The organism is Anaeromassilibacillus sp. An200 (assembly GCF_002160025.1).
GTDB lineage: Bacteria > Bacillota > Clostridia > Oscillospirales > Acutalibacteraceae > Caccousia > Caccousia stercoris.
Genome location: NZ_NFJU01000019.1, coordinates 1 through 57,351 on the forward strand (window position 1 = coordinate 1; position 57,351 = coordinate 57,351).

Below are 57,351 nucleotides of genomic sequence, written 5' to 3' on the forward strand. Positions count from 1 at the left end.
CTTCGCTGGCAGTGTACGACACTACCATGCACTGTCTGACACTACACGGAGGTATTGTTTCATATTACACATATTGGAACAAGGTGTGATTAGATTTTACGCTTACGTTAATAGTGAAACGCTAATTAGAAAAAGCCAGAGCTTTTTGGATTACCATCCAAAAAGCTCTGGCTTTTTCTTATAGTGCAAAATTACTTTTCAAAAAATGCACGGAACGCTTTGTAGGTCATATAAAGATCCAGCTTGGAAATCACCTCAAAGGGTGCGTGCATGGAAAGGACCGGAACACCAACGTCAACAACATCAACATTGAGATTTGCAATGTACATGGCCACAGTTCCGCCGCCGCCGCCATCCACCTTACCAAGTTCTCCGGTTTGCCACAGCACATCGTTATCCTCCAGAAGAGCGCGCACCTCTCCCATGAATTCGGCGGAGGCTTCACTGGTTCCACTCTTGCCGCGAGCTCCGGTGTATTTGGTTACGCATACACCGCTGTTCAGATAGCAGGAGTTGGTGGCTTCATAAGCGGAAGCGTAGGTCGGATCGAAAGCAGCGTTCACATCCGCCGACAGGCACTTGGAACGGCTGAGAACATGGCGGGGTTCCATTCCTTCCATCTGTGCCAAATCAGCGATAAAATACCGCATGAACTCGGAATTCAAACCAGTGTTTCCATCGCTGCCCACTTCTTCGCGATCTGCCAGGACAGCAAGGCATGTTGCTTCAGGCTCTTTTACAGAAAAAGCGGCCATCACAGACGGGAAAGCGCAGACACGATCATCGTGTCCGTACGCACCAATCATGCTGCGGTCAAAGCCAACATCCACTGCCTTGAGAGCCGGAACAAACTCAATGTCGGCAGATACAAAATCTTCCTCGGTGATCCCGTATTTTTCGTTGAGCAGACGCATCACATTCAGCTTGACCAGGTTGTCCCCCTCATCACAGTCCAGCGGGCGGCTGCCGATCAGGATATTCAGATTTTCACCCTCGATCGCCTTGGCCAGTGTTTTCTGCATCTGATCCGCGCTCAGGTGCGGCAGCAGATCCGTGACACAGAACTGCGGATCTCCGGGCTCCTCTCCTACATTGATTTCCACAGTGGAGCCATCCTTTTTCACCACGAAACCATGCATGGAAAGCGGCAGAGCAGTCCACTGGTATTTTTTGATTCCTCCATAATAGTGGGATTTAAACATAGCCAGCTCATTCTGCTCATAGAGGGGATGGGGCTTCAGATCCAAACGGGGAGAATCAATATGAGCCGCGGCAATGCGCACACCGTTTTTGCAGCCATTTTTTCCGATCACTGCAAGAATAAGAGCCTTTCCGCGATTATTGCAGTACACTTTGTCGCCTGCTTTATAATGCTTGGTGGGATCAAAGGGAACAAATCCTTCTTTTTCTGCCATGGCAACAGCGGTTTTTACTGCCTCCCGCTCTGTTTTGGCATGATCAAGGAATTTTTTATAAGACTCAGAGAAAGACTCCGCCTTTTCCAGATCCTTTTCCGACACCTGTCCAAAGCCGTTGCGGCGCGGAATCAGCAGTTCCTTGGTCAGCTTTTTAGGATCTGCTTTCTTTTCATTTTTTTTCGACATGCATGACGCCTCCGTTAAGTTGAAATTGATATAACTCATGGTACACGCTGTAATTTTCCATTACAGCGGACACATAGTTTTTCGTTTCAGGAAATGGGATTGTATGCAGGGTAACACCATCCGACGAATATGCGGAATCAGACAGCCACTCCCCTACCCGCCCCATGCCGGCATTGTAGGCACACAAAGCTGTTTCGGTGGAGGAATATTGGGAGAGCAGAATGGACAACAGCTTACAGCCATACCGAATGTTTACCTCCGGACGATATAGGTCCTCAACGGTATAGTTTTCTTCTTCATCCATTTTGGTTTGCAGCCATTCAAAGGTGGGTTCGGTAATCTGCATTAAACCATAGGCCCCTTTGCCCGAGACAACTTCCGGACGAAAACTGCTCTCTGCCCGAATCACTGCGTAAACCAGAGCCGGATCCAGATGATACCTGTCAGCCTCCTGGCCCACAATTTCTTCGTATCGAACCGGATACAGCGTCTCCTGAAAAAAGCGGAGACCTGTTGTCAGCAGGGATTTTCCTCCCCATACCAGAAGAACCACAAGAACAAGCGAAAGCAAAGCCTTGCATAGTTTTCGCATCCTATTCCTCCAGAAGCTTTTGATATAGAAGTCGTGTTTGCTCTTTGAGAGAAGCAGGCGTTCCACTGCCATCCAGGCAATGATCTGAACGCTCTGCATAATAGTCTGCATTTTTCTGAGCGTTCATACGGGCCTGCGCCTGTTCCTGCGTCAATCCATCCCGGCGCATAATGCGCTCCAAGCGGATCTTAGGGGAAGCAAGAACAGAAATGGTGACGGTGCAAAAAGTATCCGCACCGCTTTCAAAAAGCAAAGCCGCATCGATTACAACAGCCGACGTCCCCTGAGAAAAAAATCGCGAGGTTCTTTCCTGAATTTCCCGCATAATCAAGGGATGGGTAATAGCGTTCAGACGTGAGGATGCTCCCGGTGCAAAAAAAGCCTTTTCTGCCAGCTTTGGTCTGGAAATCGTGCCATCAGGCCCTAAAATTTCAGTTCCATATGCACGGCAAAGCTGTTCCCGGCAATCTGGCGTGTCAAGAATTTCCTGACCAAGCTTGTCGCAGTCAATCACCTTGGCTCCCAGTGTAGAAAACTCCTGTGCAGCCGTTGATTTTCCTGCTCCTGTCGGACCAGTCAGACCGATGATCCTCTGTTGGCTCATAACTTCAACACCTCAAATCCTGCTGCCCGGATCAGGCGGTTATACACCGCGAGACCAACGCCATCAAGTTTCGGTTGTCTGGCGAATACGGTTGTGACACCTAAATCATCTAACCGGCGTAAAGCATCAAACAATTCCCGGGCCTGCTCAGAGGGATCTTTCTCATTTCCATAACATACTGTGGGAACGGAAAGGAATTCTTTATCTTCCGTATAGCAAAGAGCAGCGGCATTGGTTGGATGTGCATTGACATATGAAAGATATTTTTCCCGAGATCCATCCAAAAGAATCACATTAGCTTTTGGGGCATAATGTTTATACTTCATTCCAGGAGAAGCAGCCTGCTCTCCTGCTTCCAACGGATTGAGCACAGCCGGATCCAGAATAACGTTTTCCAAGGCGGAGCGCAACTGTTCCAATGTAACACCGCCCGGGCGCAAAAGACGCGGTGGCGTACAAGCCAATGTGATCACTGTGGATTCCAGCCCTACGGAACAGGCTCCTCCATCCAGAACAGCGTCAATTTTTCCTCCAAGATCGTGGAGAACGTGCTGGGCTGTGGTCGGACTGGGGCGACCGGAGAGGTTGGCGGATGGAGCCGCCAGAGGCAAGCCGCTTTCCCGAATCACGGCTTGGGCAGCAGGATGGGAAGGAAAACGAACTGCAACTGTGTCCAAGCCTGCGCTTACTTCATCGGGAATACAGTCCGCTTTTGGAAAAATCATCGTCAGCGGACCAGGCCAGTAGAGCGACGCCAGGTTTTCTGCCTCCTGTGGTACTGTACGCACTAAAGTATAAAGCTGTTTTATGTCGCAGATGTGAACAATCAGAGGATTATCGACGGGGCGTCCCTTTGCGGCAAAGATTTTCGCACAGGCATTTCCGTCCAGCGCATTTGCCGCTAAACCGTACACCGTTTCCGTGGGAATTCCCACCAATCCGCCTTCCTTGAGAATTTGGGCGGCGGTCAGAATATCCTCTTGCTGTGATGCGCGTAACAAAACAGTATGCTTCAAAACTTGGTTCCTCTTTTCAATCAGGCATTTCTGTGGTTTCCTCCAGCTGACGTGCCCGATCCTGTGCAATTAGGGCATCTATCATTTCGTCAAGATTTCCATTCAAAAAATCTTCCAGACGATATAGAGTCAGGCCGATCCGATGATCGGTTACTCTGCCTTGAGGATAGTTATAGGTTCGGATTCGTTCCGATCGGTCTCCGGTTCCCACTTGGGAACGGCGGCGATCCGCTACTTCTGCATCGCGCGCTGCCTGTTCCTTTTCAAACAGACGGGAACGCAGAACACGCATGGCTTTATCCTTGTTTTTATACTGGCTCCGTTCATCCTGACACTCTACTACCATTCCTGTTGGAAGGTGAGTAATGCGGATGGCGGAAGAAGTTTTGTTGATGTGCTGTCCTCCTGCTCCACTGGAACGGAAGGTATCAATCTTGAGATCTTTGGGATCAATTTGAATTTCCACTTCATCCACCTCAGGCAGAACAGCGACTGTCGCGGTGGAGGTATGGATCCGTCCCTGTGTCTCAGTTTCCGGAACACGCTGGACACGATGCACGCCGCTTTCATATTTCAGACGGGAATAGGCTCCGTCACCCGCGATGGTGAACGAGATCTCCTTATATCCTCCCAGCTCTGTTTCATTCACATTCAAAAGCTCTGTGGACCATCCTTTTTGTTGGGCGTACATGGAGTACATCCGAAAGAGAACGGCGGAAAAAAGGGCTGCCTCTTCCCCACCTGCGCCGCCGCGTATCTCCACAATCACATTTTTGGAATCGTTTGGATCCTTGGGCAAAAGCAGAATTTTCAATTCCTCAGAAAGCCGATCTGCTGTTTCTCCTGCTTGTTCATATTCCTCTGCCGCCAGTTCACGCAGCTCTCGTTCCATACCGGGAGCATTCATCAGTTCCTTGGCTTCCTCACGCTCCTGAATCGCTTTGCGGTATTGCGTATACGTTTCGACAATCGGCGTAATTTCCCGGAACTCCTTCATCAGCGCGGCGTATTGCGCGGGGTTGGAGGAAACGGAGGGATCCGCCAGCTTTTGTGTTAATTCTTCATAACGTCGGGAGAAAACTTCCAGATTCATGCTGATTTCCTTTCCATCGGAATGACTGCTTTTTCAGCAGCATTCCCTTTTTAATCTTTGAGGAAAGAGAAATTCGCTACCCTTCCTTTTCTTCGTCCTCCCGAAGGATTTTCTTGATGTTCTTTTCGCATCGGAGTCTGGGAAGCATAATTTCATGGCCACAGGAAGTACAGCGGATCTTAAAATCCATACCGGAACGCAGAACGAGAAATGTTTTGGATCCGCATGGATGCGCTTTTTTCATTAATAAGATGTCGCCGGGCCTGACGTCCACAGCCTTCACCTCCCATTTTTATAGTTTCCATGCCGTCGAAACAATCTGTAACCACACGATAATGGTTATAGTATAGCACGAAACAAGTGCGGCAACAATCTTTTTTTCCGCTTGATGCCATACTCCAAATTCGCTATAATAAATCTGCTGAACTGAAAATTTCGATTCGACAGGCTTTTGGGGAAAACGACAGTTCAGAGCGAAACAAACAAGCAAAAGGATGGGATTCATCATGGCGGATCATAAAGATTTATTGGATATTTTACGCCAAACCGACGGCTATCTTTCAGGAGAGGAACTGAGCAGGCAGCTTGGTGTAACACGGGCTGCTGTATGGAAGAAAATAGAGCAGCTGCGGCAGGAAGGGTATGAGATTGACTCGGTAACCCGGCGCGGTTATCGTTTAACCGGAATTCCGGACAGCATATCAGAAGCTGAAGTTCGTGCGAATCTTTCGGGAAAAGGAACATTTGGATGCCATATTGTTTCTCTCCCTTCTGTGGACTCCACAAATGAGGAAGCAAAACGTCAGGGCGATGCGGGTGCTCCGCATGGAAGTGTCTTTGTCGCAGATGAACAAACAGGAGGAAAGGGGCGCTTAGGCCGGCGTTGGGTATCTGCTCCAGGAAGCGGTCTATGGTTTTCGATACTTTTACGGCCGGATGTGCTTCCAAGCGAAATTACGGGTATCACACTATTGTCCGCCGTTGCAGTTTGCCGGGGAATTCATGCCCTGACAGGCTGTGATGCACGCATTAAGTGGCCTAACGACGTGGTGATTGGCACCAAAAAAGTGTGCGGGATCTTAACGGAGCTATCGGCTGAAATGGAACATGTTCACTATCTGATTCCAGGAATTGGGATCAATACAAACAATGGAGCTTTCCCTCCTGAACTTTCCGATCGCGCCACTTCTCTGAAAATAGAGACAGGACAAGATGTTCGGCGTGCCGTTCTTCTCGGAAAAATTCTGGAAGAATTTGAAGATCTTTACAACCGATACGGTGTTTCCTCGTTCCCGGAGGAATATTGCTCCCTTTGCGTTTCTCTCGGCCGTCCTGTGAGTTTGACTCGCGGGGGCCGCAAGCTGACTGGTATTGCGGCAGGAATTGCTCCTGACGGCGCTCTTTTGGTACAAACACAAGAAGGAGAGAAAATTGCTGTCACCTCCGGCGAAGTAGTGGTACAAGGATTTTATGGGGAAAACTGTAATGGAAATTACTTTTAAATTGTGCCCCTTTCCTGTGAGCGGAGACACCGCATCACAGGAAAGGGGCACAATGCTTAACTCTGTTATTTTCCTTTTTTAAAACCGTCCTTCAAAGAAACAGAACGGTTAAAGACAAGATGATCCATCGTGCTGTCTGTATTATCCACGCAGAAGTAACCCTGCCGCATAAACTGGAAGGATTGTTCCGGTTTGGCCTCTCTGACCACAGGTTCTACCTTGCATCCGTGAAGAGTTTTCAAAGAATCATGATTGAGTACTTCAAGATAATCATGAGCATCCGGATCCGGAACGGTAAACAGGCTGTCATACAAACGAACCTCTGCGTCCAGCGCCGCTCCGGCTTCCACCCAGTGGATGGTTCCCTTGACCTTCCGCCCGTCCGGTGTATTGCCTCCTCGTGTTTCGGGATCATACTCCGCAAAAACCTCGACCACTTTCCCTGTCTCGTCCTTCCGGCAGCCGGTACAACGAACCACATAAGCGGTTTTCAAGCGCACCTCATTGCCGGGAAACATGCGGAAGTATCCCTTAAAGGGTTCCTCCAGAAAATCACTCTGCTCAATCCAAAGGTTGCGGGAGAACAGTACCTTGTGCGTGCCATCCTCGGGACGATTTGGATTGTTCTCCACGTCAAACTCTTCCGTCTGCCCTTCGGGATAGTTGGTGATCGTCAGGCGAACAGGTTCGAGTACCGCCATCACACGGGCAGCGTTTTCGTTGAGATCTTCGCGCAGGCAGTGTTCCAGAAAGCTGTATTCGATGGTGCTGTTTACCTTCGCCACACCGACGCGCTCACAGAAATTACGGATAGAAACAGGAGTATAACCGCGCCGGCGCAGGCCGCACAAAGTCGGCATACGGGGATCATCCCACCCGGAAACATACCCTTCTTCCACCAGATAACGCAGCTTGCGTTTGCTCATTACGGTGTTGTTGATTCCCAGTCGGGCAAATTCGATCTGGCGCGGTTTTGACGGTGCGTCAATATGCGAAATCACCCAATCGTAGAGCGGGCGGTGATCCTCAAACTCCAGACTGCACAGGGAGTGCGTAATTCCTTCCAGCGCGTCCTCAATGGGATGCGCGAAATCATACATGGGATAGATGCACCACTGGTTTCCTGTTCGATGATGATGCAGGTGATTGATTCGGTAAATCACAGGATCGCGCATGTTGAAGTTACCGGAAGCCAAATCAATTTTGGCACGCAGCGTCATAGCACCATCCTCAAATTCGCCCGCCCGCATACGGGAAAACAGATCCAAACTTTCCTCAATTGGACGATCGCGATAAGGGCTCACAGCTGGAGTTGACAAATCGCCGCGGTTTTCACGCATCTGTTCAGGCGTGAGCTGACAAACATAAGCGTCGCCGTTTTTGATCAGCTGCACCGCAAATTCATACATCTGTTCAAAATAATCGGATGCATAATAAAAGCGATCGCCCCAATCAAAACCCAGCCAGTGAATATCGCTTTTGATGTTTTCGACGTACTCCACATCCTCTTTGGTAGGATTGGTATCGTCCATACGAAGATTGCAAAGACCGCCAAATTTTTCCGCTGTACCAAAATCAATGCAGATTGCCTTCGCGTGACCGATATGGAGATACCCATTCGGTTCCGGTGGGAAACGGGTATGTACCGTCATCCCAGAAAAACGGCCGCCTTCCGCAATATCTTCTTTGATAAATTCATGGATAAAATTGCTGCTTTCCTCTACAGCTTCCTCTGTCCGCTTAATTTCCTCGCTCATCGAGCAGCCTCCTCAATTCAGCTTTTCCAGACCAATGCGCAGGCGGCGCAGGGCCTCTTCTTTTCCGAGAATCGTCAGGATTTCCATTGCACCGCCGGGAGTGATCTGAACGCCTGCTGCGGCAATCCGCACCGGCCAAAGCAGAGTGCCGTTCTTGACGCCAAGACGTCCGGCCAGAGTGATTAGAGCTTCATGGATCACATCCAACTTCCAATCCCCGATCTGCTCCAGCTCTGTAATGGCTTGCTTGAGCATTTCACCGGAGTTTTCCAGTGTTGTCTTGCTCTTTTTATTGATGAAGAAGTCGGCGGGATAGTCGGGCAGCTCCTGGAAGAAGGAGATCATTTCCGGAATTTGCGTCATCTGAATCACGCGGGGCTGCAAAATGGAAGCGAGAACTTGCCAATCGCATTCCTTGTCTCCAAACACCTCGCGGAAATATGGCATAGCCAATTGAATAAACTGCTCAGGCTCCATAGCTCGGATATATTCTGCATTAAACCATTTCAGTTTATCGTAATCAAACACAGCAGGGGATTTGCTGATTCCGTCAATGGAAAAGTTCTGAGCCAACTCATCCAGAGTAAACAGCTCGCGGTTTTCCTTCGGACACCATCCAAGCAGAGCGATATAGTTCACAATGGTTTGCGGCAGATAGCCTTCTTTCACTAAATCGGCAAAACCAGTCGCACCATGCCGCTTTGACAGCTTGGACACGCTGCCATCCTCGTTTTTTCCCATGATGAGAGGCAAGTGAACATAGGTGGGAACTTCCCACCCAAATGCTTCATAAAGAAGATTGTATTTCGGCGTGGAAGTCAGATATTCGCAACCGCGCACCACATGTGTGATGTGCATCAGATGGTCGTCAATCACATTAGCAAAATTATAAGTGGGGTAGCCATCGGATTTCAGCAGAATCTGATCCTCCAGCTCCTTATTCTCAATGGTGATTTCTCCATACACCGCATCATGGAAAGTGGTGCAGCCTTCCAGCGGCATTTTCTGACGAATAACATAGGGCGTGCCAGCGTCAAGCAGGGCGCGGACTTCCTCTTCCGGAAGATCGCGGCAATGCCGATCATACCCTCCCCCTTCTTTTTCCGCATGAAGCGCTTCCAAGCGCTCTTTGGTGCAGAAGCAGTAGTATGCTTTTCCTTCTCGGACAAGCTGCTCTGCGTAAGGACGGTAAAGATCCTTGCGTTCACTTTGGACATAAGGGCCGTATTCGCCGCCAACGTCAGGGCCTTCATCGTGCTTCAGCCCCACCTGTTCCAGCGTATGGTAAATGACCTGCACCGCACCTTCCACCAAGCGCTCCTGATCGGTATCCTCAATCCGCAGGACAAAACGCCCTCCCTGGGATTTCGCAATCAGGTATTCATACAAAGCGGTCCGCAAGTTTCCCACATGCATAAAACCGGTCGGACTCGGTGCAAACCTAGTCCGAACTACCCGTGTGTCCATAGTATCCCTCATTTTCCGTCAAAATTTCCCGGATAGACCAATCGGCCGTCCGGGCTGTTTTGTGAAGTCGTTCTATATGCTTCAGGCAAAACATAGTATTTTTTATTATAGCAAAAAATCAGATAAATTCAATCGTTTCCCATAGGAAAAACAAGAATTTCCGTGAATTTGCGATCAGGAATGATTTTGCTGCGCAGTGAGATATGTCACATATTCCTCCAGACACAGATTCAAGAGCCGCATTTTTTCGGCGTGCTCCTGGCCGACGTAGCGAAAATGCCAAGGCTCAAAGCGGATTCCAGTCAATTCTGATTTTTCCTGCGGATAGCGAAGCACAAAACCATACTCGTATGCGTGCCGCTGCAACCATCGGTATTCTGGTGTTTCATCAAAGGTTTCCAATACGCCATTAAAATCAATTGCCAAACCGGTGTTGTGTTCGCTGTGTCCGGCCCGTGCTACCGATTCCGCAGCCACAGCCTCCGCCATTTCCAAATTCATTCCAAGAAAACGATTGTCCTCCACCGCCTTTTGGAATAATTCTTCCTGCCGTTCCTCGCTGCGGTACCCCGAGGAAAGTGTCAGCTCTACCCCATCCCCGGATGCGGTTTTCAGCATGGCTTGCAGGTCATCCACAATACGGCGATCGACCTGTATGATGCCGACGGTTTCCAAATCAGGCATCTTGTCTTTCGGCATGGAAATGGTATTGTTTACAAGCAGCAATCTCCAATCCTCAAGCTGTCCAGTAAATTCCCAGGTGTTCAGGGAGGACTGGGCTGCTTGCGCAGGAGATGCGGAGGAAGCCGCTTGCGCCGCATCTGGTTCTGACCATTCCAGTGCCAAAAAGAAGACAGCTGTTGTAGCTGCCAAAAGAATTACCATCCCTATCAAGCCGAGAAGACAAAATACTGTTTTCTTCCACATGGCGGCAGTTTGCTTCATGTATTCCCCTCATCTCCTATTCGATTAAAAAAAATAAAATAAATTCAAAAAAGCCCTTGCTTTTTTTCGCATAATGTGCTAGAATATACCACGTTGTCAACCGGGTGTGGCGCAGTTGGTAGCGCGCTTGACTGGGGGTCAAGAGGCCGTGAGTTCAAGTCTCGCCACTCGGACCATTGTAAAAGATCTCAAATGCATATGCATTTGAGATCTTTTTATTTTTCATTAGTATACACACTTCCTCCCAATTCATGCGGATCCTGTCTTCTTCTGTGTCACCACCACTTCCTGTTTCTTTTGAATATGAAAAAGAGACACGAACAGTTTTTCTGTCCGTGTCTCTTTCTTTATCAGAAATTGTTTACAGCGTCTCCGCGCTAAAGAATTTGTCGTGAATCGCGGTGACAGCCCGATCGCCATCTGCTCTGTCAATCAAAACGGAAATTTTGATTTCGCTCGTGGAAATCATACGGATGTTGATATTGGCTTCAAAAAGAGCCTCAAACATTTCTGCCGCCACACCGGGATGGCTTTCCATTCCTGCGCCTACGATGGAAACCTTTGCCACATTCTCATCATGCACAATGCTGGCTGCACCAACCAATTCGATGTACGGAGTGAGCGCATCAAGCGCATCCTTCAGGTTGGACTTTCCAACTGTGAAGCTGATGTCCTTGGTTCCATTACGGCCGATGGACTGAAGAATAATGTCGACATTGATATTTTTGGCGCTGAGCTTCGAGAAAATCTTAAAAGCCAGTCCGGGGCGATCCGGAACACCAATAATCGAAATGCGGGCAACGTCCTCATCCTTCGCCACACCGCTGATCAGCATTTTCTCCATTTTCTTTGCCTCCTTCACGATTGTACCCCGTTTGCGGGTAAGGCTGGACAGAACCTCCAGCTCAATGTTATATTTTTTCGCCATTTCCACAGAGCGATTGTTCAGAACCTGAGCGCCAAGCGTTGCCAGCTCCAGCATCTCATTATAGGAAATGCAATCCAGCTTGCGTGCTCCTGGAACCTTGCGAGGATCCGCCGTGTACACACCATCCACATCGGTATAAATCTGGCACAGATCCGCGTTCATCACTGCGGCGATGGCTACGGCGCTGGTGTCGGAACCACCGCGCCCAAGGGTTGTCATGTCATTGTAACGGTTGATTCCCTGGAAACCTGTTACAATCACAATATTTTTTTTATCGATTTCTTTCTTAATCCGATCGGGCACCACGCGCTTGATGCGAGCGGAACCATAGGCAGAGGAGGTCAAAAAGCCAGCCTGCCATCCCAGCAGGGAGACAACGGGAAAACCAAGCTTTTCGATTGCCATGGCAAGCAGAGAAGCAGACATCTGCTCACCAGCAGTCAGCAGCATATCCATTTCTCTTTTGGAAGCATTGGGATTAATCTCGTTAGCCTTCTCAATCAGATCGTCTGTGGTGTCTCCCTGAGCGGAAACAACGACCACAACGTCATTTCCCTCTTTATATGTGGTGGTGATGATATCCGCCACATTATAAATGCGTTCGGCGTTGGCAACCGAACTGCCGCCAAATTTCTGAACAATCAAACTCATAGCATATCCCCCACTTACAAAATAAATCTTACTGACTCATCAATCCAGAGAAACCTGTGCTCCCTGAGAATCCACGCTTAAAAAGCGGATTTCCCAACCGGATATCCCTTTTTCCTTCATATGACCTTCCGCATAAGTGATGAAGGTCTGCATATTTTCTCTGGGAACCATCGCGATGATGGTGGGTCCGGAACCGCTGATGTAAGTTCCGAGACTGCCAAGCTCATAGCTCATTCGAAAAACATTATCAAAGTTTTCGATCAGACCGGAACGGTATGGCTGATGAATCCGATCACCAACCGCAACGCGGAGATTTTCAAGCTTCCCGGAGAAAAGGGAGGCGGTCATGAGTGCGGAACGAGAAAGGTTATAAACAACGTCCGCGCGGGAATACGTCTCAGGCAGAACAGATCGGGCCATCTCTGTTTTCAGCTCAAAAGGCGGGATGAATACGGCAAATTGCAGCTTTTCCGATACGGGAACACTAACGCTGTAAATGCGCCCTCCCTCCATGGCGGAGGCCACAAGACCGCCCTCAATAGCGGGAGAGGTATTATCGGGATGCCCTTCAATTTTCGCTGCCAGATTGATCAGATCGGAACGGGAAAACGGATTTCCGAGCAGACGGTTTGCTCCCAGAATTCCCGCCACAATGCAGGCGGAGCTGCTTCCCAGTCCACGAGCCAACGGAATATTATTCTCCTGAATCAGTTTTAAACCAGGCAGCTTTCTTCCACATTCCTGGTAGAGCTGTTTCACTGCCCAGTAAATCAGATTGTTCTCATCCTTGGGGACATCAACGGAATCCTTACAGGAAATTGTCAGTCTGTCGTCTTCTTCCATCCAGACCTGATTATATAATGTCAGTGCAATTCCAAGAGAATCAAAGCCGGAGCCAAGATTTGCACTGGTTGCGGGGACTTGAATTCTTATCATGCTTTTGTGCACCTGCCATCTTGATTGATTTGAGATTTATGAAAAGGGACATAATTAAAAATCACTCAAACGAATGGTGTTGAGAATTTCAATCCCCTGCTGTTCCAACACGGAAAGCTTTTCCCGAATTTTGCGCTCCGGCAAAACAGGCGTTAGGAAAGCAGCCTCTCCCGGCTCAGCGTCTTTTCGCAGCAGACGCGTGGTTTCTCCAAACGTTTTTTCTGCTTTCTGACAAAGCTCGTCCGGATCCTCCGCTTTGGCCCGAACATACAGCGACACTTCTTTGTCCAGATAATCCGCCACGTACTCTTTTCCGCCGTCTTCCCAGAAAAGGTATTTGCGGGCTTTCAGATGTTTTACGCAGTCGATAACATCTGCTACCACGGCGCTGGCAGTCGGAAGCTTGCCAGCACCTTTTCCGTAGAACACCACATCGCCGGTTGCGTCACCTCGTACCATAATGCCATTGAAAACATCATCCACATTGGCAAGCTGGCTGTCGCGCGGAATCAGCATTGGGCAGACAATGCACTGCAAACGACCATCCTGTGTCTTGCTGACCTCGCCAATTAATTTAATGACTCCGCCCCATGCGTCCGCATATTTGACGTCGGAAAGGGAGATATTTGTGATTCCTTCCGTGTGTACCTGGTCCGGATATACATGTTTTCCATAAGCCAGCGAGGCAAGAATGCAGATCTTGCGGCAGGCGTCATGACCTTCAATATCCGCGGCAGGATTGCGCTCTGCATAGCCAAGCTGCTGAGCCAGAGACAGGGCATCCTCGAAAGACATATCCTCATTGATCATCTTGGTAAGGATGAAGTTTGTGGTTCCGTTCAAAATACCAGAAATTTCAATCACATCGTTGGCAGCCAGACATTGACTGATGGGACGGATAATCGGGATGCCGCCTCCAACGCTTGCCTCAAACAGGAAGTTCACATTTTTGTCGCGGGCAATTTTTAAAAGTTCCGCACCTTTGGCAGCGACCAGTTCCTTGTTGGAGGTGACAACGCTCTTCCCTGCTTCCAGGCAGGATTTCACATAATCGTATGCGGGATGCAGTCCCCCCATCACCTCTACAACAATAAGAATTTCGGGATCCTGAAGAATCGTATCAAAGGATTTGGTAAACCGGTCCGCAAGAGGACTGTCCGGAAAATCCCTCAAATCCAGAATGTATTGGATCCGTATTTCTTCCTTTGCGCGCTTTGTGATGCTCTCCACATGGCTGGTGAGAACCTCCACCACGCCGGAGCCTATGGTTCCATGTCCCATGATTGCGATTTTTACCATACTATGAATCCCTCGTTTCTATTGTTCTTAACAGAACTTATTCCTTATCTTTTACCTCTACGGCTGTCCCGTCATGTTCGTCACGTCTCCCGGCTCCGATACAGCTTCCGTACTCTCTTCCGGCGGCAAGGATTCCAAAGGTTCAGGCTCACTGACCGGTTCACTGACGAGCGGTTGTGAGGAAACAGAAGATTCCGGCTGCGAGGACGGAGTGGAAACAGGAGGTTCGATCGGCTCCTGCGCAGAAGAAGCCTGGCTTTCCAATTCGGTGGAAGAGGAAACCTGCGAACTTTCCGGTTCCTGTGACGAAGCTGCCTCGGAAGCAATTTCCGACGATACCGGCTCAGAAGAAGGAACGGAAGATGCAGTAGCGTGAGCGCCGTCACAATAAGCGGGGATATTATCACTGGTGTACCATCCCGTCATTGTGCTGGTGCAAACCCCAGGCAAAGCCAGCTTTCCGGTTTCTGTACAATAGGATGCCGCATATACACTAGGATCATCAGAAAAAGACTTGCTTTCCTTTGTTGCAAGATATTCGCTCATGATTTGACTCCAGAGAGTTTTGTGCCGGTTATCCTTGTCGTTCATGGCTTGATCATAATTGGGATATCCTGCCCAGATTCCAGCAACTGCGTAAGGAGAGCCACCTACAAACCACAGATCCATCATGGAGTTTGTTGTTCCGGTTTTTCCATAGATCTGCCAGCCTGGAACATCAGCCGCTTGTCCGGTTGCTGGATACGGGCCGATTACTTCCTCCAACAGTTTGCGCATGATGGTGGCATTGGCAGAGGAAATTGCTTCTCTGCCAATATTATCGCGATTATCAAGAATGACGTTCCCGTCGCTGTCCTCCACGTAATAATAGGTATAGGGCTCATAATATTTTCCGCCGTTTCCAAAAATCTGGAAGCCTGCTGTCATTTCGCGAACCGTCACACCCATACTTCCGCCGATTGCCATAGAACGAACTTGATCTGCCTCCGCAATGGGGCTGAATCCCAGCTTGTCAACCAGGAAAGAGGCGGCCGCCTGAGGAGTAAGCTCCATAAGAAGCCGGACAGCGGGCGGGTTCAGAGATTTAATCAAAGCATATCGTGTAGTGACTTCTCCTTCGAAGCCGGGAGAATAGTTGCTTGGGCCTGCTCTGCCATCATCAAAATAATTGGGGATTGGTTCATCAAGCAGCATGGTAGAATAATTGATTAGCTTTTGTTCAAAGGCTGGTGCGTAATCAACAAGCGGCTTGATAGAGGAACCGGGCTGTCGTGTGGCCATCGTTGCATTATTGCTCAGGCGGTTTCCTTCTTTTTCCCCAATGTTACCAACCACTGCAAGCACTCGGCCAGAATAATCTATTGCGATATAACCAGCCTCTGCTCCGGAATTCAAAGGATCAAACACTGCCGGATCGGAAAGAATGCGTTCTGCGATTTCCTGATACTCTGTATTCTGAGCCGAATAAATTTTCAAGCCGTCATGGTAGATCATATCGACCGCCTGATCCGCTGAAATATTATAGAGCTCCATTAAATCATTTTTAACATCCTCGAAGAGGGTTTCCACATACCAGTTCCAAACAGGAATTGTCGTTTTCTCTTCTTCGCTGTTTGAGGTACGGCCAACAAAAGTCATATTCTCAGACTTTTCCATTGCCTGATCATATTCCTGTTTGGTTACAGCTCCTTGGTTATACATTTCTGTTAAGACCGTTTGCTGACGTTCTTTATTGGCCTCCGGGTGCAGAAGCGGGGTGTATTTATACGGATTCTGTGTGATACCGGCAATGGCTGCACACTCTGCCAGATCACAGTCTTGAATGTCTTTGCCAAAATAAAGGTTTGCCGCAGCTTGAACACCGTTACAACCGCTTCCAAAGCTTACAACATTCAGATATGCACACAGGATCTCATCTTTGGTGTATTTTTTCTCCAAATTGAGTGCGCGAAAAATTTCCTTTACTTTTCGGGTTAAGCTGACATCGTTATCCCCTGTCAGGTTTTTGATAAGCTGCTGTGTTAAAGTGGAACCGCCATACATATCCCCGTTTCCGGTAAAAAGATTCAGTATGGCGCCTCCTGTACGAATCCAGTCCACACCATGGTGCTCTTCAAAGCGTTTGTCCTCAATGCAGATGATTGCATCCTTCATATACTCTGGGATTTCAGAAAAATCCACCCATACACGGTTTTCTCCGCTGTAGAGAGCCTGGTATTCCACAGGATTATTGGGATCGTCTCCTTCTCCATTGACATAAATGAAGGATGTATAGTTTAATTTGAGCTTGTGAAGATCATAATCGATCGACTCATCCTTCATGCTGTAAATAAAGGATACCACCGAAAAGGATACGATGATACCGGTAATCATGCACACTGTAAACAGAGTAAGCAGAACCTTTCTTATAATTCTGCCGAAGGAACAGAGTGTGCCGACTGCCATGCTTCCTGTCGTGTTTGGTTCATTTTTCGCATAGCGGTTGATGTCTGTTTTTCTCACTGCGCCGTTTGTCTCCTTTCTTCCGCAATCCTCACATGCAGAGCAGAGCCAAGCGATACCACTCAAATTTACCAAAGCGGCAGCCGCATAAATTACCAGGATTTTCAAACACTAATCACGAGGTGATTGGATTTGAAAAAGATAATTCTCACGCTTAGCTGTGCAGTCATACTTTTTGTGGCTGTCCTGCTGTTAGCAGGGCTGCAAAAGCCGGAACCGGATACCCCAGAGCCTCCCAGCTCAAATATACTGTATTATTCTACTGCAAACAAAAACTCAAGTCAAGAAAACAATGGAATTTCAAGTTTCCCTCTTCTTTCGAGCAGTCAAACCGTCTATATCATTCGAGAATATGACGGACAGATTGGAGTTTTTGCCGAAAAAGAAGAAAAACCATTTCTTCTTGTCGAAGTTCTTGTTGAGACACTTCCCCAAGCAGATCAAAAAATGCTGCAATCCGGTATCACCGTTCGCGGTGATGAAAACCTCAACAGCATTTTGGAAGATTATGAAAGCTAAGTAAGGAAAAGGGCGCTGACCCGAGTGGTCAGCGCCCTTTTTGAAGGGAGGGTTCTTTATTTCATGCTCTGCTCGTAGCTCTTAATCATATTCTTGACCATCTGGCCGCCGACACTGCCAGCTTCTCTGGAAGTCAGGTGGCCGTTATAGCCCTGCTTCAGGTTGACACCAACCTCGGAAGCTGCTTCCATCTTGAACTTTTCGAGAGCGGCACGGGCCTCAGGAACAACATTTTTCTTGCTGGACATATCAATACACTCCTTACATTTTTGTTTGGTTGATTTGCGTTTGCAAGCTTATTTTGTGTTCCGTTCGCATAAATATAACTGTAAATTTCTTCTAACTCCTGTTGATTAAATGTGATACCCATCTCCGGAAGACTCCATGCCGCACAGCAGCAGCACCGCCGCAGCTGGCAGAAGCTGTCTGGGACCGGCACCGCTGCACGAGGTGACAAAAAAGTCATGAGGCTCCAAAAGCGTCCCTGTAAGAGTTGTTACACTGCGCTGTAAACTGAAAACCATCCGATCGCGCTCCATACTGGACGCAGTCAGCGTATCACGGGCACTCATCCCATACGTTATGACGGGAGAGCCAGACTGCTGAAGCAAGGCGGCTGCACGATGATTGCTGCTTTCCAGGATACAGCACAAATGCGCTGGAAGCATTGTTTCTGTTTTCTCTGCAAAGCTGTTTTTAAAAAGCAGGATCCCTTTATCCAAAGATATTTCCGGAATGTGTTCACAATCAAAGACAAAAAAGGCCGGTTTTTCGGTGGTGATCCGAAAAATCTGCCTTTGCCCCGCATACACAACGCCGCCATAACGTTCCAAAGCTGGTAATAAGGCGTTGCGCATGATATGATCCTGCGCTTCTCCGCACAAGAGAATGACGTTCATCGGGTAAGCCGCCGCCTTTCCTTCCGGTAATTCCGTGCATTCTGTCTGAAGCTATCCGCACGGTCAAGACTAGTATAGGAAAGAACGCGGGCTTTATGTGCCCTGATGTGAACTGTGGAGAAATTCATTCAGGTAGTCCCGCAGACATTCTGCTTGTTTTCGATCTATCTGAATGCTTGCGGGGGAAATTTCCATACCTCTTTCCGCTCCCGCTGCAGCTGTCCAGATAGAAAAAATATGTGAATCGTAATTGATTTCCATCACTGTCCGCTTTTTGCAGCTGATCATTCGGGAGGAACGCCGAATTTGTGTGATCAAAGCCATTTTCCTTTGGCCTCCTTTTTCTATTTTTTATCTGAGGTGCCTTCCATGAAAATTTATTCTTGCCGTTTTACACTAAAACAACTTGTCTTATTTTGCGGCAGTCTCCTTATTTTTGTTCTTTTGTGTCTGATTCTCCGCACGGAGAATCCCTGTTTGCCTACATGGACGGCGCAGACAGGGGCAACTTGCCGGGTGGATACGAAGGGAGAAAAAAAGATCGCGATCACGTTTGAAACATTGGGAGAAGGTGATACGGAGAATCTGCTTGCCCTTTTAGGGAGTCATCAGGTTTATGCCACATTTTTTCTGGAAGGAAGATGGGTGCTCCGGCATCCGGAGGAAACAAAAGCAATTGCAGCAGCAGGTCACGAAATTGGAACACATTCTCAAACGCACCCTCGCAATCTTTGTACGCTTGATACGCAAAGCATGCAACATGAACTTTTGGAACCTATCGTTTCCATTCAGGATTTGATTGGATACTCTCCCACTCTCTTTCGCCCTCCCTATGGCTTTTGGAATGAAAAACTGATTGCACAGGGAAATTCCCTTGGTCTGGAAACAGTGCTTTGGGATGTGGACAGTTTGGACTGGAAAAACCGGTCTCCACAAGAAATCAGACAATTTGTATTGAAAGAAAGCGGCCCTGGTTCTATCCTGCGCTTTCAGAATATTGCCATCAACACAATTTCGGCGCTTGACCTAATTTTAGAAGACTTTCAGGAGCAGGGATATCAGATGGTAACGGTATCCGAATTGTTAGCCTTGGAATGAAAAACGGATTGCACGGAAACCCGGCAATCCGTTTTTCTAATTAATTGGAGTTTTGAGCCAATGCGTCATTTTCTTCCGCATGTCCGGAATACGTTGGCACCAACTGATGCACAATAGAAATCATTTTTACATTATCCACACCGGCTACTTCGCGCAGATGTTCCAAATCATCCAGAAAGCTGTCTTCCTGAAACGGAATCGGTGTTCCAATGTAAATAAGTTCGTGGGAAGTCTTGCTGCAGCCTCCTTCACTGTCCAGTAAAAGTTCTTCATAGAGCTTTTCTCCCGGCCGCAAACCTGTATAGGTGATTTTAATATCTACGTCAGGTTCAAAGCCAGACAGTCGGATCATATTGCGGGCCAAATCCACAATTTTGACAGGCTGTCCCATATCAAGAATAAAAATTTCTCCGCCCTTTGCCATACCGCCTGCCTGGATGACAAGGCGTGCAGCTTCCGGAATGGTCATAAAGTACCGGATAATATCAGGGTGCGTCACGGTAACAGGACCACCTGCTGCAATTTGCCGCTTGAAAAGAGGAATCACGCTGCCATTGCTCCCCAATACATTACCGAAACGAACGGCAACATACTCTGTATTTTTACAATGTCGGCTGCTGTATTGGATAATGAGCTCACAGATACGCTTAGTCGCCCCCATAATGTTGGTGGGGTTCACAGCTTTATCGGTTGAAATGAGTACCATTCGTTTTACATGATATTTGTCACACGCCTGTGCAACATTCAGCGTACCAAATACATTGTTTTTCACTGCTTCTCCAGGGCTGAGCTCCATCAAGGGAACATGCTTATGTGCCGCAGCGTGAAAAACCACATCCGGCCGGCACACATCAAAGACATGTTCAACGCGCGCCTTATCGCGGACAGAACCAATCAGAACCTCCAGATTCAGATGCTTAAAGCGCATCAAAAGCTCATTCTGCAAATCATATGCGTTATTCTCATAGATGTCAAAGATAATAATTTTCTTAGGATGGAAATACGCAATCTGCCGGCACAGCTCTGAACCAATGGAACCTCCGCCGCCTGTTACCAAGACGGTCTTGCCTTTCAAATATCCACTAATCTCTTCTACGTTCAGATGAATTTCATCGCGGCCAAGCAAATCCAGAATATCAATATCCCGAATGGGTGTACGGCCCTCTGTTTTATCATCATTCTGAAGAAGCTCATACAGAGCGGGCAAAGTTTTGAGGCGGCATCCGGTTTTAGCGCAGATGCTTAAAATATCCTGCTTATCCTTTTTATCTGCGTTGGAAATAGCGAGAAGAATTTGATCAATGTCATAGCGAACAGCCATTCTGGGAATGCTTTCCCGTCCGCCAACGACTTTAACACCATGAATCCGGGTCCCACGCTTGGAACGATCGTCGTCGATCGCAATCACGGGAATTCCTTGGCTTTCCGGAGCAGATTTCATATCTTTAATGATCATGGAGCCCATTTCGCCTGCTCCAATGACCATAACGCGCTGAAAATCCTCAGACTCTCTTTGCAGTTCATTCTTACGCTTGCGCCGGTGCCAAAGCCGAATGGAAAAACGAGTAGCTCCAACAAAAAGGAACATCAAGGCCCAGCCCATCACATAGACAGGAATGGGAAGCCGGTAAATAGGAAGTCCATTGACAGAATAATGCCCTGCAACTGCAAAGCCCAGAATTGTTACCAGGATTCCCGCAACAGTAGTGCCATAGAAGATTTGCAGCAGCTCATCCATACTGGCAAATTGCCACATGGTGCTATAGAAGCGGAAAAAGAAAAATACTATCAGCGAAATCAGGAGCATGAAAGGAATCAGAAATACAAAGTATTCATACTCATGCCATGGAATCCGCCCTTCGAATCGAAGTTCCATCGCGATAAAGTAACTGAAAAAGACACTTACAAAGTCAATCAGCATCTGGGGAATCGCCTGGGAAAAATGAAATCTTTTTATCTTCATCCAATCGCTCCAGTTCCTTGACAGTATTCTGCCAGTAATTCGCAGGTATCGTTCAGTAAACTGTACCGGACAAAAGGGAAGAAATACACTGCATCACAGTGTATCTCCTCCCCTGTCTGGGTATCTTTTTGTCCACTGAGGGTAGTATAACACAATACCGAAAAAAAAGGAACTATAATTTTTCAGAAGCAGATTTTCCGATCAAAAGCTTACACGAATCTTTTCAGAAGCTCCGGATCCACAATTTGTAAGTCTCTGCCGTTTCTGACGATCACACCACTTTCCTGTAAAGAATCCATTGCACGATATAGGGAGGCTCTTCCGATATTTAAAATTTCCGCGAGCTCAATGAATGTGAAGGGAACGCGATATACAAACGGGCTTTCTTCCGGACAAACGGATACCAGAAAGCCTGCCAAGCGTTGCTCTGCACTCCCGCCTGTAAAAATATCAATGCGATGGTTTAGAAAACAAATCCTGTTTGTCAGATATGCAATATAATTTTCCGCTGTCATTGGCTCTCTGCGGAACAAAGAACGGAGAAGTTCTTCGGGAAGAAAAAGCACTCGGCTGCGGCGGACGGCCTGCACTTCTGAGACATATTCTCCGGATTCATGAAACAGGGCTGCCAAACCAAAAATTCCTCCCGGAGTGAAGGAGTTGAGGAGAATCAAATTTCCCTCTTTTCCCTGTTTCACCGCTCGTACTTCACCGGAAACAACAATTCCCATACATTTTCTGAAATTGGTCCTGGAATAGATCATCTCCCCTGTCTCAAACTCGAAGCATTCACAAATGGGTGACAAAAATACATTCTCCGCAGCTTCCACTTTGACATGCTGAAAAAGGAAAAGATTTCTCAGCACTTCAAATTGTTTCGAGCGTTTTGGTATCAATTTCATCTGTACATCATCCTGTTTTTTAACATTATATACAAAAGAAGAAGGTATCTCTATTATAAGACAGTTCAGGAAAATGTCAAGAATTTAGATAAAAAAATCGTCTTTAAGAAGTCAAAAAGAGCGAATTTAGCCAAAAAAAGCTGTCGCACAACGAGTTAACGTTGTGTGACAGCAAACAGAAAAATATTCGAAGAGGAAAAATCAGGCGTTCTGGCGAGCTGCCATGGCTTCCTTAACCTTTTCCGTGAAAATCGGCAGAATCTTCGTCAGATCACCAACAATACCATAATCCGCAACCTCAAAGATAGGAGCGCTTTCATCCTTATTGATGGCAATAATCACATCGGACTCTTCCATACCAGCCAAGTGCTGGATAGCACCGGAAATACCGCAGGCAATATACAGATTCGGACGAACTGTCTTACCAGTCTGACCAACCTGGATATCCTTTTCTGCCCATCCGGCATCCACGCAAGCACGGGAAGAACTTACCTCACCGCCCAGAGCATCAGCCAGATCACGCAGAAGTTTGAAATTCTCCGGGCAGCCAACACCGCGACCACCGGATACCAAGATTTTGGCGTCCTGAATGTCAATCTTATTGCTGACCTTCTTGATCACTTCCGCAATCTCAACATAGTTGTGATTCGGGGTAAAGTCAACCTCACAATTCTCCACAACAGCCTTCGCGCCCTTGATCGGCTTAATCTTTTGCATCACGCCGGGACGTACAGTGGCCATCTGCGGACGATGATCCGGGCAAAGAATGGTAGCCATGATATTGCCGCCAAACGCTGGACGAGTCATCTGCAGACCCTTGGTCTCCGGATCAACTTCCAGCTTCGTGCAGTCAGCCGTCAGACCGGTACGGACTCTGGCAGACACACGAGGAGCAAGGTCGCGGCCAATTGCCGTTGCACCGTAGAGCACAACGGAGGGCTTGTACTTCTCAATTACAGCCGTCATGGCATGTGCATACGGCTCCGTGCTGTAGGGCTCCAGAGCGGTATTGTCAACCACAACGATCTTGTCCGCGCCAAACTCAGCCAGCTCGTCGCAAAGTGAAGCCACATTATAGCCGAGAAGAACAGCAGTTACCTCGGTCTCCATCGCGGCAGCCAGCTCTTTTGCCTTGCCGATCAACTCAAAAGAAACACCGGTGATCTTGTTATCGACCTGCTGGACGAAAACATAAACACCTTTATAATCCTGTAAATTCATTATATGCTCACCACTTTCAATGTTCTGAAAAATATACGCTTACGCAGCCTGAACTTAAATGATGAATTTCTCTCTGAGCTTCTCCAGCATATAATCGGCAGCATCCTCAGCGTCCAGCTGAACAACCGTACCGGCTGCCTTCAGGCTCTTCGGGAAGCTCTTGAACACTCTGGTGGGCGAGCCCTTCAGGCCAATTTTATCCGTATCAACCTCGATGTCGTTCAGGCCCCATACCGTAACCTGTTTCTCGCGGTAAGCGTCAAAAATTCCACCCGGAGTCATATAACGCGGCTGATTCAGCTCGCTCAGAGCCGTAATCAGGCAAGGCATCTTGACCTTGACAACATGATAGCGATCCTCATACTGACGCTTCACGGTGACAGTATCGCCTTCCACCTGGATTTCCTCCGCATAGCTGACATTCGGAATGTTCAGATGCTCTGCGATCTGCGGACCAACCTGAGCGGTATCGCCATCGATGGCCTGGCGGCCGGTAATAATCAGATCATAAGGGATCTTCTTGAGCGCGGCAGCAATCGTAGTGGAGGTTGCCAGAGTATCGGCGCCGCCAAATGCTCTGTCGGTGACAAGAACAGCGTCATCCGCACCCATAGCCATCGCTTCACGCAGAACAGCATCTGCCTGCGGGGGACCCATGGAAAGCACGGTAACGTGAGCACCGGTTGCATCCTTCAGACGCAGAGCGGCTTCCAGACCAGCCTTATCATCAGGGTTGATGATGCTCGGCACACCGTCACGGATCAGGGTACCAGTTACCGGATCCAGCTTTACTTCGTTCGTATTCGGAACCTGCTTAATGCAAACTACAATATTCAAAGAATGTCACTCCTTCTGGGCTTTACAGCTATCATTATTTCAGGATATTGCCGGAGATAACCATGCGCTGCACTTCGCTGGTGCCCTCGTAGATTTCTGTAATCTTGGCATCGCGCATCATGCGTTCCACAGGATACTCTCTGGTGTAGCCGTAACCGCCGTGCAGCTGTACTGCCTTCGTGGTCACTTCCATGGCAACCTCAGCAGCCATCAGCTTTGCCATGGCCGCCTCAACGGAGTAAATCTTCTGTGTATCCTTGGCAACAGCAGCACGATACACAAGCAGCTTTGCGGCCTCGATCTTCGTCTTGAGATCGGCGAGCACAAACTGCGTATTCTGGAACTTTGCGATCGGACGGCCAAACTGCTTTCTTTCCTTGACGTACTTAACCGTCTCCTCAAAAGCACCCTCCGCAATGCCTAGAGCCTGAGCAGCGATACCAATACGGCCGCCGTCCAGTGTCTGCATAGCAATCTTAAAGCCCTGGCCCTCTTTACCGAGAAGGTTTTCCTTCGGAACAATGCAGTTTTCAAAGATCAGCTCAGTGGTGGAAGAACCACGGATGCCCATCTTCTTCTCCTTGGTGCCGATGCGGAAGCCCGGGAAATCCTTCTCCACGATGAAAGCGGAGATGCCGCGGGTTCCCTTGGATTTGTCGGTCATAGCAAAAATGATGTAGATATCAGCCTTGCCGCCGTTGGTGATGAAAATTTTGCTGCCGTTGAGGACATAATGATCGCCCTCGAGAACAGCCTTGGTCTGCTGGCCGGAAGCATCCGTACCGGCATTGGGCTCGGTCAGGCCGAACGCGCCCAGTTTCTCACCGCTGGCAAGCGGAACAAGATACTTCTGAATCTGCTCAGGAGTACCGAACTTCTTGATCGGATCCGATCCCAGAGAGGTGTGCGCAGACACGATAACACCGGTGGTAGCGCAAACCTTGGAAAGCTCCTCCACGCAGAGAACATAGGTCAGGGTATCGCAGCCCTGTCCGCCATACTCCTTGGGCTGGGGAATTCCCATAAAGCCCAGTTTCTTCATCTTTTCGACGGTTTCCTCAGGGAAGCGCTCCGTCTCATCGACCTCTTGTGCCAGAGGCTTAACTTCATTTTCCGCGAAATCATGGAAAAGGGTGCGTGCCATTTCCTGTTCTTTCGAAAGCACGAAATTCATACTCGTTGATCCTCCAATTTCTAAATTAGGCAAAACCGGAAATTACTTTCTGTAATCGTAGAAGCCTACACCGGTCTTGCGGCCCAGCTTGCCGGCGCGGACCATCTTTCTGAGCAGCGGATGCGGACGGTATTTGGGATCGCCCGTCTCGGACTGCAGCACTTCCATGATAGCCAGAACGATATCCAGACCAACCAGATCGCCCAGAGCCAGAGGTCCCATCGGATGATTAGCACCCAGCTGCATAGCGGTATCAATGCCCTCTACGCTGGCTACGCCGTCAGCGTAAATGCCGATAGCCTCATTGATCATCGGGATCAGGATGCGGTTTACAACAAAGCCGGCAGCCTCGTTTACCTGGACAGGGGTCTTGCCGATTTCCTTGGAAATTTCCACAATCTTCTCCACGACAGCAGCATCGGTTGTCTCGCCAGCGATAACCTCCACCAGCTTCATAACCGGAGCGGGGTTAAAGAAATGCATGCCGACAACAGCACGATCCAAGCCATTGGAAATCTCCGTGATGGAGAGAGAAGAAGTGTTGGTGGCAAAAATGCAGTCTTTCTTGCAGATGCCTTCCAGGCTCTTGAAGATTTCCTTCTTCAGCTCCATCTTCTCAAGAGCAGCCTCAACGACAAGATCGCAATCCGCGACAATCTCGTTGGTTCCGGTGGTAATCTTGTTCAGAATGGCGTCGGCAGCAGCCTGCTCCATCTTGCCCTTTGCAATTCTCTTCTCAAAGCCCTTGGCAATCTTGGCTTTGCCGTTGGCAGCCCACTCTGCCTTCACGTCGCAGAGACGAACCTCGTAGCCTTCTGTCTGAGCAAATGCCTGTGCAATGCCGGAGCCCATCGTGCCGGCGCCAATAATACCAACGATCATGATAAGTATCCTCCTGTCAAATAATAAATTCATAAAAGCGCACATGGGGATACCACACGTTAATACGGGCGGTATCCTCAAGCGCTGTGAAATTACTTATTCTGGAAAGCGGGAGCCTTTTCCTTGTTCAGGAAGGCGTTCATTCCATTTCTCTGATCCTCTGTCTCGAAGCAGCTTCCAAAGAGCTTCTCCTCGATCACAATGGCTTCGTCAATGGAAACATGAAGCCCCTCATCCACTGCCTTCTTGGAAGCGCGGACCGCAATCGGAGCATTTCTGGCAATCTTGGAAGCCAGCTTCTCAGCAGCCGGGAGGAGCTCCTCAGAGGGATAAACCGCGTTGACCAGGCCGAGGGAGAGAGCCTCGTCTGCCTTGATCTTCGTTCCTGCATAGAGCATTTCCTTCGCCTTGCCGACCGGAATAATGCGGGCCAGACGCTGAGTGCCGCCAAAACCGGGGGTAATGCCCAGGCCGGTTTCCGGCTGGCCGAACACAGCATTCTCAGAAGCGAGACGGATGTCGCAGCTCATGGAGAGCTCGCAGCCGCCACCCAGAGCGAAGCCATTGACCGCTGCGATAACAGGGATCGGGAGCTTCTCAATCTTACGGAATACATCATTGCCCTTCTTGCCGAAAGCCTCGCCTTCGGCCTTGGAAAGCGTGCTCATTTCCCCGATGTCAGCGCCGGCAACAAAGGACTTTTGCCCCGCGCCCGTGATAACCAGGCAGCGAACAGCGTTAAGATCAATTGCATCGATCGTTGCGTCCAGTTCGTTGAGAACCTCGGAATTCAAGGCATTCAGAGCCTTTTCGCGATCAATGGTGAGAACCGCGATGGCATCTTTCTGCTCATATTTAATAAAGTTCATCTGTAATCTTCCTTTTTCTGCAAGATTTGTGCAGCTTAGTATTTCTCGACGATGGTGGTAACACCCATGCCGCCGCCGACGCACAGGGTGGCGAGACCGGTCTTAACGTTGTCTCTTCTCTGCATCTCATGCAGCAGGGTTACAAGGATACGGCATCCGGAAGCACCCACGGGATGGCCCAGAGCGATAGCACCGCCGTTGACGTTCACCTTGCTCATATCGAAGTTCAGTTCCTTCGCCACAGCCAGAGACTGCGCGGCAAAAGCCTCGTTGGCCTCAATCAGATCAATCTGGTCGAGGTTCATGTTCGCATGAGCCAGCGCCTTGCGGGTGGAGGCAGCAGGCCCAATGCCCATGATGGACGGATCCACACCAGCGGAGGCACCCACAACAAACTTGGCCATCGGCTTTACGCCCAGCTCCTTGGCCTTTTCTTCGCTCATGACAACCACAGCGGCAGCGCCGTCGTTGATGCCGGAAGCGTTAGCAGCCGTAACAGAGCCGTCGGGCTTGAAGGCGGGACGCAGCTTGGAAATGCTTTCAGCGGTAACACCAGCACGCGGACCCTCATCCTTATCGAACATAACGGTTTCTTTCTTCACCTTAACCGGAACAGGAACGATTTCGTCCTTGAAACGGCCTTCCGCCTGAGCCTTTTCGCACTTCTGCTGGCTGGCAGCCGCAAACTCGTCCTGCATCTCGCGGGTCAGGCCGTATTTCTCTGCCAGATTTTCAGCGGTAATGCCCATATGATAGTTGTTGAACGCATCCCACAGAGCATCGTTGACCATGGTATCGATCATAGTGGCGTTGTTCATACGATAGCCAAAACGAGCCTGCGGCAGCGCATACGGAGCCATGGACATGTTCTCCATGCCGCCCGCAACGATAATGTCGGCGTCGCCGGCAGCGATCATGGCAGCCGCCGTGTTGACACACTTGAGGCCGGAACCGCAGACATTGTTCAGCGTAAGAGCGGGCACCTCAATGGGAAGACCAGCCTTGAGAGCAGCCTGACGTGCTACGTTCTGTCCCTGAGCGGCCTGCAGCACACAGCCCATCAGAACCTCGTCGACCTGCTCGGGCGCAACATTCGCGCGGGAGAGAGCCTCCTTGATCACGATGGAACCCAGAGTAGCGGCGGGGGTGTTGGAGAGAGCTCCACCCATTTTGCCGATTGCTGTACGTACAGCGCCTGCCAACACGATTGTTCTGGACATTTTTTGTTCCTCCATTCAAATAATTTAAAGATTGAATGATTGCCTTATTTAAACAGAATTCTTTCTTTTCCCCACTCCTTTTTCAGAAAGGAAAGGAGAAAATAATCACTATGTGTTAAATATATCACAATCATATTTTAATTGCAAGACGTTCCATCCGAATTCAAAAAGTGTTTTTTATTATTTACAGATAAGACAGAACTGCGCGAAAACACAGAGATGAATTGTAATAAATCACAAAAAACGTCGAAAAAGCTTTACCATCACACAGTAATCAACTCATATTGGCTGGTACCAAGCTTCATTTTTTCCGCATGCTCAATCAAACTGTGCCAATCCGTTGTGGGATGTAAGGCATGAAAATGATCCCCATCTTTACTTCCTTCAATCCTGCATCCTGGCATAATAGGCTGTGCGTTGCACAGATCCGCGCATGCGCTGTCAAGAGCAACCGGATCAAAGGAAGCCAGCATGCCTACATCCGGAATAATCGGGACATCATTTTCCGCATGGCAGTCACAGAACGGAGACACATCGCAAATCAAGCTGATGTGGAAACTTGGCTTATTGCGCAGAATCGCAGCCGAGTACTCTACCATTTTCTTGTTCAGGATATCATTGACCTCGTCGCCCGCAGCGGAAACCGCATCCTTCGGACAAGCTCCAATGCAGCGTCCGCAGCCCACGCAGCGATTGTGGTCAATCGAAGCTTTTTTCTCTGTGATGGTGATGGCGTCATGCGCACAATTTTTGCGGCACATCCCACAGCCTACGCAAAGCTCCTGAATAACATATGGCTTTCCAGCGCTGTGCATTTCCATTTTTCCCGCACGGGAACCACATCCCATGCCAATGTTTTTAAAGGTTCCGCCAAACCCGGTTGACTCATGGCATTTGAAATGAGTAAGTGTGATAAAATTATCCGCATCCATAATGGCGTGGCCAATTTTGGCTTCCTTCACATAATCGCCATCTTCCACGGGCACTAACGTCTCATCCGTTCCTTTTAAACCGTCGGCAATGATGATGTGACAGCCGGTGGTAAACGGGTTATAGCCGTTGACATAAGCGGAATCAAGGTGATCCAAGGCGTTTTTTCTGCCCCCAACATACAGAGTATTGCAGTCCGTCAGAAAAGCCTTTCCCCCATTTTCCTTTACAATATCTACGATTACTTTTGCATAGTTGGGACGAAGATAGGCCAGATTTCCCGGCTCTCCAAAATGGATTTTAATTGCGGTGTAACGATCCTGATAATCCAGCTGATCAATTCCCGCTTTTTTCACAAGATGGCGAAGTTTTTCAAGCAGGTTCATGTTGCCGGTCGCGTGAAAATCCGTAAAATATACCTTCGCTTTTTCCATGATTTCCTCCCTGGGTGTACATGATTTACGGAAATTTTCCGTGTACCCCATTTTCTTTTTCATTGTCTGGAAAAGAAGAAACAGATGATCTCCATTCTGTCCGTTTCCCAGTTCTTCCATAATGTTTTTATTGTACTACACCGGCAAACAGAATACAAGGCGCAGCAACGATAAAAAACCGGTCCAAAGCCATTTGGCCGGACCGGAGCACAAGAACTATTCTTTTTCTTCCCAGGATACTGCCAGAGCATCCTCTCCAATATGGATACTCAGCACTGGACCGATTTCACGTAAAAGGATCAAGGGGACACACAGTTTCTTTTTTAGTGAAGAAGCAAACTGAACGGCTTCTTTCTTTTTTTCATAATACTGTACCACCAAACGTTCCGTGTCATGGGGGATTTGTGCCGCCAGCAGTTCACTTTTTTCCTGCCAGCCTCGTGCCAATCCACAGCTGATAATGCCTCCACGGCGCAATAAAAGAACGGGCCTGCGGTTTAAAATGGAACCGACGGATTGACGCACCACGCCAATCCGTCTGCTTTTTCTCAAAGCATCCATATGCTCAACAGAAAAAGCCACCCCAATTCGTCCCCGAAGCCGCTCGCATAAGGCGGCAGCTTCGGACAGACTCATCTGTTTTTTATCGATTTCTTCACGGATTCGGGATATCAGCAGATAGAGGCCCCCAGCTGTCAGCTGCGAGTCCACAACGGCAATCCCTTCCCCCACACGTTTTGCCGCTGTTATTGCGGCGGAGTAAGCTCCGCTCAAACGGGAGGAAAGAACTGTACACAGGACCTCCATCCCATTTCTCTTTAAACTGCGGAATAAATGGTAAAATTGCTCCTCTGAAGCCTGAAGAGAAATTTTTTCACGACTGTTCCGAAGAACAGAAACATATGCCCCATTTTCTCCCTCAAAAGTTTCCGTATAGAGGTTCCCATCCAGGCGATAGGTATGAGGTACCAGAAATACATTCCAGTTCCGTGCTTCCGCCTGCGTCAGACAGGCAGTACTGTCTGTGACAAGAGCAATCATTCGCCAAACACCCCCAGCCTGCGGAAACGGCGGTATCTTTTTTCGCAGCGTTCCTCAGACGTCATGGAACTCAATTCGGTAAAGGCCATGTCAAGCTGTGCTCTGAGTGTTTCACAGATAGCCTCGGGAGAGGTTTCCGGAACGATTCTTTCGATCACACCCATTTCCAGCAAATCCTCGGCTGTGATTTTTAAGCAGGAGCAAGCCTCTTTGACCTTGGCGGCATCTTTCCACAAAATACTGGCGCACCCTTCAGGACTGATAACAGAGTAAACCGCATTTTCCAGCATCCAGACCTCATCCGCGACAGCCAAAGCCAAGGCGCCTCCACTTCCTCCTTCTCCTACAAAAACGGAGAGGACGGGAACCTTGAGCGTCATCATTTCCATCAGATTTTCCGCAATTGCTTCTCCCTGCCCACGCTCTTCCGCGCCCATGCCGGCAAACGCTCCTGCGGTATCTACAAAACAGAGAACCGGACGGCCAAATTTTTCCGCCAGCTTCATCTGGCGCAGTGCCTTCCGATATCCCTCCGGGTTGGCGGAACCGAAATTCCGGTGTGCTTTGTCCCGGATGTCCCCCCCTTTTTCATGCGCAATCACTGTCACGGGACGGCCACACAGAAATCCTATCCCGGCCATAACAGCCGGATCGTCTCCAAAACGGCGATCTCCATGAAGTTCAATAAAATCCGTGATCAGGTGTTCGATATAATAACGCCCGCTGGGACGGCCGTTTTTTCTTGCGAGCTGTAGGCGTTTATACGGATCCATGCGGGTTTCCTCCTTTGTGCAGGCACAAAATTCGGATCAGCTGGTCTTTGAGCTCCACACGAGGGACAACTCCGTCCAGGAAGCCCTTTTCCATCAAAAATTCGGCGCTCTGAAAACCTTTTGGAAGCTTCTGCCGCATCGTTTGCTCAATAACGCGTGGGCCCGCAAAGCCAATCAGGGCACCTGGTTCCGCCAATGTGATATCGGCTTCCATGGCAAAGCTGGCCGTGACGCCTCCAGTAGTTGGATGCGTCAGCACAGCGGTATAGAGAAGGCCTTTGTCGCTGTGGCGTTTCACCGCACCGCTTGTTTTAGCCATCTGCATCAGGGAAAGAATACCTTCCTGCATCCGTGCCCCGCCGGAAACGGTAAAACCTATAACAGGAAGCTTTTGTTCCAGCGCACGTTCAAATACACGGGTAATTTTTTCTCCCACAACCGATCCCATGCTCCCCATCATAAACTGCCCTTCCATGGCAAACAGCGCGCAATTCATCCCGCCAAGCTGTCCTAAACCGGTAACAACAGCGGAGTTTTCCCGGCTCTTTAAGCGACTGCTTTTGAGCTTGACCGCGTATCCCGGAAACGACAGGGGATCCTTGCTGTACACTCCAGTATCCCACTCCTGAAAAGAACCCTCATCACAGATTTGGAGAAGTCTTTTTCTGGCAGGCATTCTGAGATGGTAACCACATTTTGGGCAGACGAGAAGATTTTCTGTCAGCTCAGCAGATGGTGTTACTCTGCCGCACTCCGGACATTTGGTAAAAAGGGCGTCCGGGACGCTGGGAGAGTTTTCAGCGAGGGTCTGGCTATACCCCTCAAGCTGATTCCGGTTCTTTTTGAAGCTCGTTTTTTTCAGCATCGCTTACCCTCTTTTCTCCATGAAATCCGTCGTATAGGTACCGGCGCGGAACTCAGGCGTTTCGAGAAGATCCAAATGCAGATCCGCTGTATGGGTAACCCCTTCGATCACCAGTTCGCAGAGTGCGGCACGCATTTTGCGAATGGCTTCTTCTCTGGTCTGTGCGCAAACAATCAGTTTACCCAGCAAAGAATCATAATAAGGAGGAACGAGATAATCCTGATACAGAGCCGTATCAAAGCGAACCCAGGGGCCGCCTGGGAAATGAAGCAGACTAACCCGACCGCAGCTTGGTGCAAAATTGTTCTGCGGATCCTCCGCATTAATACGACACTCAATGGAGTGACCGTTCAAAGCGATTTCCTCCTGATGGAAGGGAAGCTCCAGACCGGCCGCCACACGGATCTGCCATTTCACCAAATCAATTCCCGTTACCAACTCTGTCACCGGATGCTCCACCTGAAGACGGGTATTCATTTCCATGAAATAAAAGTTGCGATCCCGGTCTACCAGAAATTCGATGGTTCCAACGCTGTCGTACTGAACTGCCTTCGCAACCTTTCGCGCAGCATCCATCATGCTTTCGCGAAGTTCAGGCGTAACAAACGGAGAAGGGCTCTCCTCCAACAACTTTTGGTTTTTCCGCTGTATGGAACAATCGCGTTCCCCCAGACAAACAACATTTCCATGCTTGTCGCAAAGGATCTGCATCTCAATATGTTTCACTGGTTTGAGAAAGCGTTCCATATAGCAGGCGCCATCCCCAAAAGCACTCTGAGCTTCCGTAGAGGAGGCCAAGAATGCGTTTTCCACTTCCTCCAACTTTGACACTAAACGGATCCCACGGCCTCCGCCTCCCGCCCGAGCTTTCACCAAAAGAGGGAAGCCGATTTTAACTGCCTCTTTTCGTGCCGTTTCGGCATCCGGTACGAGATCACAGCCGGGAACCACCGGAACACCCGCGTCGCGCATCGTGCGTTTAGCCTGATCCTTATCTCCCAAAAGAGAAATGAGACGGGCGGAAGGACCGATAAACGTAATGCCGCATTTTTCGCACAGCTCGGCAAAACGGGTGTTCTCACTCAAAAGTCCGTAACCGGGATGAATTGCCTGCGCCTTAGTCTCTACCGCAGCGGACAAAATGGCAGTCATATTCAGGTAGCTGTCCTGTACGCGTGCCGGACCAATGCAGATGCTTTCATCCGCCAGGCTGACATGGAGCGCATCCCGATCTGCCTCGCTGAACACAGCTACGGTTGCGATTCCCATTTCCTTACAGGCACGGATAACCCGAACCGCAATTTCACCGCGGTTGGCTATCAAGATTTTTGAAAACACAGCGCCCTTCCCTTCCTTCCTCTGTTATTTTACCAATGCAAAACTGAGCTCTCCGCTTACACAAAGCTTTCCGTTTACATAGGCGGAGCATTCCGTAAAATAAAACGTCCTTAGCGAGCGTTTAATTGCGCAATGCATCTCAATGGTATCTCCCGGCAAAACGGAATTCCGGAACTTCACTTTATCAATCCCTGTAAAATATGGCGTCATCCCAACAATTTTATCGGCCAGAAGCACACAGCAGGTTTGTCCCATCATTTCACACAAAACAACACCGGGTACCACGGGATTGCCGGGGAAATGTCCCTGCAGGAACCATTCGTCTCCACGTACTGTATAGCGGCCAACTGCGGTGTGATCCTCCATTACGGAGGCTTCATCCACCAGCAGCATAGGTTCCCGGTGCGGCAGCAGTCCCTTAATTTCTTCACGAGTCATGATGTGTTCTCCTTGTCAATACAACTTAAACAGGCACTGGCCGTACTCTACCAGTTCCCCATCGTGAATACAGACATCCACAATTTCACCATCCTGCGGAGCTGTGTATTCATTCATCAGTTTCATGGCTTCAATAATGCAGAGGACCTGTCCTTTTTTTACCTTGTCTCCGGCTTTGACATATGGTTCTGAGCCTGGTGTTGGGGATACATAGACAGTTCCCACCATGGGAGATTTCAACTCTGTCACACCGTTAAAATCCACCACGCTGCCTTCCGCTGCTTCAGGCTCCTTTTTGGAAGCCGTGGACATGGGTGTGGGCACATTTACAGTTGGAACAGGAAGCGGCTCAAAGCATGTCTGTTGGCGCTGCATCCGGATGCTTCGCTCCCCTTCCTCAATCTCCAGCGAGGTTAAACCTCTTTCTTCCATCAAATCAGCCAGAAATTTGATTTCATTCAGTTCCATGGTTCAAGCCTCCTCTGCTCTGCGAAACACAAGGCATGCGTTGTGCCCGCCGAAGCCAAGCGAGGTGGAAATCGCGGTATGCAGTTCTGTCTTTCTCGCTGTCCCCGGCGTATAATCCAGATCACAATCCGGATCTGCCTCCTGTAAGCCGATGGTCGGGGGAACAATTCCTGTTTGCAGGGCTTTGAGGCAGGCAATCGCTTCCACTGCCCCAGCCGCGCCCAGCATATGTCCCGTCATGCTTTTGGTACTGCTGATGGCCACCTTTCCGGCTGCTTCTCCAAATGCCTGATGAAATGCCAGGGTTTCACTTTTGTCATTGAGAGGAGTGCTGGTTCCATGCGCGTTCACATAGGTGTGTTCGTCCACCGTGATTCCGGCTTCCTCCATGGCCAGCCGAATGGCGCGCGTAATGCCATCCGCTTCCGGATCGGGAGCGGTGACATGGTATGCGTCTGATGTGTTGCCATAGCCGCAGATTTCTCCGTAAATTTTCGCACCTCGCGCCAGCGCGTGCTCATATTCTTCCAACAGAATCACGCCCGCTCCCTCTCCCATCACAAAACCATCGCGGTTTTTGTCAAAGGGACGGCAAGCAGTTTTGGGATCGTTGTTGCAGGAAAGTGCCATACAACTTGTGAATCCGGCAAGAGTCAGCTCGCAGACGGCAGCTTCCGAACCGCCTGCCAGAATCGCGTCGGCATAGCCGTGATGAATGGCCCGATATGCCTCACCGATTGCGTGAGTGGAAGTAGCGCATGCAGTTACAATCGGAAGTGTTGGTCCTTTTGCCCCAAAACGGATGGAAACCGTACCGGACGCCATATTGGAAATCATCATCGGTACCATGAAGGGCGAAACGCGCTTCGCTCCCTGGCACAGCTTATCGCTGTTTTCCGTAGTAGTGAGAATCCCACCAATTCCGCTGCCAATGTATACGCCGAAGCGTTCCGGCTCAATGGTTCCCTGCACTCCGCTGTCGTGCATCGCCTGTTCCGCCGCAGCCACGGCGTACTGAACAAACAGATCGTTTTTTCTCAGATCGCTTTTTTCAAAGTACTCCAGAGGATCAAAATTCTTCACCTCAGCGGCAATCTGCACTTTTTTATCGGAAGCGTCGAAGCGGGTGATAAAATCCACGCCGCAGACGCCTTTTGTCAAAGAATCCCAATACTCCTCAAGATGGTTGCCGACAGGAGTGACGGCACCCATTCCCGTTACGACTACTCTTCTCATTTCGTCCTTCCTTTCTCGGCCCGCCTGGACTTACATGGCAAGGCCGCCGTCAACCCGAATCACTTCTCCCGTAATGTAGGACGCGCCCGGTCCGGCCAAAAATACAGCCAGATTAGCGACGTCCTGCGGCAATCCGGTGCGCTTCATCGGAATCTGCGACGCAATGGCTTCCTTTGCCTTTTCAGGCATGGCATCTGTCATATCAGACTGGATATAACCGGGAGCAATCGCGTTGCAGGTAACACCGCGGCCCGCAAGCTCCTTGGCAGTGCTCTTTGTCAGGCCAATCATCCCAGCCTTTGCAGCAGCATAATTGGCCTGGGCGGCGTTGCCAGTCAGGCCCACAATGGAGCTGATGTTGATGATACGGCCTGATCTTTTGCGCATCATGTGGGAATACAGATGGCGGATCATATGAAAGGCACCCTTCAGATTTGTGTTGATTACATCGTCAAAGGCTTCCTCCTTCATGGAAAGCAAGAAGCCATCGCGGACAATCCCTGCATTATTGACGAGGATATCCACTTGTCCGAATTCTTCTAAAATCTGCTTGGTTACAGTCTCTGTTTCCTCAAAACTGGAAACGTCACACTGATACGCACGGACCTTTCCTCCGATCTGTGCAATCTCCTGCTCCGTCTTTTCCGCCGCTTCACGGTTTCCAGCATAAAGAATGGCAACGTTTGCTCCTTCCTGTGCCATAGCCAGCGCAATCGCGTGCCCTATACCGCGGGAGCCTCCAGTCACAACGGCTGTTTTATTTTCAAGCGTTCTCATTCCTGTCCTCCTGTTTTACGTAAAGCACCAACTGTTTCCTCCAAGGTTGCGGCATCCTCAACACGGTATACCTCAGCCTTCGGAAGAATTCTCTTCACCAGACCCGACAAGGTTTTTCCTGGGCCAACCTCCACGAAAGTATCTATTCCATCTGCAGCCATCCGTTCCACTGTTCTTGTCCAAAGAACAGGATTCTTTATTTGCTCTGCAAGCATGGTTTCTCTGTTTTCCTGATAAGGGGCAGCAGTGCGATTCCCATAAACAGGAATCTGAGGAGGCTTTACACCGATTTGAAGCAGTTCCTGAAGATAAGCAGCAGCAGCCTGCTCCATAAACGGAGAATGGAATCCACCGCCAACAGCCAGCTTCTTGACTCGTCCGCCGGCTTCCGCTGCAAGTTCACAGAATTGATCCAAATGGTCCGTTCCCCCTGCAACTACAAGCTGACCACTGCAATTGTAGTTTACAGGATACACATCCGGGAAACCGGCACAAAGCTGTTCTACCGTCTCATCCTTCAGCTTCAGAACGGCTGCCATGGCGCTGGGGTGTTCCTGCGCGGCTTGCTGCATTAACTCACCGCGGCGGCAAACAAGAGAAAATCCATCTTTTTCTGAAAAGGAACCGGCAAAGGTCAGGGCAGCCATTTCTCCAAGAGAAAATCCAGCTGCTGCATCCGCATGAATACCAGCTTCTTCAAGCGCATATGCTGCGGCGAGGTCAACTGTAAATACACAGGGCTGTGTGTTTGCCGTCTGTGTCAGCTCCGCGGGATCTCCCGCAAAGCACTGGAGAGATGTTCCCGGGCGGATGGAATCCGCCAGTTCAAACAGACCCACGGCTTTCGGGCTGATTTCTGTGAGTGATTTTCCCATCCCAGGATATTGTGCGCCCTGTCCAGCAAATAAAAAAGCTATTTTACCCATCGAGCGGCTCCTTTCAGCAAAACCTCTGCCTCATCACACAGGTCGCGGATGATTTCCGCAGCAGGCTGTTCCTTTTGTACCAAACCGGCAATCTGTCCTGCCAGGAAGCAGCCTTCCGCTTCGTTGCCATCTACCGCCGCTTTACGCAGGGCGCCAACTCCCATCTCTTCCAGCTCTTCCGCCGTCACATTGGGATCGTATTCTTTTTTCATGTATTCACGGCTGAATCGGGTTTTCAGACTGCGCACCGGATGACCGAGCCGTCTGCCGGTGGCTACCGTGTCAATGTCTTTCGCCTTCAATACTCGATCTTTGTAATTTTGATGGACTCCGCATTCCTCCGCTACCAGGAAACGGGTGCCGACCTGAACACCGCACGCTCCAAGCATGAAAGCTGCTGCCACGCCGCGTCCATCCGCGATGCCGCCCGCCGCGATAACAGGAATTTTCACAGCGCTGCACACCTGAGGAACCAAAGTCATGGTGGTCAGTTCCCCGATATGCCCTCCACTTTCTGTTCCTTCTGCCACAACGGCGGAAGCACCTGCGCGCTCCATCATACGGGCGAGTCCCACGCTGGCAACCACAGGAATCACACAAATTCCCGCTTCTCTCCAGGCTGCCATATATTTTCCGGGGTTACCGGCGCCGGTGGTTACCACCTTGACGCCCTCCTCTACCACAACTTTAGCCACTTCATCCGCAAAAGGACTCATCAGCATAATATTGACGCCAAACGGTCGATCCGTAAGCTTCTTGGCCTGCCGAATCTGTCCGCGGAGCCAGTCTGCATTGGCATTCATGGCAGAGATAATACCAAGACCGCCTCCATTGCTGACAGCGGCAGCCAGATTGGCATCGGCAATCCAAGCCATACCACCCTGAAAAACAGGATAGGAAATCCCTATCAAATCACAGATGGGAGATTGCAGCATATTTATTCCGCCTCCGATTCTTCAATCACTTTCAACAAATCGCCCACTGTTTTGAGCTCCTGATCCTCTCCAATGGTCACGCCGAACTCATCCTCGCACGCCATAATCAGATCTACCACATCAAGAGAGTCGAAGTTAAGCTCCTCAAAAGAGGTTTCTTCCGTCAGCGTACCCGGCTCCAGGTCATCTTTGTACTCCGCAAAGATTTTCTCCAGCTTTTCCAGATTTGTCATCATTCATTTTCTCCTTTTCATTCTCATGATTTAAAAATATTCTTTAACCGTTCAGCAGATTTTTCCGTATTACAATATCACAGTGTCCAGTCTAACGCAGCGGTTCCGGTAGTCAGACCTGCGCCAAACGCACAGAATACGAGTTTCTGTCCTTTTTTCAGTTTGCCTGCCCGGTTCCACTCATCCAGGAGAAGCGGAATACTCACTGCTGAAGTGTTGCCATATTTCTGAATGTTGACCGGGAATTTTTTTTGGGGAAGTCCTAACTTTTTACGAGCGGTTTCAATAATGCGGAGATTTGCCTGATGGAGGAAAAAGTAATCGGTTTCCTCTGGGGAAATACCGGTAGCTTTCGCCGCTTTTTCGATTCCGCTGCAAATCGCTCCCACCGCAAAGGTATAAACCTCACGGCTCTTCATCAAAAGTCCCGGTTTTCTGGTATCGGGCTCTGTATAAGGGCAGCTTCCGGGAGCCAGAGGAGAAGCAAGACAAAGATTTCCGTGTGCCGTGACTTCAAGGAAATGCAGCGCATCCCCTTCTCCCAGAACTACAGCAGCGGAAGCGTCTCCAAACAAAACACAGGTGCTGCGATCCGTCCAGTCCAGAATCCGGCTCAGGCGTTCCGCAGCAAGTACAAGAACATATCGCGCTTTCTTTCTGGCAAAGACACCTTCTGCCACATCCAACGCATAGAGGAAACCACTGCATGCGCCGTTTACGTCCACCGCGGGACAAGTGGCTCCCAGTTCCATCTGTACCACACATGCCAAGCTGGGAGTCATATAATCACCACCCAATGTGGGGCAAATGATATAATCCAGATCTGCGGCTGTAATACCGCTGTTTTCCAGCGCGTTTCGGGCTGCAGCCACCGCGATTTCCGTGACAGTTTCCGTAGTGAGAATAGGCCGTTCTTTGATTCCGGTACGTGTTGTGATCCATTCGTCACTGGTATCCACCAGCTGAGAAAGATCGTCGTTCGTTTTCCGGCAGGCAGGTAAGGCGCTGCCTGTTCCTAAAATTTGAAAACTCATATTTCCTCCTCGGTCCTGTGAATTTTTTGGGCAAAGAAAAGGTTTAGCTTCCGCATCCCCTTCAACATAGCTGCTTGTTCCTCCTGTGTGAGATCCTGAACAATGGAGCGCACCATTCGGATGTGAAAATAACGGTGAGCCGTATTGGCCTTTTGGCCGATTTTCGTCAGGGTAACATGAACCACCCTTCCGTCGATTTGGCTCCGGTTTTTTTCCACATAGCCTTTTTTGACAAGCTTATTGATGGCAGCGGTGACCGAAGGGAGGCTGATTCCCATTTTTTCAGAAATCTCGCTGATAGTCAGACCATCCTGCCGTTCTCCTACATCCCCTACAGCCTCCAGAAGATGAATTTCATTAATCGACAGGTTCATGTGCTTTGAGGTACAAACCATCTGCTCCTCCATCAGACCGATGGAGCGATAGGTCTGTACCAGGAGATCGTTCAATTCCTTTTCAAAAAGGCTCATCCCCGTCTTTCCTTCCTCTGAAAAATCCCCTATGCCTTTGCCGTTTTTCCCTGTCCTCTGGTGCTCAGTGGGAAATCCAGCGGCAGGAGAAAAGCAATAGCAGATTAAAATAATTAGTTTGTCTAACAAATTATAAGCTTCTCCTGCTGGCTTGTCAAGGAAGAAATCTGTCGGTGAAATAATAAAATCCAATCGTTTTCCCCTCACATTCTTTACATTTCTCACAAAACAAACTATAATAGCACCAAAAGAGGCGTTTGTTTTATGCCTTAATCAGAAAGAAGAGATCATCATGTCAAAAGTTTTTGCACACCGCGGTTTTTCCGGTCAATATCCCGAAAACACCCTTCTCGCTTTCCGTAAGGCCATGGAGGCGGAATGCGACGGGATTGAGCTTGATGTACATCTCGCGAAAGACGGTTCTCTTGTCATCATGCACGATGAAAAACTTGACAGAACCACAGATGGAACCGGTTTGCTTTGCGAATATACCTTGGATGAGCTGCGCCGTTTTAATGCTGCCGCTGTAATGCCCGGAAAATTTCCCTTTGAACCAATTCCTACACTGGAAGAATATTTTGATCTAGTAAAGGACACTTCTGTGATCACAAACATCGAATTAAAGAACAGCGTGATCTGGTATGAGGGAATGGAGAAAAAAGTCATCGAGATGGTACGTGCTTTTCATCTGGAGGATCGGGTGATCTTCTCTTCCTTTAATCACGAATCCATTGTGTTATGCAAACGTTTGGCTCCCGAAATTCGCTGCGGTTTTCTTTATGACTGCTGGCTGGTTCATTCAGGGAAATACGCAAAAACAAATGGTGTGGAATACCTCCACCCCTCTTTGAATTCTCTTAACGACGCTGTTATCGATGAAATTACACGGGATGGAATCGGATTAAATGTCTGGACGATTAACGAGGAGCCTGCCATGCGTTATCTGACGCAGAAGCAGGTCAATGGAATCATAACCAATTATCCAGATGTATGTCGCTCTGTCCTTCGTTCCCTTTCATAACAATATAAAAAGCGGAAGCTTTGATCCAATATTGACGATCAAAGCTTCCGCTTTTCTATATTTTCAGTATATCAGAAGATCATTCTTCCGCTTCCCATTCAGATATTGCTTCAGCCAAGGATGAAGCGTTACACGCAGTGCTTTTTGGGGACAAATCTGAACACAACGCATACAACGGATACAATTTCTGCCTGGTTTTCCATCCAGCATTGTATTCATGGGACAGCGCTTTGCGCACAATCCACAATGATTGCAGTTCCTTTCCCGAGTCATCCGTACACCAAGCTGTCCTCTTCGCAAAGGGAAAAAAGAAGCAAACGGATTTTTCCAGGTATTGGGGATATGTATTGGTTTAGGGTTTGCAATTCGTTCAATCAATGCATCCAAGCGGGAAAAATCTGCTTGAAATTGTTCATTCAGGTAAGTGTGGCTAATGGGAACATATGCCCCCCCTATCACACGGCCTTTCACCAATTCTGCCGCCTCTTTTAAGGCATTCCCAAAGGACTTTCTTCCATAGGTGGCAATCAGAATAAAATCAGAAGCTGAAATCAAAGGAAGAGCTTTTTTGACTGGAAGAGGAAGACTTTGGCAATAGACAGGAAATACCACAACAGCAACTTCATTCTCAAAGGAATCTGGCTGCCAGTCCAAGGAAAGTTCCAGGAGCCGGCAGGAAAACATTTGAGCCACATATTGCGCTACTTGTTTCGTTCGCCCGGTTGCGGAAAAGCAATACACGGTTGTCAAGGGGATTCCTCCAGTATCTTCTGTATCAACATATATTCACACACTGGCTCCTGGCAAAAGCCAAGCGTGTTTTTCAGCTCATAAATCGCTTCCTCCCGGGTTACATAGTGATCCCGGCTGGCCAAGGCAAGCTCCAAAGCGCTGAAAGGAATCATACGGCTTTCACATGCCCGGAACCGAATAAATTGTGAATGCTCTTTACACCGCTCAATACAGCAGCTTGTGTGCAGCCCTTGTCCTGCATCAGAAGGCGGAACCCATCCGCACGTCTTTACAAGGAGTTCCTTCACATTTTTCCAGTCATATCGTCCGCCGCAGGCTGCATTGAAATCAAGGTGGACAAATGCGGGAATCCGTCCACTGCGGGATGAGGAACGAATGGCTCGCTTGAGTGGTGGAAGCAGTTCAGGCACACTATGCAGCGCTTTTGTGACGTTGGATAAAAGCTCATTGGGATATAATCTTTCTTTAATAGGATTTCCTCCATAGGCAAGCTGTTTCATTGTCATCAATGTGTGGAGCTGCCCTTTCTTCAAAGGAGGACGCAAGGTTAAAAGGCGCCATACAGAGATCAAAATATTCAAAAACCGCCTTTTTTCAAAAGAATAGGCAAATTTGGGTGCCATGTGATTATAGAAAAGGCCCAGCATTTGCACTGGTTCATTTCCCGCGAGAAAATATGGAACACGATTCGCCACCATTTCCGGATAAAAAAGCATATAAGCCAGTGAAGGGCAAGCACAGGTATTTCCGTTGAGCAAATAAAGCCGATGATAAATACGCATCAAATCCTGCCGGCTGACCGTACGGCAGATAAACTCTACCTTTCCCAAGCGCTGCTTGGCATTTTCTATGCTTTGTTTGGCATTCTCGGACATCCATGGAATTTCCCATGTCATAGCCAGAATGCGAAGGCCCATAACTTCGGAAAGATAATAAAGCAAAAAAGTAGAATCTTTTCCTCCCGTGTAAAAGAGTGCGGCATCGAAGCGGGAATGCTTTGCACGGGGAATTTCCGTTATCACAGGAACAAGGCTTACCAGCCCTTTCTCCTCCTCTTTGGCCTGGCAGAGCGGACAGAGGCCTTTTTCATCAAATTCAATTCCAGGAATCATAAAATCGTTGGCACAACAATTTTTACAGAAGGTTGCTTCCTCCACAGAATTCGGTATTGCTCTCAACTGGTTTCTGCTAACAATCTGTACACCAATAAGAGGTTGGAGACTCTTTTCTTCAAAATGATTAAGGTCTCTGGGAAGCGATGCAATCAAAACCGCCTGCTTTCGGGAAAGATGGATTTCATTTTCAAATAAATGCTCTTTGTTCCTCAGCCCATAGTAGACTAATTTTCTTCCCTGAAGCTTCCACCGGCTCTGCACATAATATTCCATATCTTCTTCCACCGCCAGATTTCTTATTGAGAAAACAGGTTCGGATGCAACACTCTTTCCACGTGAGCGGTAAGATAAAACAGTTTGTCCATTATTCCCATTCGTGACTGAGAATTCGCATCATAATAAAATCGCTGTACTCGTTGTTGTAATAGTATGCTTCCTCCATAATACCTTCCTGTTTGAATCCAATTTTCTTGTAGAATTCCAGTGCATCTGTATTCAATCCTACTACTCCAATGGAGACGCGATGCATTTTATACTCATGAAAGGCTATATCAAGCATCATACGAATTGTTTCCGTCCCGTATCCTTTATGCTGCATCTTCGGATCGGGAATGATAATGGTAAGATCGGTTTGGTGCCATGCAGGAAACATGCGGAGAAGGCCAGTCTCACCGATAATATTACCGTTAAGATCTGTAATCGTATACCAGACCGAATCTTCCGATTTGTGGTTGACGTTAATACAAGTTTTTACCTCTTCTTCATCGGTAGGTTTCTCAAAGCCACATTGAAACATAACTTTCGGCTGATTAAACCAATAAGTAAAAAAAGGGGAATCCTCTTCTCTTTGCTCGCGCAGAATAACCCTTTTCCCTTTGATCTCTTTATTCATGCTTTTTCATAAACCTTTCTTTTATCTTGACAAATCGTCATTTGTTTGTTGGTTTAAATATTATAGCACAGAAATATAAATACTTCTACCACGCAGACCAGATATCGTGTGGCAAACACGCTTGTCACATCCAGCTACGCTTTTGTAAACAGCAATTTTAGCAAAAAGAAACTGGATATCAGTTTTAATACTCAATTGTATCAAAACTGATATCCAGCCTATGGTGCGAGGGGGGGGACTTGAACCCCCATGAAGTTGCCTTCACTAGAACCTGAATCTAGCGCGTCTGCCAATTCCGCCACTCTCGCGTTTTATTCGGTTTTCTTGCAACTTTGATATAATACCATGTTTTTTTGAGGGTGTCAAGAGAAAAAATAAATTTCACAAATTTTCTATAAAAAACCGTACAGAGCAGGTTCTCTGCTCTGTACGGAGAAATGAAAAATGCAGGTATGACATTATTTAACAATGGCAGCTTTAAGCTTGACTAAATCCTCTGTATTCGGATGGTGAAGAGCCTGATCAAAATTTTCCAGCATAGCGGTGCGGCGGGGTCCTTCCTCCATCTGTTCATAACGCGCACGAACAGACATAGGCATCTTCCCCTGACACATATAGGTCCCTGTCAGTTCAGCACCCCTTCCCAGGTTTTCTTTCACTCGATTCAAAATTTGTTCAAAGTAATCTGGCGCTCCCCCAAAACCTGCGGTACCAAATAAAAACACCTTCTGATGAGTAAGTTCCTGTAAAAACTGCGCGACAGAAGCATCGCAAGTCCCTTTGTCTGTCCAAAAGCCAACATAAATTGTTTCCGCCGTAAGGGCTTTTAAATCAGGCGTGCCAAAATAGATGCAATCCTCCTGCGGCAGGGCTTCCCGAACTGCCTCGGCCAAAAGAGCGGTATTTCCTGTATGACTGCTGTATACAACTGCGTAACTCATGAAGCCTCCCAAATAAATTCAAACATTGTAATTTTAAACATCATTTTGTACTTTCTCTTTCACCAAGTTTCTCATTGGTAAAATAAAATGAACTGGACACTAATTCAGATACCAAACGCATCAAAATCAGTGTCCAGTTATTGGTGCGAGGGGGGGGACTTGAACCCCCATGAAGTTGCCTTCACTAGAACCTGAATCTAGCGCGTCTGCCAATTCCGCCACTCTCGCATTTTTATTCGGTTTTCTTGCAGCTTTTAAAGAATATCATATTTTTTTATGACTGTCAAGAAAAAAATGAAAAAAATCAAAAATTGCTGTAATTTGCAATTTTGCGAAGGAGCATGCTATACTTAAATTCCGCGCCAGACTTATAAACCAAAAGAAGATAAACAAATATTGTGAAGAGAAAGAAGGAGGTCCTATGAAATCGAATTGTGATTACTGCTGTAACTTTGAGCAGGATTATGAGACGGGAGAAAAGAGATGTGTTATTGATTTGGATGAAGATGAAATGTTTGACTTCATGATGCATACAACAACTGAATGCCCATATTTCCAAATGGGGGATGAATATAAAATTGTTCATAAGCAGATCTGAATAAATATGGCCGTATTCCCCATCTGCTGTTTTGGCATTTTTTATTCCCATACCACATCAATTTGCTGATCAAAGCTGCGGCGGGAATTGTTCAACGAGATGCCTGCTTTCTGCATAAAACAGATGCGCTCCAACAGTTTCTTATCAATTTGTTCTCCCGGAACAATCAGAGGAATTCCAGGCGGGTATGCAAAAATAGTTTCCCGGCAAATATATCCCTCCGACTGAAAAAAAGGAATGCATTTTCCTGCTTTGGACTCCGCTTCACGCAAGGACATTACCTTTACAGGAAGAGTAAAGGTAATGTCCTTGTCATATTTTTTCTTCTCTCTCCCTATCCGATCGGCTTTCAAGCTCTCCTCTTTTTCAAGGCGCAAGAACGCATGAGCCAAGCGCTGGAAATTTTCCTTTGTGTCACATAAACTTGTCATGGCAATGACATAAAAGCTTGCGGCCATTTCTAGTTCTATTTTGTCTGTGCGGCGCAGAGACTCCATAATCTGTGGACCTGTCAGGTTTGTTCCAAAAGAACCCAGCACTATTTTCGAAGGATCCAGTGCATAGATCCCATAACGGCCCGAACATTCTTTTGCTCCCCGCCCCAATAAGCAAAAGTAAGAGAGGTTTCGCATCTCCCTTTCAAATTGTTCCAGTTTTTCCCTGTAAAGTGAAAAGGCTTCCCTTCCGTGATCCCATAAAAACTGAACACAGCGATCCATGGATGCCAGCAACAAATAGGAAGGACTGCTGGTTTCATAGATAGACAGTTGGCGTTCTACCGCACCGGCCTGCACGAGATGATTGTTTAGATGCAGAACTGCTGTTTGAGTCAGGCTGGGAAGTGTTTTATGCAGACTTTGTACAACGAGATCCGCCCCACACTGTATCGCACTTTGGGGGAAACCGGGTGCAAGACCGAGATGAGCTCCATGTGCCTCATCCACAAAAAGTGGGATTCCTTTTGCATGCACAATGTCTGCGATTGCTTTTACATCAGAGAGAACTCCTTCGTAGGTTGGAGAGGTGATGGCAACAAGCTTAACATTTGGATGTTTTCGTAAGGCCTCCTCCACAGATTGCGGCGTGATGCCGCCCGCTGCCTCAAAACCAGGAATCGTTTCCGGACAGAGGTAGTGCGGAAAAAGATTGTTCTGGTAGAGGGCATGATAGAGAGATTTATGACTGTTTCGTGATACAAGGACTTCATCTCCCCACTGTGTACAGGCAGCAATGCCCGCCAGAACACCGCAGGAGCTTCCGTTGATTAGAAACCAGGTTTGCTTGGCTCCCCAAAGCGCGGCAGCGCGTTCCATAGATTCTTTCAAAATGCCCTGTGCGTTATGAAGATTGTCAAATCCGTCGATTTCCGTGATATCCAGACCATAGGGATTTTCCATTTGAAACAAGTGAGTGTTTCTTTTATGCCCCGGCATATGCATGGGGCATATGCCGGCATCCCGGTTTTCCTGCAAAGCTTCATACAGGGATTTCATGCATTCTTCTCCCCTTTCGTTTTTCAAAAATAAGAATTTCCAGAGAAAAAGGTGCGAAGCGTGCACACAGCCAAGCCTGTACACATTTCCGCACCTTTTATAAATTCTTTTTCTTCGTACGCAGAATTACCCCTTATGAGGTGTTTTTCTCCCCTCATCAAGCGCATCAAAAATTTCCTGCTTACTGTCTACATAATCCTGAAACTGTCCGGCTGTTTCATCGGAAAGCTGGCTGGGAGAGGAACCTTCATGCCGGAACGTCAGCTTCAGAAGAATCGGTGCTGCAATGGTAGTGGCCACCACCATGAGGATTACCGGAGCAAAGAAAGTATCCGACATCAAACCAAGAGCAGCTCCCTTTGACGCTACAATCAGGGCAACCTCGCCGCGTGAGACCATGCCGGAACCAATTTGCAAACACTCCTGATTTGTCATGTGGCAAAGCTTTGCACCTAACCCGCAGCCGATAATCTTTGTCAGAACTGCTATTACCATCAACAAAACAGCAAACAAGATGATTGTTCCTGTCATGGACGGGAGAGATACTTTCAAGCCGATGCTTGCAAAGAAAATCGGAGAAAGCAGAATATAGGACAAAGTATCAAAACGTGCTGCAATATACTTCGTACGCTGTGTGTTGGAAATCAAAACGCCCGCGATATAAGCGCCTGTGATGTCGGCAACGCCGAAAAAGCTTTCTGCACAATAAGCAAGGAACAGACAGAATACAAATGCGATGATTACGAAACGGCGCATGTCTTTCTGATATCTCGCCTGAAACTTATTGAAGAGACGGTAAAAGACATAGCCTGCTCCAAGAGAAAGGATGAAGAATGCTACGATCTTAATCAGCACCATAGCAATGTTCACCGTAGGATCCGCAAGGCTTGTAATAATGGTAAGGGCAATAATTCCCAAAATATCATCAATAACCGCTGCACCCAGGATTGCATTGCCGGCTCGGGTGTTCAGCTTCCCCATTTCCTTGAGGGTCTCCACCGAAATACTGACGGAAGTTGCCGTGAGGATAACGCCTACAAAGATATTTTGCAGGATCACCATATTGTCTGGTGTGCCGTCTGTGGGATGATTAAAGAAATATGTCAGAGCAAAACCGCCTATCAGAGGAACGACCACACCAATCAAAGCAATGACAAAGGAAGCTTTGCCCGTCTTTTTCAATTCCTTGATATCTGTTTCAAGACCGGCTGTAAACATTAAAATGATAACGCCAAGCTCAGCCATCTGTGTGATAAACTCCGTCTCAGTCAGCACATTCAGCATGGCTGGACCAAGAACCAGGCCTGCCAGCAGAGCTCCCACCACCTGAGGCATTTTAAAGCGCTTTGTAACAAGGCCAAGCACCTTGGTGCTCAGGAGGATCAAGGAAAGGTCCAACAAAAAATGGTATGACATATAGCTTTCTCTCCATCAATCTGCTTCGCGGTATTTTTGAAAACGCAAAAGCTTTTCTGAACGATTCTTCTGTGTTTTCAAGAACACCCGAAAAAATTTACTGGCGCGAAAGCAGAAATCTGTGATTTCATAAGGCTAATCGCGCTATTTTGACTGTTAGATTATAAGCTTTTGTCATAAATTTAGCAATGTCTATATTTTCTAAAACACTATTTGACAAAAGACAGAATATTGTATATGTTTTTCTTTTGGCTTTTACGTTTTCTCTGCCCAGAACTCTTGTAGAAGCAATACCATTTCTTCTGCTTTCCGCACGCGATGCAGCATATCCCAATGCGGAGGAAAAAGGCAGCGATAGTTTGGCTGAGAAAAACGTGAATCAATCAAAAGAACTGCGCCTTTCTCTGTCTCTGAGCGGATTACCCGCCCTGCTGCCTGCATTACCTTGTTCATGCCCGGAAAACGATAAGCAAACGAAAAGCCATCTCCTCTCTCCTGCTCATAATATTCTCTCAGCAGTTCCTGCCTTTGATTGACCTGCGGCAGCCCAACCCCCACTATCACTGCACCAACCAAACGATCCCCATAAAAATCAATCCCTTCCGAAAAGATTCCTCCCATTACACAAAATCCCAGAAGGGCTTTCGAGTTTTCTTCTGAAAAAAGAGATAAAAAGCTTTCCCTCTCCCTTTCTTCCATGTTTCTGCCCTGACAAACAATTTGCAAATCCGGAAATTTTTCTTCCACCAAGCTTTTTGCTTGTTCCATATATTGGTAGGATGGAAAGTACGCAATGCAGTTTCCCTTTCCCGCTTTGGCAAAGGTTCCTATCATTTGCGCAACCTCCGGCAGACTCCTTTGTCGATCCACATAACGTGTGCTGATTTGATCCGCTAGCAGCAACAGCAGATTCTCTTTGGGAAAAGGAGATGGTACAGAAAGTGTCCTGGCATCGTCTCCCCCACCCAGAACGGAAACAAAGTATGGCAGGGGGGAAAGTGTGGCCGAAAAAAGAATGGACGCCCTTCCCTTACTCATGGATTCATCCAAAAAACGTGCGGAATCACGGCAGAACAGACGAATCATAACCTCACTTTTGCGATGCTGAAGCTGTGTGATATATTCCGGCCCATACAATTCTGAAATTCGCAGAAAGAAACGCACATCAAACCATAGTGGAAGAAGCTGTCTGCGCAAAGGATGTTCCCGATGCATCTCCAACCATTCCTCGCATCTAACGGAAAATCGATGCAGCGCACGCAGAAATTCCTGCGGAATTTCTGCGCTTTCCGCTTGCCCGGTCTCTCCGCACAGAGGACGAAGTGCCAGCATGGCGGTATTCAGAGAGGCCAGCATCTTCCCTATCGTTTTTTCCTGTTTGCCAATCTCTTTTTTCAATGCCAAAACATTGGATTTGCATAACTCCGCCGTATACATATCCCGTCCGCGTTCCGGAAGATTATGCGCTTCATCAATCAGAAAAGTAAAATTCGTTTTTTCCTCTGCAAAGTATCGTTTAAGGCTTGCTACCGGATCAAACAGATAATTATAGTCACAAATAACGGTATCGCACCATTCAGACAGATCCAGCGAGAGCTCAAAAGGACAAACCTGGTGAAGTTCTGCTGCTCGTTCCAGTTTTTCGCGATCGAAATGATCTGTTTGCGTCAAAAGCTCATACAACGCTTTATTCACACGATCAAAATGTCCGGCAGTCCGAGGGCATGAATCTGGTGTACATTCCGGCGACTCCTGGCAGCAGATTTTTTCTTTGGCTGTCAAAACAATACTTTTCAAACGCAGACCTTTTTGCCGCATTACTGTAAGGGCGTCCGCCGCAGCCTGACGTGTGACAGTTTTGGCCGTTAAATAAAAAATGCGGCTTGTCAATTCTTCCCCCATCGCCTTGATAGAAGGAAAGAGTGTGGAAATGGTTTTTCCTACACCGGTGGGCGCTTGACAAAACAGACGTTTTTCATCTCGGATTGCCCGATAAACTGCGGCCGCCAAAGCACGCTGTCCTTTTCTGTATTCTGCAAACGGAAAGGACATGGACTGAATCGTTTCCTTTCGCAGCTGATCCCATTCCATGCGAAAACGAGCCCAGGGAGCGTACTGAGCAAGCAGTTCCTGATAAAAGTCGGAAAGCTGAGCAGCAGAAAAGGTACGCGTCAGACGACGCAGCTCCTGTGTTTCTGTTTGACAATAGGTGAGACGGACCGAAACCGAGTCGCATTCCCTCGAAACAGCATAGAAATGGGCGTAGCACATAGCCTGTGCCCAATGTACTTCCACACCGTCTGGCGGAAGGCTGGCAAGCGGCATGGAAAGGGTTTTGATTTCGTCAACGACGGGAAGGCCGTTTTCTTCAAAGATACCGTCCGCTCTTCCCTCCACACGAAAACAAAGTTCTTCCCAATTTTCCTGATGCGAGAAAAAGACCTCCGCTTGGTATCCCTCTCCAGCTTCTTTTTGCAGGCGGCGATGAATTTTCGCACCCTCCGCTGCTTTTTCCAGCGCATTTCCTCCGGATCCGCTTTCCAGATTTCCGCTGCGCAGAAGGAATTCCACAAGCCTTCGCGCAGAAAGCCTGATTTCCTCCATCGTCCACACCTCCCGCATTTTTTACCAGTATAGCACAAAAAACAGATGCCTGCCGAGAGAAAATTTTTTGAATGGAATCTGTTGTATTCCTTCTATAAATTTACTATAATATTGCTATATCAATATGTCATGAGGCTTTTCGACAAATGAAACAGGCGTGAACCAGCGGCGTCGGGCCAGAAGGCCCGCAGGTTCCGCCGTTTTCTTTTGCAGGGAAACCGGAAAGATGGAGGGACGCATGAAAGCGATCGGTTTTGACAACAACAAGTATTTGGAAATTCAGTCCCAGCATATTCAGCAGCGTATCGCCCAATTTGACAACAAACTTTACCTGGAAATGGGCGGAAAGCTGTTCGATGATTTCCACGCATCCCGTGTCCTGCCGGGCTTTTTGCCGGATAGTAAGATTAAAATGCTCATGCAGCTCTCCGATCAGGTGGAGATTGTGATCGTCATCAACGCCACAGATATTGAAAAAAGCAAGGTTCGCGGTGATATTGGCATCACATATGACGCAGATGTACTCCGCCTGATTGACGCTTTCCGCGGCAATGGCCTATACGTCGGGAGTGTTGTAATCGCCCAGTATTCCGGACAGGCTACGGCGGATACCTTCCATAAACGTCTGGAATCGCTTGGCGTCAAGGTGTTTTTGCACTATCCGATTGAAGGGTACCCCTCCAATATCCCTCACATTGTCAGCGACGAAGGTTTTGGAAAAAATGAATATGTGGAAACCACTCGTCCGCTCGTTGTTGTCACCGCACCTGGCCCCGGAAGCGGGAAAATGGCTACCTGCCTTTCCCAGCTGTACCATGAATACCGCCGCGGGATCAAAGCGGGTTATGCAAAATTTGAAACCTTCCCCATCTGGAATCTTCCACTCAAACACCCGGTTAACCTTGCCTATGAAGCTGCCACTGCCGATCTCAACGATGTAAACATGATCGATCCCTTCCATTTGGAGGCGTACAACGAAACAGCCATCAACTATAACCGGGATGTGGAGGCTTTCCCTGTTCTCAACGCCATTCTGGAAAAGATTTCTGGCACCAGTCCGTACAAATCCCCCACGGATATGGGAGTGAATATGGCTGGCCGCTGCATCATTGACGATGCAGCCTGTCAGGAAGCATCTCGTCAGGAGATTATTCGCCGCTATTTCCACACGATGTGCGATCAACGTCTGGGACGTGTGGAAGAATCTGCTGTGGTAAAGCTGGAGCTTCTGATGAGCCGCGCGGGCGTCAGTGTCGATGACCGGCCTGTGGTTGCCGCAGCTTTGAAGCGGGCGGAAGCAACGGAAATGCCCGCCGCTGCGATTGAACTTCCAGATGGGCGCGTCATTACCGGAAAAACTTCTTCTCTGCTTGGTGCGTCTGCCGCCGCACTGCTCAATGCGCTCAAAGCCCTTGGTGGAATCGACCACAAAATCCTTTTGATTTCTCCCAACGTCATTGAACCGATCCAGAATCTCAAAACCCATCATCTGGGCAATCATAATCCGCGCCTGCATACCGATGAGGTGCTCATTGCTCTTTCCATTTGCGCAACACTGAATCCGGTGGCGGGCCAGGCTCTTCAGCAGCTCTCCAAACTGCGGGACTGTGAAGCACACTCCACTGTTATTCTCTCTGCTGTAGACGATTCCACCTTCCGCAAGCTGGGTGTGCGCCTAACCTGTGAGCCACGCTACCAGACCAAAAAATTATTTCACAAATAAAATCAAAACGAGCCTGCCGAAAAAAGTGTTTTCTCTCAATAAGAGGGAGAAAACCTTTTGCCGGCAGGCTCTCTTTTCTAAAAATGAAAACAACTCAGAAAGGATTTCGATTGCTATGAAAAAACCTTCCATTGCCAGTTCCGTTTTTCTTGCCCAAGGTGCGCAGATTGTTGGGGATGTCACCATCGGGGAACACTCTTCTGTATGGTACAATGCAGTATTGCGCGGAGATTGTGCGCCGATTGTTGTAGGGAGAGATACCAATATTCAAGATGCTGCTGTCCTCCACTGTTCCCAAAAGGCCCCCACGATCGTAGGGGATGGAGTAACCGTGGGTCACACTGCTATTCTGCACAGCTGTACTGTGGGGAACCATTCTTTGATCGGAATGGGTGCAATTGTACTGGACCAGGCAGTTATCGGCAAAGAATGCCTGATCGGTGCGGGAGCACTGGTCACGCCGAGAACGGTTATCCCGGACGGATCGCTTGTTGTGGGATCTCCCGCCAAAGTAAAACGGACGCTTACACAGGAAGAGAAAGAACAGCTTCGGGAAAACGCTCTCGAATATCTTGCTCTCTCCCAGAAAGCCATGCAGGAAAATTAACCGCTTCTATTTGCGTCTTACCGCAGAGGTCCCCTGCTCCCTCAGATAGGTGCTCTCCAGATCGGCAAGATGGAGCTTTACCGCCAAGGGATACCGTTCATAAGCCTGGCTGATCGCAAAGCTTCCCCCTCGGGCCGCATCGTCAAATCCGCCCATATGCCAGCGAATCGCCACAGCTTCACTTGTTCTGAGACGAAGAAAGCGCTCGATGAGAAACACCGATTTTTCCCCATGCCCATAAGGAAAGCTATCATCTACCTGATAAAAACTTTTCTTCTCCCAAGCTCCCGTTTCCTCATTTTTGACATTACGGAAGCTTTCCTTATAAAATTGCGCCTTACAGACATCGTGAAGAAGAGCGCAGATCGCAAAGCTTTCCTCATTGTCTTTTCCTTCTTCAAAGTGCTTTTCCCTCATGGTATGATAAACGCTCACACTGTGCTGTACCAGTCCTCCAAGACAGGCACAATGGAATTTACTGCTGGCGGGCGCTGTAAAAAAATCTGTCTTTTGCAGCCACTCCAGAAACGAAACGCTCCCTTCTCTGCTGACATGCGTCTGATAAATCTGAATGAATTCTTCTTTGTATCCCATTGTTTTCCTTTCTTTATTACCGGTGGAACGGTCTTCATATCGTCATATATTTTCTTTCGGACACGGTCCAGGCCCTGCATTTCTCTGAAATTGGTGTACGCTCTACCAAAAAGACCGCTGCGGAAAACGCGGCAAGCTGGATCCGGATACTGGCGCTGCTTCCGCAGCACGGGATCGGGAAAGCTGCCAGAGGAACAGAGTTGACAATTCCGCCTCCTCCCCAGCGGGAATCATCGCTGTTCAGAACCTCACGGAAAATTGAATGATCATCACATCCAAGAAGAAGTCCTTCCAGGTTTTCAGGTGTAAAGTTCAAAACCACAGCCAGGGTTTGTCCTCCTGCTGTGCGCCGGTACGCATAAACTCCCGCGTTCTCTGCCTCGCTCAGCCCTGTGGGAAGCCAGCGGAAGCAAGCGCTGTCATATTCCTTTTCATACAGAGCAGGAGATTCCCGATACAGCTTTCCCAGCTCCTGAAAGAAGCAGCGGAAGGAGTCGTGGGCGGGATAGCGCAAAAGCTCCCAGTCCAATTCCCGGTTTTCATCCCACTCCCGGAAATGTGCGAGTTCATTCCCCATAAAATTTAATTTCTTGCCTGGATGGGTGAACATGTAGGTATACAATGCTCGGCACTGTGCGAACTTCTCCTCGTAGCTTCCATACAGCTTGTCCAGAATCGTCTTTTTCCCATGTACGGTTTCATCGTGGGATAAAGCCAGTACATACAATTCCCGATAAAAATAATCCATGGAAAAAGTAATTTTATGATACTGCTCTTTTCTTGCTTCAAAGGGCTGTGAGAGAAAATCAAGCGTATCATGCATCCAGCCCATATCCCACTTATAGTCAAATCCTAGACCGCCGTATTCCACCGGCGCTGTCACCTTCGGGAAATTGCTGGAATCTTCCGCAATCAGCAAAACCTCGCCAAACAGCCTTTTCAGCCCGCTGTTCATCTTTTTCAGGAAATCCACTGCTCCGATGTTGACGCCGCGCTCCTGCTGCCCCTGCCAATACAGAATATTGGGAACCGCATCCACACGAAGACCATCTGCATGAAATACTCCCAACCAGTACGCAGCCGCAGATTGCAGAAAACTGCGAACCTCTCCACGGTAAAAATTAAAGTTGCAGGAACCCCATTCGCTGAATTCCACATCCTTTTCGGGATACTCATACAGCCGGGTTCCGTCAAAGCGTGCCAGTGCATAATCATTCCCCACAAAATGAGCTGGAACAAAATCAAGAATTACACCGATCTCCTCCTTGTGAAGCTCATTAACAAGATATTTCAGATCATCCGGATCTCCATAACGTGAGGTTGCACTGAAATACCCGCTGAGCTGATATCCCCAGGAAGCGTCCAGCGGATGCTCCATAACCGGAAGAAATTCCACATGGGTGAATCCATTTTCTTTTAAATATCCGGGAAGCAGTTCGGCCAGCTCCCGGTAGCTGAAAAAATCTCCCTCCGGCTTTCTGCGCCATGAACCAAGATGCATTTCGTAGATATTCATGGGAAGGTCATAGCGCAGTCCCCGCTTCCTCATCCATTCCTCATCTGAAAAACGGAAGCTGCTTTTTCCCACAAGGCGCGAAGCGGTCAAGGGACGCAGTTCCGCAGCGAAGGCATAGGGATCCGCTTTGTCAAGAACACGTCCGTCCTTTTGGTAAATTCGAAATTTATATAATTGTCCGGCTTTTGCTTCTGCGGCCTCTGTACTCCAGATTCCGCCGGTATCACGTTCCATCGGCGCACCGTTCCAGCTATTCCAGTCTCCGATCAGCTCTACCCTCTCTGCTCCCGGTGCAAATACACGAAACACAAAGCCACCTTTCTCCTTTTCATGTGCTCCGAAAAAGGCATGTGCATCGAAGCTGATTCCTGTATAAAACTCATCCAATACCATAGGAGCTCCCCTCCGTTTCTTTGTTCGGGATAAAAGTCACCTGGATGATCACAGTATAGCACATTTGCACAGAAGGGTAAACCGTTCTCATAAAAGCAGTCCCACAATTTATCAAAACAATCACTAAAAACCATTGCTTTCTGACTCGCTTCATTATATCATAATCACATGGGGAGAGAGGAACTCTCTTCGCATGATTCACGAAAAACTATTGAAACAGGAGGTTTCTATCCTTATGAAACTGCCGCGCTACTACGAGGATCCGTCCACTCTGCATGTTGGAACGGAGCCCAATCACGCCTATTTTATCCCGTTCCGGGAAGAGAGTCTGGCCCGGCTGGGGGATCGTCAGCTCTCGGAGCGAATGACGCTGCTGAGCGGAGAATGGGGATTCCATTACTATCCCAACCGCTTTGAGGTTCCCGAGCATTTTATGGATGCCGATTTTGATGATTCGTCCTTTGATACCATTCCTGTGCCGAGCTGCTGGCAAATGCTTGGTTATGATCGGAATCAGTATACCAATGTAAACTATCCCTTCCCCTATGATCCCCCTTATGTTCCTGAGGAAAACCCTTGCGGCGCTTACCGCACGGATTTTCTGCTCAGTGAGGAACAGTGTGAGGAGCGTACGTATCTCCACTTTGAGGGTGTAGACTCCTGCTTTTATGTTTGGGTAAACGGCCAGTTTGCAGGCTACAGCCAAGTTTCCCACAGCACCAGCGAATTTGAAATCACTTCCTATGTTGAAGCGGGGCGCAATCAGCTTGCTGTTCTGGTGATGAAATGGTGTGACGGAAGTTATCTTGAGGATCAGGACAAGCTGCGCATGAGCGGCATTTTCCGTGACGTTTATCTTCTCACAAGGCCGCAAAATCACATCCGTGATTTCACTGTGCGCACCCCTGTGGAGGACGATTACAGCACCGCAAAAATCAATCTCACCTTCCAGTGGGAGGGGACAGAAGAAAAGACCGTCTGCACTCTTTACAGCCCTGACGGTGAAAAGCTGGCGGACGCTTCTCCTGAAAACGGATGTGTTTCGTTCTCTGTAGCGGACGCAATTCTCTGGAACGCGGAAGCACCAAACCTCTATCAGGTTGTGATTCGTGCCGCGGGGGAAGTGATTTGCCAGAACGTTGGCATCCGCCGAATTGATATCCGGGATGCTGTTCTTTATTTCAACGGTGTTGCCATCAAACTTCGTGGTACCAACCGTCACGACAGCGATCCCTTTGTCGGTTATGCTGTGGACGAGGAAAAAATGATCACGGATCTGGTGCTGATGAAGCAGCACAATATGAATG

Annotated in this window: 55 protein-coding genes and 3 tRNA genes (1 of these 58 only partly in view); 9 read left to right on the forward strand and 49 right to left on the reverse strand. The window is 48.4% G+C overall.

What is annotated here, in order from left to right:
• Positions 1-191: 191 nt before the first annotated feature.
• The 6 genes from B5F35_RS10460 to B5F35_RS10485 all read right to left on the reverse strand — a co-directional run bounded on the left by B5F35_RS10460 (position 192) and on the right by B5F35_RS10485 (position 5,183).
• On the reverse strand, positions 192-1,604 hold the full coding sequence (locus tag B5F35_RS10460) for an aminopeptidase (RefSeq protein WP_087240711.1): 1,413 nt from the start codon (positions 1,602-1,604) through the stop codon (positions 192-194).
• A complete protein-coding gene (locus B5F35_RS10465; protein WP_162611402.1) occupies positions 1,588-2,196 on the reverse strand; it encodes a lytic transglycosylase domain-containing protein in 609 nt (202 codons plus the stop codon). The genes B5F35_RS10460 and B5F35_RS10465 overlap by 17 nt, the downstream gene beginning before the upstream one ends.
• 1 nt (position 2,197) lies before the next feature.
• Positions 2,198-2,800: a dephospho-CoA kinase gene (gene coaE, locus B5F35_RS10470; protein ID WP_087240715.1), complete on the reverse strand. Its 603-nt coding sequence runs from the start codon at positions 2,798-2,800 to the stop codon at positions 2,198-2,200.
• Positions 2,797-3,816 carry an L-threonylcarbamoyladenylate synthase gene (locus tag B5F35_RS10475; protein ID WP_242969484.1) on the reverse strand — a complete coding sequence of 340 codons (1,020 nt, stop codon included), beginning with the start codon at positions 3,814-3,816 and terminating at the stop codon, positions 2,797-2,799. Before B5F35_RS10475 ends, coaE begins: the two co-directional genes overlap by 4 nt.
• Positions 3,817-3,832: 16 nt before the next feature.
• Complete coding sequence (gene prfA, locus B5F35_RS10480; protein ID WP_242969485.1) at positions 3,833-4,909, reverse strand: peptide chain release factor 1; 1,077 nt, start codon at positions 4,907-4,909, stop codon at positions 3,833-3,835.
• 76 nt (positions 4,910-4,985) lie between these two features.
• A complete protein-coding gene (locus B5F35_RS10485) occupies positions 4,986-5,183 on the reverse strand; it encodes a DUF951 domain-containing protein (protein ID WP_087240719.1) in 198 nt (65 codons plus the stop codon).
• 232 nt (positions 5,184-5,415) lie between these two features.
• On the opposite strand from B5F35_RS10485, the gene B5F35_RS10490 reads away from it, so the two are divergent.
• Entirely contained in the window at positions 5,416-6,411 is a 996-nt protein-coding gene (locus tag B5F35_RS10490; RefSeq protein WP_242969486.1) for a biotin--[acetyl-CoA-carboxylase] ligase, read from the forward strand.
• A 65-nt stretch (positions 6,412-6,476) separates the two neighbouring features.
• Here B5F35_RS10490 and B5F35_RS10495 read toward each other — a convergent pair whose 3' ends face one another.
• From B5F35_RS10495 to B5F35_RS10505, 3 genes are all read right to left on the reverse strand, one after another.
• Entirely contained in the window at positions 6,477-8,168 is a 1,692-nt protein-coding gene (locus tag B5F35_RS10495; RefSeq protein ID WP_087240723.1) for a glutamine--tRNA ligase/YqeY domain fusion protein, read from the reverse strand.
• Positions 8,169-8,180: 12 nt separating this feature from the next.
• On the reverse strand, positions 8,181-9,635 hold the full coding sequence (gltX, locus tag B5F35_RS10500) for a glutamate--tRNA ligase (protein WP_087240725.1): 1,455 nt from the start codon (positions 9,633-9,635) through the stop codon (positions 8,181-8,183).
• 174 nt (positions 9,636-9,809) lie between these two features.
• Positions 9,810-10,580, reverse strand: coding sequence for a M15 family metallopeptidase (locus B5F35_RS10505; protein WP_087240727.1), 771 nt, complete (start codon positions 10,578-10,580; stop codon positions 9,810-9,812).
• Between the two features lie 100 nt (positions 10,581-10,680).
• On the opposite strand from B5F35_RS10505, the gene B5F35_RS10510 reads away from it, so the two are divergent.
• Positions 10,681-10,756, forward strand: a tRNA-Pro gene (locus tag B5F35_RS10510).
• A 185-nt stretch (positions 10,757-10,941) separates the two neighbouring features.
• Here the strand turns inward: B5F35_RS10510 and B5F35_RS10515 are convergent.
• The 4 genes from B5F35_RS10515 to B5F35_RS10530 are packed head-to-tail and all read right to left on the reverse strand — an operon-like array spanning position 10,942 to position 16,896.
• Positions 10,942-12,159: an aspartate kinase gene (locus tag B5F35_RS10515; RefSeq protein WP_087240729.1), complete on the reverse strand. Its 1,218-nt coding sequence runs from the start codon at positions 12,157-12,159 to the stop codon at positions 10,942-10,944.
• Between the two features lie 39 nt (positions 12,160-12,198).
• Entirely contained in the window at positions 12,199-13,095 is an 897-nt protein-coding gene (gene thrB, locus B5F35_RS10520) for a homoserine kinase (RefSeq protein WP_087240731.1), read from the reverse strand.
• A 54-nt stretch (positions 13,096-13,149) separates the two neighbouring features.
• The gene (locus B5F35_RS10525; RefSeq protein ID WP_087240733.1) at positions 13,150-14,394 is read right to left on the reverse strand and encodes a homoserine dehydrogenase; all 1,245 of its coding nucleotides are present in this window, start codon (positions 14,392-14,394) and stop codon (positions 13,150-13,152) included.
• A gap of 57 nt (positions 14,395-14,451) precedes the next feature.
• Positions 14,452-16,896, reverse strand: coding sequence for a transglycosylase domain-containing protein (locus B5F35_RS10530; protein ID WP_087240735.1), 2,445 nt, complete (start codon positions 16,894-16,896; stop codon positions 14,452-14,454).
• Between the two features lie 132 nt (positions 16,897-17,028).
• On the opposite strand from B5F35_RS10530, the gene B5F35_RS10535 reads away from it, so the two are divergent.
• The gene (locus B5F35_RS10535) at positions 17,029-17,415 is read left to right on the forward strand and encodes a BofC C-terminal domain-containing protein (RefSeq protein ID WP_087240737.1); all 387 of its coding nucleotides are present in this window, start codon (positions 17,029-17,031) and stop codon (positions 17,413-17,415) included.
• A 56-nt stretch (positions 17,416-17,471) separates the two neighbouring features.
• Here B5F35_RS10535 and B5F35_RS10540 read toward each other — a convergent pair whose 3' ends face one another.
• From B5F35_RS10540 to B5F35_RS10550, 3 genes are all read right to left on the reverse strand, one after another.
• Positions 17,472-17,663: an alpha/beta-type small acid-soluble spore protein gene (locus B5F35_RS10540; RefSeq protein ID WP_087240739.1), complete on the reverse strand. Its 192-nt coding sequence runs from the start codon at positions 17,661-17,663 to the stop codon at positions 17,472-17,474.
• A gap of 105 nt (positions 17,664-17,768) precedes the next feature.
• On the reverse strand, positions 17,769-18,314 hold the full coding sequence (locus B5F35_RS10545) for a hypothetical protein (RefSeq protein WP_087240741.1): 546 nt from the start codon (positions 18,312-18,314) through the stop codon (positions 17,769-17,771).
• 93 nt (positions 18,315-18,407) lie between these two features.
• Positions 18,408-18,638, reverse strand: a complete 231-nt coding sequence (locus B5F35_RS10550; protein WP_087240743.1) for a hypothetical protein — start codon at positions 18,636-18,638, stop codon at positions 18,408-18,410.
• A gap of 45 nt (positions 18,639-18,683) precedes the next feature.
• On the opposite strand from B5F35_RS10550, the gene B5F35_RS10555 reads away from it, so the two are divergent.
• A complete protein-coding gene (locus B5F35_RS10555) occupies positions 18,684-19,412 on the forward strand; it encodes a polysaccharide deacetylase family protein (protein WP_140401199.1) in 729 nt (242 codons plus the stop codon).
• 40 nt (positions 19,413-19,452) lie between these two features.
• Here the strand turns inward: B5F35_RS10555 and B5F35_RS10560 are convergent, their stop codons facing one another.
• The 22 genes from B5F35_RS10560 to B5F35_RS10665 form a co-directional block, all read right to left on the reverse strand.
• Positions 19,453-21,375, reverse strand: a complete 1,923-nt coding sequence (locus B5F35_RS10560) for a nucleoside-diphosphate sugar epimerase/dehydratase (protein WP_087240747.1) — start codon at positions 21,373-21,375, stop codon at positions 19,453-19,455.
• Positions 21,376-21,584: 209 nt separating this feature from the next.
• On the reverse strand, positions 21,585-22,277 hold the full coding sequence (locus tag B5F35_RS10565; protein WP_087240749.1) for a Crp/Fnr family transcriptional regulator: 693 nt from the start codon (positions 22,275-22,277) through the stop codon (positions 21,585-21,587).
• A gap of 201 nt (positions 22,278-22,478) precedes the next feature.
• Positions 22,479-23,498, reverse strand: a complete 1,020-nt coding sequence (locus B5F35_RS10570; RefSeq protein ID WP_087240751.1) for an electron transfer flavoprotein subunit alpha/FixB family protein — start codon at positions 23,496-23,498, stop codon at positions 22,479-22,481.
• Between the two features lie 54 nt (positions 23,499-23,552).
• The gene (locus B5F35_RS10575) at positions 23,553-24,335 is read right to left on the reverse strand and encodes an electron transfer flavoprotein subunit beta/FixA family protein (protein ID WP_087240752.1); all 783 of its coding nucleotides are present in this window, start codon (positions 24,333-24,335) and stop codon (positions 23,553-23,555) included.
• Between the two features lie 34 nt (positions 24,336-24,369).
• Positions 24,370-25,509, reverse strand: coding sequence for an acyl-CoA dehydrogenase (locus B5F35_RS10580; RefSeq protein ID WP_087240754.1), 1,140 nt, complete (start codon positions 25,507-25,509; stop codon positions 24,370-24,372).
• A gap of 42 nt (positions 25,510-25,551) precedes the next feature.
• A complete protein-coding gene (locus tag B5F35_RS10585; protein ID WP_087240756.1) occupies positions 25,552-26,391 on the reverse strand; it encodes a 3-hydroxyacyl-CoA dehydrogenase family protein in 840 nt (279 codons plus the stop codon).
• 92 nt (positions 26,392-26,483) lie between these two features.
• The gene (locus tag B5F35_RS10590; RefSeq protein WP_087240758.1) at positions 26,484-27,260 is read right to left on the reverse strand and encodes an enoyl-CoA hydratase-related protein; all 777 of its coding nucleotides are present in this window, start codon (positions 27,258-27,260) and stop codon (positions 26,484-26,486) included.
• A 35-nt stretch (positions 27,261-27,295) separates the two neighbouring features.
• On the reverse strand, positions 27,296-28,480 hold the full coding sequence (locus tag B5F35_RS10595) for an acetyl-CoA C-acetyltransferase (RefSeq protein ID WP_087240760.1): 1,185 nt from the start codon (positions 28,478-28,480) through the stop codon (positions 27,296-27,298).
• 263 nt (positions 28,481-28,743) lie between these two features.
• Positions 28,744-29,844: a DUF362 domain-containing protein gene (locus B5F35_RS10600; RefSeq protein WP_087240837.1), complete on the reverse strand. Its 1,101-nt coding sequence runs from the start codon at positions 29,842-29,844 to the stop codon at positions 28,744-28,746.
• A 216-nt stretch (positions 29,845-30,060) separates the two neighbouring features.
• The gene (locus B5F35_RS10605) at positions 30,061-30,885 is read right to left on the reverse strand and encodes a DegV family protein (RefSeq protein WP_087240762.1); all 825 of its coding nucleotides are present in this window, start codon (positions 30,883-30,885) and stop codon (positions 30,061-30,063) included.
• Positions 30,882-31,658 (reverse strand): acetyl-CoA carboxylase carboxyltransferase subunit alpha, encoded by a 777-nt coding sequence (locus B5F35_RS10610; RefSeq protein WP_087240764.1) that lies wholly within the window; start codon positions 31,656-31,658, stop codon positions 30,882-30,884. The genes B5F35_RS10605 and B5F35_RS10610 overlap by 4 nt, the downstream gene beginning before the upstream one ends.
• Complete coding sequence (gene accD, locus B5F35_RS10615; RefSeq protein WP_087240766.1) at positions 31,645-32,523, reverse strand: acetyl-CoA carboxylase, carboxyltransferase subunit beta; 879 nt, start codon at positions 32,521-32,523, stop codon at positions 31,645-31,647. The genes B5F35_RS10610 and accD overlap by 14 nt, the downstream gene beginning before the upstream one ends.
• Positions 32,524-32,526: 3 nt before the next feature.
• Positions 32,527-33,861 carry an acetyl-CoA carboxylase biotin carboxylase subunit gene (gene accC, locus B5F35_RS10620; protein ID WP_087240768.1) on the reverse strand — a complete coding sequence of 445 codons (1,335 nt, stop codon included), beginning with the start codon at positions 33,859-33,861 and terminating at the stop codon, positions 32,527-32,529.
• 24 nt (positions 33,862-33,885) lie between these two features.
• Entirely contained in the window at positions 33,886-34,299 is a 414-nt protein-coding gene (fabZ, locus tag B5F35_RS10625; protein WP_087240770.1) for a 3-hydroxyacyl-ACP dehydratase FabZ, read from the reverse strand.
• 15 nt (positions 34,300-34,314) lie between these two features.
• The gene (accB, locus tag B5F35_RS10630) at positions 34,315-34,767 is read right to left on the reverse strand and encodes an acetyl-CoA carboxylase biotin carboxyl carrier protein (RefSeq protein WP_087240772.1); all 453 of its coding nucleotides are present in this window, start codon (positions 34,765-34,767) and stop codon (positions 34,315-34,317) included.
• 3 nt (positions 34,768-34,770) lie between these two features.
• Complete coding sequence (gene fabF, locus B5F35_RS10635; protein WP_087240774.1) at positions 34,771-36,003, reverse strand: beta-ketoacyl-ACP synthase II; 1,233 nt, start codon at positions 36,001-36,003, stop codon at positions 34,771-34,773.
• 30 nt (positions 36,004-36,033) lie between these two features.
• On the reverse strand, positions 36,034-36,780 hold the full coding sequence (gene fabG / locus B5F35_RS10640; RefSeq protein ID WP_087240776.1) for a 3-oxoacyl-[acyl-carrier-protein] reductase: 747 nt from the start codon (positions 36,778-36,780) through the stop codon (positions 36,034-36,036).
• Positions 36,777-37,706: an ACP S-malonyltransferase gene (locus tag B5F35_RS10645; RefSeq protein WP_087240778.1), complete on the reverse strand. Its 930-nt coding sequence runs from the start codon at positions 37,704-37,706 to the stop codon at positions 36,777-36,779. The genes fabG and B5F35_RS10645 overlap by 4 nt, the downstream gene beginning before the upstream one ends.
• Complete coding sequence (fabK, locus tag B5F35_RS10650; RefSeq protein WP_087240780.1) at positions 37,694-38,641, reverse strand: enoyl-[acyl-carrier-protein] reductase FabK; 948 nt, start codon at positions 38,639-38,641, stop codon at positions 37,694-37,696. The genes B5F35_RS10645 and fabK overlap by 13 nt, the downstream gene beginning before the upstream one ends.
• A 2-nt stretch (positions 38,642-38,643) precedes the next feature.
• Entirely contained in the window at positions 38,644-38,877 is a 234-nt protein-coding gene (locus B5F35_RS10655; protein WP_087240782.1) for an acyl carrier protein, read from the reverse strand.
• Between the two features lie 74 nt (positions 38,878-38,951).
• Positions 38,952-39,908 (reverse strand): 3-oxoacyl-ACP synthase III family protein, encoded by a 957-nt coding sequence (locus B5F35_RS10660; protein ID WP_087240784.1) that lies wholly within the window; start codon positions 39,906-39,908, stop codon positions 38,952-38,954.
• Positions 39,905-40,378, reverse strand: coding sequence for a MarR family winged helix-turn-helix transcriptional regulator (locus B5F35_RS10665; RefSeq protein WP_087240786.1), 474 nt, complete (start codon positions 40,376-40,378; stop codon positions 39,905-39,907). The genes B5F35_RS10660 and B5F35_RS10665 overlap by 4 nt, the downstream gene beginning before the upstream one ends.
• A 151-nt stretch (positions 40,379-40,529) precedes the next feature.
• Here B5F35_RS10665 and B5F35_RS10670 point away from each other — a divergent pair, with 151 nt between their 5' ends.
• Positions 40,530-41,399, forward strand: a complete 870-nt coding sequence (locus B5F35_RS10670) for a glycerophosphodiester phosphodiesterase (RefSeq protein ID WP_242969487.1) — start codon at positions 40,530-40,532, stop codon at positions 41,397-41,399.
• 63 nt (positions 41,400-41,462) lie between these two features.
• Here the strand turns inward: B5F35_RS10670 and B5F35_RS18455 are convergent, their stop codons facing one another.
• From B5F35_RS18455 to B5F35_RS10695, 6 genes are all read right to left on the reverse strand, one after another.
• The gene (locus B5F35_RS18455) at positions 41,463-42,140 is read right to left on the reverse strand and encodes an EFR1 family ferrodoxin (protein WP_242969490.1); all 678 of its coding nucleotides are present in this window, start codon (positions 42,138-42,140) and stop codon (positions 41,463-41,465) included.
• A gap of 5 nt (positions 42,141-42,145) precedes the next feature.
• On the reverse strand, positions 42,146-43,540 hold the full coding sequence (locus B5F35_RS10675) for an adenine nucleotide alpha hydrolase family protein (protein WP_087240790.1): 1,395 nt from the start codon (positions 43,538-43,540) through the stop codon (positions 42,146-42,148).
• Positions 43,541-43,631: 91 nt separating this feature from the next.
• Positions 43,632-44,159, reverse strand: coding sequence for a GNAT family N-acetyltransferase (locus B5F35_RS10680; protein WP_087240792.1), 528 nt, complete (start codon positions 44,157-44,159; stop codon positions 43,632-43,634).
• Positions 44,160-44,380: 221 nt separating this feature from the next.
• A tRNA-Leu gene (locus B5F35_RS10685) sits at positions 44,381-44,467 on the reverse strand.
• Positions 44,468-44,617: 150 nt separating this feature from the next.
• Positions 44,618-45,100 carry a flavodoxin family protein BilS gene (gene bilS / locus B5F35_RS10690; protein WP_087240794.1) on the reverse strand — a complete coding sequence of 161 codons (483 nt, stop codon included), beginning with the start codon at positions 45,098-45,100 and terminating at the stop codon, positions 44,618-44,620.
• Positions 45,101-45,241: 141 nt separating this feature from the next.
• Positions 45,242-45,328 (reverse strand) — tRNA-Leu (locus tag B5F35_RS10695).
• 193 nt (positions 45,329-45,521) lie between these two features.
• On the opposite strand from B5F35_RS10695, the gene B5F35_RS18885 reads away from it, so the two are divergent.
• Positions 45,522-45,698 carry a DUF6472 family protein gene (locus B5F35_RS18885; RefSeq protein ID WP_164488519.1) on the forward strand — a complete coding sequence of 59 codons (177 nt, stop codon included), beginning with the start codon at positions 45,522-45,524 and terminating at the stop codon, positions 45,696-45,698.
• Between the two features lie 41 nt (positions 45,699-45,739).
• On the opposite strand, the gene B5F35_RS10700 is transcribed toward B5F35_RS18885, so the two are convergent.
• The 3 genes from B5F35_RS10700 to B5F35_RS10710 form a co-directional block, all read right to left on the reverse strand.
• Entirely contained in the window at positions 45,740-47,191 is a 1,452-nt protein-coding gene (locus B5F35_RS10700) for an aminotransferase class I/II-fold pyridoxal phosphate-dependent enzyme (protein ID WP_087240796.1), read from the reverse strand.
• Between the two features lie 126 nt (positions 47,192-47,317).
• A complete protein-coding gene (locus B5F35_RS10705) occupies positions 47,318-48,607 on the reverse strand; it encodes a cation:proton antiporter (RefSeq protein ID WP_087240798.1) in 1,290 nt (429 codons plus the stop codon).
• A 255-nt stretch (positions 48,608-48,862) separates the two neighbouring features.
• The gene (locus tag B5F35_RS10710; RefSeq protein ID WP_242969488.1) at positions 48,863-50,698 is read right to left on the reverse strand and encodes an ATP-dependent DNA helicase; all 1,836 of its coding nucleotides are present in this window, start codon (positions 50,696-50,698) and stop codon (positions 48,863-48,865) included.
• Between the two features lie 751 nt (positions 50,699-51,449).
• Here B5F35_RS10710 and B5F35_RS10715 point away from each other — a divergent pair.
• The gene (locus B5F35_RS10715; protein ID WP_087240839.1) at positions 51,450-52,934 is read left to right on the forward strand and encodes a DUF1846 domain-containing protein; all 1,485 of its coding nucleotides are present in this window, start codon (positions 51,450-51,452) and stop codon (positions 52,932-52,934) included.
• A gap of 115 nt (positions 52,935-53,049) precedes the next feature.
• Entirely contained in the window at positions 53,050-53,541 is a 492-nt protein-coding gene (locus B5F35_RS10720; protein ID WP_087240803.1) for a gamma carbonic anhydrase family protein, read from the forward strand.
• A gap of 6 nt (positions 53,542-53,547) precedes the next feature.
• Here the strand turns inward: B5F35_RS10720 and B5F35_RS10725 are convergent, their stop codons facing one another.
• Together B5F35_RS10725 and glgB are read right to left on the reverse strand one after the other, a co-directional pair.
• Positions 53,548-54,135 (reverse strand): HD domain-containing protein, encoded by a 588-nt coding sequence (locus B5F35_RS10725; protein WP_087240805.1) that lies wholly within the window; start codon positions 54,133-54,135, stop codon positions 53,548-53,550.
• Positions 54,136-54,169: 34 nt separating this feature from the next.
• A complete protein-coding gene (glgB, locus tag B5F35_RS10730) occupies positions 54,170-56,044 on the reverse strand; it encodes a 1,4-alpha-glucan branching protein GlgB (protein ID WP_087240807.1) in 1,875 nt (624 codons plus the stop codon).
• Between the two features lie 235 nt (positions 56,045-56,279).
• On the opposite strand from glgB, the gene B5F35_RS10735 reads away from it, so the two are divergent.
• Positions 56,280-57,351 carry the start of a glycoside hydrolase family 2 TIM barrel-domain containing protein gene (locus tag B5F35_RS10735; RefSeq protein WP_087240809.1) on the forward strand. It continues 1,964 nt past the right edge of the window, so 1,072 of the gene's 3,036 nt are visible here — the first part of the coding sequence; it begins with the start codon at positions 56,280-56,282; its stop codon lies off the right edge, out of view.

Excerpts from the sequence above, each read along its gene's own strand:
- B5F35_RS10460 (WP_087240711.1), bottom strand. The coding sequence starts at position 1,604 with ATGTCGAAAAAAAATGAAAAGAAAGCAGATCCTAAAAAGCTGACCAAG.
- B5F35_RS10465 (WP_162611402.1), bottom strand. The coding sequence starts at position 2,196 with ATGCGAAAACTATGCAAGGCTTTGCTTTCGCTTGTTCTTGTGGTTCTT.
- coaE (WP_087240715.1), bottom strand. The coding sequence starts at position 2,800 with ATGAGCCAACAGAGGATCATCGGTCTGACTGGTCCGACAGGAGCAGGA.
- prfA (WP_242969485.1), bottom strand. The coding sequence starts at position 4,909 with ATGAATCTGGAAGTTTTCTCCCGACGTTATGAAGAATTAACACAAAAG.
- B5F35_RS10490 (WP_242969486.1), top strand. The coding sequence starts at position 5,416 with ATGGCGGATCATAAAGATTTATTGGATATTTTACGCCAAACCGACGGC.
- B5F35_RS10495 (WP_087240723.1), bottom strand. The coding sequence starts at position 8,168 with ATGAGCGAGGAAATTAAGCGGACAGAGGAAGCTGTAGAGGAAAGCAGC.
- gltX (WP_087240725.1), bottom strand. The coding sequence starts at position 9,635 with ATGGACACACGGGTAGTTCGGACTAGGTTTGCACCGAGTCCGACCGGT.
- B5F35_RS10505 (WP_087240727.1), bottom strand. The coding sequence starts at position 10,580 with ATGAAGCAAACTGCCGCCATGTGGAAGAAAACAGTATTTTGTCTTCTC.
- B5F35_RS10515 (WP_087240729.1), bottom strand. The coding sequence starts at position 12,159 with ATGAGTTTGATTGTTCAGAAATTTGGCGGCAGTTCGGTTGCCAACGCC.
- thrB (WP_087240731.1), bottom strand. The coding sequence starts at position 13,095 with ATGATAAGAATTCAAGTCCCCGCAACCAGTGCAAATCTTGGCTCCGGC.
- B5F35_RS10525 (WP_087240733.1), bottom strand. The coding sequence starts at position 14,394 with ATGGTAAAAATCGCAATCATGGGACATGGAACCATAGGCTCCGGCGTG.
- B5F35_RS10540 (WP_087240739.1), bottom strand. The coding sequence starts at position 17,663 with ATGTCCAGCAAGAAAAATGTTGTTCCTGAGGCCCGTGCCGCTCTCGAA.
- B5F35_RS10545 (WP_087240741.1), bottom strand. The coding sequence starts at position 18,314 with ATGAACGTCATTCTCTTGTGCGGAGAAGCGCAGGATCATATCATGCGC.
- B5F35_RS10550 (WP_087240743.1), bottom strand. The coding sequence starts at position 18,638 with ATGGCTTTGATCACACAAATTCGGCGTTCCTCCCGAATGATCAGCTGC.
- B5F35_RS10555 (WP_140401199.1), top strand. The coding sequence starts at position 18,684 with ATGAAAATTTATTCTTGCCGTTTTACACTAAAACAACTTGTCTTATTT.
- B5F35_RS10560 (WP_087240747.1), bottom strand. The coding sequence starts at position 21,375 with ATGAAGATAAAAAGATTTCATTTTTCCCAGGCGATTCCCCAGATGCTG.
- B5F35_RS10565 (WP_087240749.1), bottom strand. The coding sequence starts at position 22,277 with ATGAAATTGATACCAAAACGCTCGAAACAATTTGAAGTGCTGAGAAAT.
- B5F35_RS10570 (WP_087240751.1), bottom strand. The coding sequence starts at position 23,498 with ATGAATTTACAGGATTATAAAGGTGTTTATGTTTTCGTCCAGCAGGTC.
- B5F35_RS10580 (WP_087240754.1), bottom strand. The coding sequence starts at position 25,509 with ATGAATTTCGTGCTTTCGAAAGAACAGGAAATGGCACGCACCCTTTTC.
- B5F35_RS10585 (WP_087240756.1), bottom strand. The coding sequence starts at position 26,391 with ATGATCGTTGGTATTATTGGCGCCGGCACGATGGGCTCCGGCATTGCA.
- B5F35_RS10590 (WP_087240758.1), bottom strand. The coding sequence starts at position 27,260 with ATGAACTTTATTAAATATGAGCAGAAAGATGCCATCGCGGTTCTCACC.
- B5F35_RS10595 (WP_087240760.1), bottom strand. The coding sequence starts at position 28,480 with ATGTCCAGAACAATCGTGTTGGCAGGCGCTGTACGTACAGCAATCGGC.
- B5F35_RS10600 (WP_087240837.1), bottom strand. The coding sequence starts at position 29,844 with ATGGAAAAAGCGAAGGTATATTTTACGGATTTTCACGCGACCGGCAAC.
- B5F35_RS10605 (WP_087240762.1), bottom strand. The coding sequence starts at position 30,885 with ATGATTGCTCTTGTCACAGACAGTACTGCCTGTCTGACGCAGGCGGAA.
- B5F35_RS10610 (WP_087240764.1), bottom strand. The coding sequence starts at position 31,658 with ATGGATCCGTATAAACGCCTACAGCTCGCAAGAAAAAACGGCCGTCCC.
- accD (WP_087240766.1), bottom strand. The coding sequence starts at position 32,523 with ATGCTGAAAAAAACGAGCTTCAAAAAGAACCGGAATCAGCTTGAGGGG.
- fabZ (WP_087240770.1), bottom strand. The coding sequence starts at position 34,299 with ATGACTCGTGAAGAAATTAAGGGACTGCTGCCGCACCGGGAACCTATG.
- accB (WP_087240772.1), bottom strand. The coding sequence starts at position 34,767 with ATGGAACTGAATGAAATCAAATTTCTGGCTGATTTGATGGAAGAAAGA.
- fabF (WP_087240774.1), bottom strand. The coding sequence starts at position 36,003 with ATGAGAAGAGTAGTCGTAACGGGAATGGGTGCCGTCACTCCTGTCGGC.
- fabG (WP_087240776.1), bottom strand. The coding sequence starts at position 36,780 with ATGAGAACGCTTGAAAATAAAACAGCCGTTGTGACTGGAGGCTCCCGC.
- B5F35_RS10645 (WP_087240778.1), bottom strand. The coding sequence starts at position 37,706 with ATGGGTAAAATAGCTTTTTTATTTGCTGGACAGGGCGCACAATATCCT.
- fabK (WP_087240780.1), bottom strand. The coding sequence starts at position 38,641 with ATGCTGCAATCTCCCATCTGTGATTTGATAGGGATTTCCTATCCTGTT.
- B5F35_RS10655 (WP_087240782.1), bottom strand. The coding sequence starts at position 38,877 with ATGATGACAAATCTGGAAAAGCTGGAGAAAATCTTTGCGGAGTACAAA.
- B5F35_RS10660 (WP_087240784.1), bottom strand. The coding sequence starts at position 39,908 with ATGAGTTTTCAAATTTTAGGAACAGGCAGCGCCTTACCTGCCTGCCGG.
- B5F35_RS10665 (WP_087240786.1), bottom strand. The coding sequence starts at position 40,378 with ATGAGCCTTTTTGAAAAGGAATTGAACGATCTCCTGGTACAGACCTAT.
- B5F35_RS10675 (WP_087240790.1), bottom strand. The coding sequence starts at position 43,540 with ATGGAATATTATGTGCAGAGCCGGTGGAAGCTTCAGGGAAGAAAATTA.
- B5F35_RS10680 (WP_087240792.1), bottom strand. The coding sequence starts at position 44,159 with ATGAATAAAGAGATCAAAGGGAAAAGGGTTATTCTGCGCGAGCAAAGA.
- bilS (WP_087240794.1), bottom strand. The coding sequence starts at position 45,100 with ATGAGTTACGCAGTTGTATACAGCAGTCATACAGGAAATACCGCTCTT.
- B5F35_RS18885 (WP_164488519.1), top strand. The coding sequence starts at position 45,522 with ATGAAATCGAATTGTGATTACTGCTGTAACTTTGAGCAGGATTATGAG.
- B5F35_RS10700 (WP_087240796.1), bottom strand. The coding sequence starts at position 47,191 with ATGAAATCCCTGTATGAAGCTTTGCAGGAAAACCGGGATGCCGGCATA.
- B5F35_RS10705 (WP_087240798.1), bottom strand. The coding sequence starts at position 48,607 with ATGTCATACCATTTTTTGTTGGACCTTTCCTTGATCCTCCTGAGCACC.
- B5F35_RS10710 (WP_242969488.1), bottom strand. The coding sequence starts at position 50,698 with ATGGAATGGGATCAGCTGCGAAAGGAAACGATTCAGTCCATGTCCTTT.
- B5F35_RS10715 (WP_087240839.1), top strand. The coding sequence starts at position 51,450 with ATGAAAGCGATCGGTTTTGACAACAACAAGTATTTGGAAATTCAGTCC.
- B5F35_RS10720 (WP_087240803.1), top strand. The coding sequence starts at position 53,050 with ATGAAAAAACCTTCCATTGCCAGTTCCGTTTTTCTTGCCCAAGGTGCG.
- B5F35_RS10725 (WP_087240805.1), bottom strand. The coding sequence starts at position 54,135 with ATGGGATACAAAGAAGAATTCATTCAGATTTATCAGACGCATGTCAGC.
- glgB (WP_087240807.1), bottom strand. The coding sequence starts at position 56,044 with ATGGTATTGGATGAGTTTTATACAGGAATCAGCTTCGATGCACATGCC.